The sequence below is a fragment of the Halorubrum sp. ARQ200 genome (assembly GCF_005435115.1).
Taxonomy (GTDB): Archaea; Halobacteriota; Halobacteria; order Halobacteriales; family Haloferacaceae; genus Halorubrum; species Halorubrum tropicale.
Map to the genome: position 1 here is coordinate 1 of NZ_SGTZ01000015.1, position 52,714 is coordinate 52,714.

Here is a 52,714-nt window from a genome sequence, read left to right on the forward strand (position 1 = left end):
CCGCCCCGCACCGCACCTCACGCCTCCCCAGCCTCGTCGCTCGCTTCGCTCGCGACTCCCTCGCGCGTGCTCCTCGGCCGCAAGGCGGCCTCGGAGGCACGCGCCGACAGCCGCTCGAATCGTCCGGATCGTCGCGGCTCGCGTCAGCAGTCACCGTGACCGAAACCCTTTCGACGCGACCCCGAAATGTCCGGACGATGCGGAAAAGCGGCCCGCCGAAAGGACTGATCTCGTACCTCGTGTTGGAGCTGCTCGACGAGCGACCGCGGTACGGGTACGAGCTGCTCGGCGAGATAACGGAGATCAGCGGCGGACACTGGGAGCCCTCCTACGGCTCGGTCTACCCGATCCTCTACAAGTTCGAGGAGGAGGGCGTCGCCGAGCGCGTCGAGCGCGCCGACGAGCCCGACCGGAAGTACTTCGCGCTCACCGACGCGGGCCGCGAGGAGTTGGCCGAGAAGCGCCGCGCGATCGGCGGCGAGGCGAAGGACTTCGGCGACGTCGTCCTCGGCTTCTACCACCTGTACGCGGCGCTCGCCACCGACGGCCGGTTCGAGGTCGACGGCGCGGACGCCGACTGGGCGTTCTCGGAGCGGTACAGCGCGTGGATCGTCGAGCAGATGATCCGCCACCACGAGCGCGACTTCGGCGAGTTCGAGCGGATCGACGCCTCCCCCGAGGAGTTCTACGCCCGGGAAGACGGCGCCGCGGCGGACGGGGCCGAGCCGGATTCCTCCGAGACCGAGCCCGCGGACGACGCCGAGGAGCCCTCCTCCGGCGCCGCCGACGACTGACGCGCGGCGCTCCGTCCGCGCCGGCGCTCCCGCCTCGCAGCGTCGCGACTCACCGGTTGAGCAGCCGCCACAGGAGCCCGCCGGGGAGCCCGGCGCGGACGAGCCGGTCGTACAGCCGGTCGGGGAGGACGCGCGCCAGCCGCGGCAGCCACCGCGCCCGGCGGCTCACCCGGTAGCGCGTCTCCGGTCGTTCCGCCGTCGCCGCGGTCACCACGCGCTCGACGACCGTCTCGACGTCGGTGGCGGCCGGGGAGTACCCCTCGAACTCCCGGTAGGCGTCGGCGTACGGCCCCTCGCCGCCCGCGCCCTCGACCGCCGCGGCGGCCCGCTCGTTGAACCCCGTCTGCACCGGCCCCGGCTCGACCAGCGCGACGTCGACACCGAGCGGCTCGACCTCGCGGCGGAGCGCGTCGACGTACCCGTCGAGCCCGGCCTTCGCGGCGCTGTACGCGCCGTGGTACGGCAGCGCCACGGAGCCGACCATCGACCCGACGACCACGACGCGCCCGCCGCGCTCGCGGAGCGTCCGGAGCGCCGCGGACGCGGTCACGTGGACCGCGGTCAGGTTCGTGTCCACCTGCCGGCGGAACGCCCCGGCCGAGGTGTCCTCGACCGACGCGATCTCGTAGCCGCCGACGCAGGAGACGACGGCGTCGAGCGGGCGCTCCGCGAGCAGGTCGCGAACCGCCGCCTCGTCGCGGAGGTCGACGACGGCGGTCTCGACCGCGTCGGGCAGCGCCGCGAGGCCGTCCGCGTCGCGGTCGACGCCGAGGACATCGTGCCCGGCGGCCGCGAGCGAGCGCGCGACGCCCCCGCCGATCCCGCCCGCGGCCCCCGTCACGAGAACGTGCATGCCGGAGGATCGCGGCGGGGTTAGTAGACGGTGGCGGTTCGGGTCGCCGGAGGTGGACTCGGCCACGCGGGCGGCGCCGTCGGCGTCGGTCTCCCCGGTCGACGCCCGAAGGCATATATCCGACACGGGCGATGGTCGGCGTAATGTCCACCGACGAGCCGTCCGTCCCGATCGTGTGCGACGAGTGCGAGACGGAGACCCGCGTGCCGCTCGACGACCTCGCGGACGCGCTCGACAAGCACAACGCCCAGAAGCACGGCGGTGAGTCCGTCGCGGAGGTCGACCCTGCGATCAAGGACCGCCTCGCCGACCTCGTCGCCGAGGACTTGGGGCTGTTCGACGAGGAGGCGTGAGCGAGCGCCGCCGAACCCCCGTTCGCGAGCGCTCGCTGGCAGCGACACGCATCGACGCGGGAAGATGGGAGCAATAATTGCGTCGTTCGGTGACGGATTGTGATACTGAATAGGATGTTAACAGGGTTTTCGGCCCCTCTAACGTCGGATTCTACGATTGCTCTTGTCATCGGAATCCGCCGCAGTTGCTGGTGACGCGAGGGTGTTCCCCGCCCGGCGGCTTGGAATGGTATGTACGACTCAGATCGGACAGCGTCGCGGCGGTCGTTCCTCGCGGCGGCGGGCGGAACCGCGACGGTCGGCCTCGCGGGCTGTACGGGCGGCGGCGGCGGACTCGACGAACTGACGGTGGCGCACATGCCGATCTATCCCGACCTCCAGTGGTACGTGATGGAGGGCGAGGGGTACTTCTCCGAGGTCGACGCCGAGATCACCGGCCAGGAGTTCGGCAACGGTCCCGCGATCGTCCAGGCGCTCGGGGGCGGCGACATCGACATCGCCATGTTCGGGATCGTCCCCGCGATGATCGCGATCGACCGGGGTATCTCGGCGCAGGTGACCGCCGCGAACATCCGCGAGCCGATGGGGATCATGGCCGAGTCGTCGTTCCACGAGACGTTCGAGCAGCAGGGCGCAGACGCGTTCGCGGCGTGGGAGGCCGAGCGGGGCGAGCCGTTCACCTTCGGCACGTTCCCGCAGGGGAGCGTCCCGGACGTGCTGCTCCGCTACTGGCTCCGTGACGTCGGCGTCGACCCCACCGAAAACGACAGCGTCGAGATCATCGAGATCAACGGCGCGAGCTCCGTCTGGCAGGCGATCGCGAACGACGAGATCGACGGCACCTCGATCATGGAGCCGGTGCCGACCATCGCGCAGGCGGCGGGGTCGTCCGTGACGATGCTCCGGACCGCGGCCGAAGTCCTCCCCGGCCAGCCCGCCGCGGTCACGCTGATGAGCGACGCGGTGCGGGACTCACCGATCGCCGCACAGTTCCTCGAACAACACGCCCGCGCGACGGATTTCATCGGCGAAAATCCGGACGCGACCGCCGAACACGTCAACGAGGGAATCGGGATGCCCGTCGACCGTGCGCGCGACGCGCTCGACTCGCCGTTGTCGAACTTCATTACCGACCCGAACGAGATCACGGACGCGACGCAGGTGTTCTCCGAGTTCGCGGCCGGGAACGGTCAGATCGACGAGCAGCTCTCGACCGACCGGATATTCGACCTGGAGGTGTACGACTCGCTCTGATGGCGACCGAAACCACCCCTGTCGGCGGGGGCGAGACGCTCTCGGGTCTCGGACTCGGCGACGGTCGGCGGCTGCTCCGCGGCGCCATCGGGGTCGCGGCGTTCCTCGTCGTCTGGCACGCCGTCTCGCTCACGCAGGACCCGTTCGTCCTCCCCTCGCCGGTCGCGGTCGCGGGCGCGTTCGCGAGCGAACTCGCCGCGGGCGACATGACGACGGCGCTCTACCAGAGCGTCCGGCACTGGATCCCCGGCACGGTCGCCGGAACGGGACTGGGGGTCGCCGCCGGCGTCGCGTTCGGGTGGAGCCGCCTGCTCGACGACCTGACGGCGCCGCTGGTACGGACGCTACGCCCGGTGCCGCCGCTCGCGCTGATCGGCTTCGCGATCGCGTGGTTCGGGATCAACGACTGGGGCGCCGCCTTCATCATCGCGGTCGGCGCGTTCTGGATCAACTTCTACGCGGCGTACGGCGCGGTCGAGGGCGTGAGCGAGGACCTCCTCGACGTGGGCCGGACGCTCGGCGTCCGCGGCGACCTCGACGCGGTCCGGTCGATCGTGCTGCCGGCGTCGCTTCCGGGGATCATGACCGGGATCCGGACCGGACTGGGCCGGTGCTGGATGCTCGTCGTCGCCTCGGAGATATTCGGCGTCCCCGGGGTCGGCCGCGAGATCATCCGCGCCAGCAACAACCTCCGCGTCGACCGGGCGATCGCGTACATCCTCGTGTTGAGCCTGATGTACCTGCTCGTCGACGTGGCGTTCCGCGCGGTCGAACGGAGGGTCTTGGCGTGGCGGGCGTGAACGGTGACGGGGCGGCCGACGCCGCCGAGCGCAACGGACGAGACCCCCCAGCGCCGAGCGAGGCGAGCGTCGCGCTCGACGGCGTCGGCAAGACGTACCCCGGCGACGGCGACGGCGGCTCGGTACGAGCGCTCGACGACGTGTCCTTCTCGGTCGCGGACGGGGAGTTCGTCTGTCTGGTCGGGCCGTCGGGCTGCGGGAAGACGACGCTGTTCCGGATCGCGGCCGGGCTCACCGAGGCGACCGACGGCCGCGTCCTCCTCGACGGCGCCGAGATCACGGGCCCGACGACGGACATGGGCGTCGTGTTCCAGGAGTACCACCTGTTCCCGTGGCTCACCGTCGCGGAGAACGTCGGCTTCGGCCTCGAACGGAGCGACCGCTCGCCCGCCGAGCGCGAGGCGCGCGTCGACGAGATGCTCGACCTCGTCGGGCTGACGGAGTTCCGCGACGCCTACCCGAAGTCGTTGTCGGGCGGTATGAAACAGCGCGTCGCCATCGCCCGGTCGCTCGCGGTCGACCCGGACCTCCTCCTGATGGACGAGCCGTTCGGCGCGGTCGACGCCCAGACCCGCGAGATGCTCCAGCGCGAACTGCTCGACGTGTGGGAATCGACCGGCAAGACCATCCTCTTCGTCACGCACGACGTGGCGGAGGCGGTGACGCTCGCGGACCGCATCGTCGTGATGGCCGCCGACCCGGGGCGCGTCCGCGCTATCGTCGACGTTGACATCGAGCGCCCGCGCGACCGCGGCGACGCCGCGTTCGCGGAGCGCGTGGGCCGCGTGCGAGAGCTGATCGGGGCCGGGCCGTAGCCGGCCCGACGCCGACTCCCGCCCGTCGGCGCCTACGCGCCGTCCCCGTCGCCTTCGACGCTCGCCGCCAGCTCGTCGACGTGGGTCCGCAGCGTCGCCAGCGTCGCGTCCGCGTCGGCGTACCCCTGATCGTAGTCGCCGAGCGCGGCCGCCGCTCGGTCGAGAAAGCGTTCCACCGCCTCGTCGGTCGGCTCGTCGGACATGCGCGTCGCTCCGCCCGCGAGCGGCTTATGTCTCCCGGCGTCGCGGTCGCCGTCCCGGCGGGAGCGCCGCCGGTGCGCGGGCCTCGTCAGCGGCGCCGGAGCGCGTGCGTCGTGTATCCGACCGCGACGACGAGGGCCGCCGAGAGCAGCGTGCCGAGGACGGCGGGCGACGCGGTGACGTAGTCGCCGAACGGATCGGTCAGCGCGAACACCGCCACGATGAGCGCGACCGAGATGGCGATACCGACCGCGCCGAACGCCTTGAACACCGCGTCGAGGTCGAAGCCCTGTGATCTCCGTTGGTGACTCATACACTACCGTACGGACTCCGGATATAAATCCGCCGAGTGGGATTCTCAGGTCGGGGGAACGGCGAGGCCGCGGTTTGTGAGACAGTGCGACAATATTCACTATTAGCGTTGATAATTTGCTCGCAGAAGTTTTACACCCCATTCATCGATGTCGCCGTGATGACCGACACGAGCGGTATCACGCACTCGCGCCGGCGGTTCGCGGTCGCCTTGGGGACGGGCGTCGCGGGCGCCGTCGCCGGGTGTCTGGGAACCGATCCGAGCGGAACGGCGTCGATCGACGACGGAGACGACGCGGCGAGCGACGCCGGCGACGAAGGGCCGGCGGTCTCGGCCGACGCGAGCGCGACGATCGGCATGGTGTACGCGCTCGGCGGCCTCGACGACCGCTCGTTCAACGACGCGGCCAACCGGGGGATCCAGCGGGCGCGCCTCGACCACGACGTGGCGTTCACCAACCAGGAGCCGAGCTCGATGGCCGACTTCGAGACGACGCAGGCGGCGCTGTCGGCGTCCGAACGCCCCGACTACGACCTGATCTGCTGTATCGGGTTCCTCCAGGCGGACGCGCTCTCGACGGTCGCGGGCGAGCACCCCGACCAGCAGTACGCCATCGTCGACTCCGTCGTCGACCGCGACAACGTCGCGAACTACGTGTTCCGCGAGCACGAGGGGTCGTTCCAGGCCGGCCACCTCGCCGGACTAGTGACGGGCCGCGACATCGCCGTGGGGGCCGGCGGGACCGTCGCCGAGGAGCGAACCGTCGGCTTCGTCGGCGGCGTCGAGTCGCCGCTGATCTCGAAGTTCGAGGCCGGCTACCTCGCCGGCGTCGCGCACGCCGACGGCGACGCCTCCGTGCTGCGGACGTACGTGGGCGCCTTCGACGACCCCGAGGCCGGCTACGACGCAGCCGCGGAGATGTACGATCAGGGCGCGGACGTGGTGTACCACGCGGCCGGCGGCAGCGGCCTCGGCGTCTTCCAGGCCGCACAGGAGTACGGCCGGTACGCGATAGGCGTCGACTCCGACCAGTCGCGGAGCAACCCGCGGTACGCGGACGTGATCCTGGGCTCGATGGTGAAACGGGTCGGGACCGCGGTGTACGACGCCGCCGAGCGGACGATAGAGGACTCGCTCCGGACGGGGTCGACGACCGCGCTCGGGCTCGCGGAGGACGGGGTCGCGCTCGTGTACGGCACTACGCTCGGGCCGGTGATCCCCGAAGACGTGCGCGCGGCCATCGCCGACTCCGGCGAGCGGATCGTCGCCGGCGAGCTGTCGGTGCCCACCGATCCGGAGGCGGTCGGCCGATGAGCGCCGGACCGCTCCAACGGCTTGCGAGCGCCGTCGGCAGCGTCCTCCCCGACGCGGTCCGCCGCCGGTACGCCGCCAAGTTCGCGCTCGCGTTCCTCGTCGTCGCCGCGGTCGTCGCGGCCGGCGGGGCGTTCACGTACCTCCAGACCGGGGACGCGGTGGAGACCGACGCCACGACCCAGCTGGCGGAGACCAGCGGGCTCCAGGCGGACGCGATCGGCTCGTGGACCGAGCGGATGACCACGCAGACCCGGTCGATGTCCGCGGCCGACGAGCTCCGGTCCGACCGCCGCGCGGCGGCGTACGTCCTGTTGAAAGACCAGCTTCTCTCCGAGGACATCGTCAGCATCCACCTCGTCGACGCGGCGCAGGACCGCGTCGTCGCCAGCACGGAGCGGCCCCTGGAGGGGCGCGCGCCGAGCGAGCTGAACGCGCCCTGGAGCGACGCCGACGTGCCCGAGGGCGTCGGCGAGGACGACCGCGTCTGGCGCTCCGCCCGGTCGTACCGCTCGCCCGTGCTCAACGACCGGCCGGTGATGGCGTTCGCCAGCTCCGTGCCGCGGGCCGACGGCCGGTACCTCGTCGTCGTGACCCGGATCCAGCCGCAGCTCGAACGGATCCAGGACACCGACACCGGCGAGGAGACGACGATCGTCAACGCCGCGGGCGAGACCGTGCTGGACATCGACGGAACGGTCGACGGCGACCGCCACGAGGAGGGGGTCGCCGCGGTCCGCGACGGCAACGCCACGACCGCGACGCAGATCGGCGACGGCGAGGTCCACGCGTACGCGGCCGTGCCCGGCACCGACTGGGTGGCGGTGACGAGCGTCGCGAAGTCGACGGCGTTCGCCGTGCGCAACGACGTGGGGAACTCGGTGCTGCTGTTGCTCCTCCTCACGCTCGCGTCGCTCGGGGCCGTCGGCGTCGTGCTGGGCGGGCGCACGGTCGTCCCCCTCGCGCGGCTCCGCGACCGCGCCGAGCGGATCGAGTCCGGCGACCTCGACGTCGACCTGTCGACCGGCCGGGTCGACGAGATCGGGCGGCTGTTCACGAGCTTCGCCGAGATGCGCGACGCGCTCCGCGAGCGGATCGCGGAGGCGGAGACCGCCGCCGACGAGGCCGAGGCGGCCCGCGAGGAGGCCGAGGCGGTCACCCGCGACATGGAGGCGAAGGCGGCCGACTACAGCGAGGTGATGGGCGCGGTCGCCGACGGCGACCTCACCCGCCGGATGGACCCCGACGCGGACCGCGAGGCGATGCGCGAGATCGCCGAGGAGTTCAACGACATGGTCGCGCAGCTGGAGCGGACGACCGCGCGCGTCGCCGCCTTCGCCGGCGAGGTTGACGACGCCAGCGCGGAGCTGGCGGCGGGCGCCGACGAGGTCGAGACCGCGAGCGGGACCGTCAGCGAGCAGATCCAGGAGATCGCGGACGGCGCGGTCCGGCAGGACGAGCGGCTCGACTCGGTCAGCGACGAGATGAGCGACCTCTCGGCGAGCATCGAGGAGGTGGCGTCGTCCGCGGCCTCCGTCGCGGAGACCGCCGAGGCCGCCGCCGAGCGCGGCGAGGCGGGGCGCGAGGCCGCCGCCGAGGCGCTCGACGAGATGGACGCGATCGAGGCCCGCTCCGCGGCCGCGGTCGAGCAGATGGCGGCCCTCGACGAGCGCATGGACGAGATCGACGAGGTCGTCGAGTTCATCACGGACGTGGCCGAGCAGACGAACATCCTCGCGCTCAACGCCTCGATCGAGGCCGCCCGCGCCGGCGAGGCCGGCGAGGGATTCGCGGTCGTCGCCGACGAGGTCAAGCAGCTCGCGGAGGAGACGCAGGAGGCGGCCGCCGAGATCGAGTCGGAGATCGCGGCGGTCCGCGAGGAGACCGACGAGACCGTCGCGGACATCCGCGAGACGAACGCCCGGATCGACGAGGGGTCGGACACCGTCCGCGAGGCGTCGTCGTCGCTGGAGGCGGTCGTCGACGCTGTCGAGGAGACGAACCACGGCGTCCAGGAGATCAGCGAGGCGGCGGAGGACCAGGCGCGGTCGACCCAGCGCGCGGTCGAGGGCGTCGAGGACGTCGCCGAGGTGAGCGGCGAGGTCGCGAGCGGCTCCGAGCAGGTGTCCGCGGCCGCCGAGGAGCAGACCGCGACCGTCACCACCATCGCGGAGAACGCGGACCGGCTCCGCGACCAGGCCGCGTCGCTCTCGGAGTCGGTCTCGGCGTTCGAGGTCGACGTCGCGCCCGAGGAGATCGACGGCGCGGAGGCGGACGGCGCCGGCACCGACGGCGCGGCCGCCGGGTCACCGACCGAGACGGAGGGCAACTCGCCGGGCGACCTCGGCCTCGCCGCCGACGGCGACGGCCGGGACCGACCTGCCGAGGGGGACGACGCCTAGTCCGCCGACCGCGCCTCGCCGTCGGCCTCGGGGTGTCCCTCGGCGATGGCGACCCCCGACGAGGCGCCGATCCGGACCGCGCCCGCGTCGAGCATCGCCGTCGCCTCCTCGTAGGAGCCGACGCCGCCGGAGGCCTTCACCGGCAGGTACTCGCTCATCAGCTCGACGTCGGCGAGCGTCGCGCCGCCGTCGGCGAAGCCGGTCGAGGTCTTCACCATGTCGGCGTCGGCGGCGACCGCGGCCTCGCAGGCGCGGCGCTTCTCGGCGTCGTCGAGGAGCGCGGTCTCGATGATCACCTTCACCGGGACCGGCACGGCCGCGACCACGTCCGCGAGCTCGTCGGCGACCGCGCCGTCGTCGCCCGCCTTCAGCCGGCCGACGTTGATCACGATGTCGACCTCGTCGGCGCCGGCCTCCCAGGCCGTGACCGCCTCGTCGCGTTTCACCTCGGGGGCGTGCTGGCCGTGCGGGAACCCGACCACGGTGGCGATCGCCTCGGGCGCGTTCTCGTAGTCGGCCGCCTCCGCGACGTAACACGGCGGGATACAGGCGTTCATGCCGTGGGCGGCGGCCTCGTCGAGAACGGTCCGGGTGTCGTCCCAGGTCGTCTCCGGGCCGAGGACGGTGTGGTCGATGCTGGCGGCGAACTCCTCGCGGTTCATGCGTCTCCCCTCGCGGCGCGGCCTCAAAGGCGTGCTGGGTCGCACCGCCGGCTCCGGGCGAGCGACGCTGAAAAAACGCGGCTACGGACGAGAAACGAGGGACGGAACACGGACGGCCGCCGACCGGCGGCTCACCGGCCGGCGGGGGTCCGGCTCAGCTCTCGATCTCGATCTCCGTGCCGGAAACGGCGTCCTCGACGGTCACGGGGAGCCGCACCGTCAGGATGCCGTTCCGGTACTCGGCCCGGATGCCGTCCTCGTCGATCGCCTTCGGGAAGCGGAACCGCCGGTGGTACGTCCGGCGGGTCCCGCGCCGCTCGTCCTCGTGTTCGCCGGCGACGTTGAGCACGCCGTCGTTCCACGAGGCGGTGATCTCGGCGGGGTCGAACCCAGGTAGTTCGACCGAGAGGACGAACTCGCCGTCCTCCTCGTACAGTTCGTAGTCGTTGCTACCGGATTCGAACAGTCGGCTCGGGAAGTCGAGTCCTTGCGTCCAGGTGTTCGCCGGTTCGAGCATGGGCATTGGTGACCACCTCGAACTCGGTTACTAGTAGGGCGGCGATTCTATAAAAATCCAACGAATTTTGGGGGTAATTAACAACCGCTTTCGGACGGCGGACCGCCCCGGCGAACGGGCCCGTTGCCGGACGGTCGGTAAGGTGCGACGCGTTCGGTTGGATATTTCTCCAACGTTTTCGCGATCGCCCCGGATTTATTTCGTCCGCGTGCCACCCCGACGCATGGATCGCGACACCGTCGCGCCCGCCGTCTCGGACCTCCCCGGCGAGCGCGCTCGCGAGTGGGTCGACTACCACCACGAGTCGGCAGCGCCGAGCACCTACGTCTACGAGTTCGTCTGGGACCGCACCGCCCCCGCCGAGGGCCCGTTCTGTACCGACGTCGACGGCAACGTCCTCATGGACTTCACCAGCCACGTCGCCGCCGCGCCGCTCGGCTACAACAACCCGCTGATCATGGACCGGCTCGCGGAGTTCGACCTCGTGGACCCCCTGAAGATCGCCGGCCAGGACTTCTACGCCGCCGGCGGCCCCGCGCCCGGGGACGGGATACCCGGCTCGTCGGGGCTCATGGACCGGCTCACCGACCTGACGAGCCACTACGACATGGACACCGTCTTCCTCTCGAACTCCGGCGCGGAGGCGGTCGAGAACGCCATCAAGATCGCCTACGACGCCTCCGACGGCGCGAAGTACGCGATCACCTTCGACGGGGCGTTCCACGGCCGGACGCTCGGTGCGCTCTCGCTCAACCGCTCGAAGTCCGTGTACCGCCGCGACTTCCCGGAGGTCAGCGGCATCACGGAGGTCCCGTTCTGCGAGGACCGGACCTGCTCGCCCGAGACCTGCTCGTGCGGCTTCTTCGCCGACGGCGTCTCCCGGCTCCGGCGGAAGCTCGACCCGAAGCGGGGGAACGTCCACCCGGACGACGTGGCGTACCTGATCATGGAGCCGATCCAGGGCGAAGGGGGCTACCGGTTCCCCTCCGAGGCGTTCACCGACGAGATCGCGGCGCTCGCCGACGAGCACGACATCACGGTGATCGCCGACGAGATCCAGACCGGCGTCGGGCGCACCGGCGAGATGTGGGGCTCGGACCACTACGCGTACGAGCCGGACGTGATCACGAGCGCGAAGGGGCTTCGGGTGGGCGCGACCGTCTCGCGGAGCGACGTGTTCCCCGAGGAGACCGGCCGGCTCTCCTCGACGTGGGGCGCCGGCGACGTGATCGCCGCGGCGCAGGGCGCGCTCACCCTCGACGCCATCGAGGAGGCCGACCTCATGGACAACGCCGTCGCTCGCGGCCGGCAGTTCACGGAGACGATGCGCGACGCCGCCCTCGACCCCGTCGAGGACGTGCGCGGGAAGGGGCTGCTGCTCGCCGTCGAGTTCGACACGAAGGAGCGGCGGGACGCGGTCGTCGACGAGGCGTTCGCTCGCGGCCTCCTCACGCTCGCGTGCGGCCACAAGGTCCTCCGGATCCTCCCGCCGCTCGACGTCACCGAACGCGAGATAGACCTCGGCGCCGACCTCCTCACGGACGCGATCGCGGCCGCGGTCTGAGGGCGCGATCGCCCCGGAACGACCGACCTACCGGTCCGCGTACCACTCCGCGAACTTCTCTAAGGCCCGGCCGCGGTGCGACACCGCGTTCTTCCGGTCGGTGTCCATCTCAGCGAACGTCTCCCCGTCGTGTTCGAAGATCGGGTCGTAGCCGAAGCCCCCGTCGCCCCGCGGCGCGACGATCCGGCCCGGCACGTACCCCTCGAACAGCTTGACCGGGAGCGGGTCGGCCGCCCCCGCGTCGCCGTCGCTTCCGCCGCCCTCACCCTCTTCGTCCGGCCCCGCCGCGGCGGCCGCGTCGCGGTCGCCCCGGTCCACCGGGTCGGGGCTCGCGGCGAACCCCTCGCCGTCGCAGTAGCCGAGGACGCAGCGGAAGGCGGCGCGGCGGTCGTCGAGGTCAGCGGCGATGTCGTGGACGCGCTCGATCCCGAGCGTCTCCTCGACGTACGAGGAGTACGGGCCCGGGAAGCCGTCGAGGCCCTCGACGAACAGCCCCGCGTCGTCGACGAGGACCGGCGCGTCCGCGTGGCGGTACGCCTCGCGCGCGCCCCGCGCCGCGATGGGGCCGAGCTCGTCGGCCTGGACCTCCGCGTAGTCGAAGTCGAGCCGCTCCACCGAGCCGTCCGGGAGGTACCGCTCCGCCTCGCGCACCTTCCCCGGGTTCGTCGTCACGTACCTGAGCACGGATCGCCGTGGGCGCGCCCGCGAGGAATAGGCGTCGGTCGCGGGCGGTCGCCCCGGCCGCCGCCGGCAGTACGTTTTTCTCGGGGCGACGACAGCACTCGCGTATGGCCCTCCCCACCTTCGAGAAGAAACGACTCATCGGGCTCATCGCGATCCTGTCGTTCGGTCTCACCTCGCTTTCCGCCGTGCTCTTCCCGGGCCAGTTGGTCGGGCTCGGACCCGCCCTCTTCATCACCGGGTTCTTCATCCTGATCCCGCTGGTGCTGGTGCTGGGCGAGGACTTCCCGCTCGTCGCGGCCGACGAGCCCGACGCGTCGGCCGCGGGCGACGCGACGGCCGAGCGGCCGGTGGCCGCGCTGCGCGACCGCTATGCGAGCGGCGAGATCGACGAGGCGGAGTTCGAGCGCCGGCTCGACCGGCTGCTCGCGACCGAGGACCTCGACGAGCGGCTCGACCGGGTCGAGTCCGACCGCGGCGACCGGCACCGGGAGCGCGACGTAGAACTGGAGTGAGTCGGCGCGGGGCTCAGGGGTCGACGCGGACGAGCCACGCCTCGGGGTCGTCGATCTCCGCCCCGGTCGGCAGGTTCTCGGCGCGCTCCCACACCGCGCCCGCGGCCTCGATGCCGCGCTCGTCGGCGACGTGCCGGAAGAAGGCGGCGCCGCGCTCGTACTGCCGGCGCTTGAGCCCCAGTCCGAGCAGGCGCTGCGCGAGCCGCCGCACGGGCCCGCCGCCGCCGCGGCGCTCGTCCAGCTTCCGCCGGAGGTCCGCGTACTCGCCGTCGAACGCGCGGTCCATCAGTACCTCGGCGTACCCCTCGACCGCGGTCATCGCGGCCTGGAGCTCCGCGAACGCGTCGGGGTCGAGCCCGCGGCCAGTCATCCCCTCGACGCCGCCCGCGCCGCCGACCATGCCCTCCACCCCGCGCTCGACGCGCGATTCGAGGTACTCCGGGAGCCACGGCGCCGCGCCGAACTCGGCGGCGTGGGTCACCTCGTGGAACGCGATCCAGCGGCGGAACCGCGGGTACGCCACGTCGAGCGCGCTCGCGACCGCGACGATGTTCGGGTGGACGAAGTAGAGCCCGTGCTCGGCGTCCGGCTCGTCGGCGAGCAGGAGGGGATCGTACTGGCCGAGGACGTTGCGCGCGAGGAAGCCTAGGGCGAACGCCATCGACCCCGTGTTTGCGACCCGCGAGAGGTCCCGGGCGAACCCGGCACCGGGCGCGGGCCCCACAGGGCCCGACGAGGCGTCGGCGATCACGTCCAGCGAGTCGGTGCCGGCGTCGCCGCCCGGGTCCGCGCCGATCCGACCGCCCGCGTCGCCCGCCGCGGCCGCCTCGATCGGGTCCATCACGCGCCGGAAGGTGTCGACGCTCGCGTCGATCCAGTGGTGGCGGTTCTGTACCTCGACGGTGTCGGGCACGTCGAACTCGATCCCGGCGACCGCGGCCAGCCGCGAGCGGGCGTCGCGCACGTCGCCGGCGTACCCCGCGCGCTCCGCGTCGGAGAGCGCGACCGATCCGGGGTCGGTGGCGTCCTTCGCGGCCGCCGCGGCCCGGTCCCAGTCGACGACGCCCGGCCCCTCGGCCTCGGCGACGGTCCGGACGCTTCGGAGGATGTCCATACGGATCGGACGGGCGGGCGCCTCAAAGCGCTTGTGTCGACCGGTCCCGGCCGGATCCGACACCGACGTGTTCTTGCCGGCCGCCCCACAGCCATCGGCATGGACGACGCGCGCAGAGCGTTCCTCGACGACCTCCTCGCGACGCCGAGCCCCTCGGGCTTCGAGACGGCCGCCCAGCGGGTGTGGACCGACTACGTCCGCGAGTTCGCGGACCGGGTCGAAACCGACGCCTACGGCAACGCCGTCGCGGTCCACGAGGGCGACCCCGACGCGCCGACGGTCGCGGTCACCGGTCACGCCGACGAGATCGGGTTCATCGTCCGCGACGTGCTCGACGACGGCTTCCTCCGGATCGGGCGGATCGGCGGCTCCGACCGCACCGTCTCGAAGGGCCAGCACGTCACGGTCCACGCCGACGAGCCGGTCCAGGGCGTCGTCGGACAGACCGCGATCCACCTGCGGGACCAGGCGGACGACGAGCACGAGGACGTCGCGGGCCAGTTCGTCGACGTCGGCGCCGAGGACGCCGCCGAGGCGCGCGAACACGTCGAGGTCGGCGACCCCGTCACGTTCTCGACGGGCCGTCGCGACCTCGTCGGCGACCGGATCGCCGCCCGCGGGGTCGACAACCGCGCCGGCGCGTGGGCGGCCGCGGAGGGGCTGCGACGCGCCGCCGACCGCGACGTCGACGCCACGGTCTACGCCGTCTCGACGGTCCAGGAGGAGGTCGGGCTCCAAGGCGCGCGGATGGTCGGGGTCGACCTCGACGCCGTCGACGCCTTCGTCGCGGTCGACGTCACCCACGCCACCGACAACCCGGACGTCGACCGCGAGCACCGCGGCCCGGTCGAACTCGGCGCCGGCCCGGTGATCGGTCGGGGCAGCGCGAACCACCCGGTCCTCGTGGACCTCGCCCGCGAGGCGGCCGCCGACGCCGGCGTCGACGTGCAGCTACAGGCGGCCGGCACCCGCACCGGCACCGACGCGGACGCGTTCTACACGGTCCGCGGCGGCACCCCGGCGCTCAACGTCTCGATCCCGAACCGGTACATGCACACGCCGGTCGAGGTGATCGACACCGGCGACTTGGACGAGGTCGCCGACCTCCTCGCCGCGATCGGGGCCGCAGCGGGCGATCACGCGGCCGGGCCGGAGCCGTTCGCCGTCGACGTCTGAGCGAGATCTGCCACGACAAACCGGGGCACGGCGTGGTCGAAACGGAACTGTTTTACAATCCGCTCACCTACCGTTGATTGCGTCGAACGGACGCGCTCTGGTGGTGTAGTCCGGCCAATCATCTTGCCCTCTCACGGCAAGGACCTGGGTTCAAATCCCAGCCGGAGCATCTCACTTCGTCGCCTTCTCGCCGCCCGGACCGGCTCCGTAGCGGCGTCCCCGTCGGTCCGCGGCTTCGCTCTCTACTCACCACAGCGCCGCCGCTCCGCGGCTCGACTGCTGTCCGTTCGAGGTAGCGGCAGGTGTTGAACGGCGAGACGGGTTTTACACGCTGGCGTGCGAGGCGTTGCCATGAGCGACGCCGCACGCCCCGCGCCGACCGCCGCCGACGCGCTCCACACGACCGTCGACCTCCCCTTCGACGACGCGGTGCCGTTCGTCCAGCTCGAACACGAGCTCGCGGACTTCGAGACGGTGCGCGTCACGCGGCTCGACGAGATGATCGAGGGGATGCTCGGTCACGACGACGTCGGGCGGACGGCACTGATCGTCGTCTGTCACCCCGAGATCGCGTACGACGCGCTGCGAATCGACCCGACGCTCGCCGGCATGCTCCCGTGTACCACCGTCGTCTACGAGCGCGCCGGTGACGACCGCGTTCACGTCCATCACGTGTCGGCGACGAAGGCGATCCGCGACCTCGGTTGCGCGTCGGCCACCGGGGTCGACGAGGACGCCGTCGAGGACCTCGTGGCGAAGACCGGCGAGCTGATGGCGGTCGTCTGGGAGCACATCGAGACGCACGGCCGGGAGTGAGCGCCGCGGTCGACGCGAGCGCGCCGCTTCAGCGGTTCAGCCGCCAGCGGATCACCGCGGCGGCGACGAGGACCGTCCCGAACGTGACGGCGCCGGAGATCAGCGCGCCGCGCGCGCTCGTCGCGCCGGTCGCGAACGCGCTCGCCGAGGCGGAGCCGCCGACCACCGCCGCCCCGCCCGCCAGTCCGCCGAACCCGATACAGCAGAGGCTCAACAGGCCGACTGCGGACAGCGACCCGAGGATCCCGTCGTCGCTCATCGTCGCTTCTCCCTTTCGCCCCGGACTACCAATAGGTGTCGCCCCCAGCCGACCGCCAAGCGAGGGTTTAATTCCGACAGCGCGCGAGGGCGTCGTGTGGACCCGAGCCGGATCCCCGCCGAGTTCCCCGCGCCGAGCTTCCGCGGCGCGCAGGAGCGGGCCCTCGCCGACATCCGCGACGCGTTCGCGGCCGGCAACCGGGTCGTCTTGGTGCGCGCGCCGACCGGCAGCGGCAAGTCGCTGCTCGCCCGCGCCATCATGGGCGCGGCCGAGACGGCGGGCGAGGCGGCCCCAAGCGAGGCGACGGGCGCCTACTACACGACCCCGCAGGTGTCGCAGATCGACGACGTCGAGGCCGACGACCTCCTCGACGACCTGGCCGTGATCCGCGGCAAGTCGAACTACGACTGCGTGCTGCCCGGCGAGCACGACACGCCGGTGAACCGCGCGCCCTGCGCGCGCCAACAGGGGTTCGACTGCTCGATCCGGCACCGCTGCCCGTACTTCTCCGACCGCGCTATCGCCTCCGGCAACCGCTTCGCCGCGATGACGCTCGCGTACTTCATGCGCACTGCCGGCTCCGAGGTGTTCCGCAAGCGCGACGCCGTCGTCATCGACGAGGCGCACGGGCTCGCCGAGTGGGCCGAGATGTACGCGACCATCGATATCTCGCCCGAGCGCGTCCCGGTGTGGGACGACGTGGGCGTCCCGGACGTCGCGGCCGACGCCGGCCCCGAGGAGGACGCCGTCGACCGCACCGCGCGGTTCGTCGAGGCGCTCCGCGACGTAGCGATCCGCGCGAAAGACGAGCTGGTGGGGCGGCACGAGCTCGACCGGGAGGAGGTCGCCCGGCGCGACCGGCTCCAGGAGCTCATCGGCGAACTCGGCTGGTTCCTGGAGGACTACCGCGACCCGCAGTCCCCCACCTCGTGGGTCGTCGACCAGCCGGGCGGCGAGGGGTCGGCGATGGAGATCAAGCCGCTCGACCCCGCGCGGTACCTCAGACACACGGTGTGGGACCGGGGCAACCGGTTCGCGCTGCTGTCGGCGACCATCCTCTCGAAGGAGGCGTTCTGCCGCGGGGTCGGGCTCGACCCCGCCGACGTCGCGCTCGTCGACGTCGAGCACACGTTCCCGCTCGCGAACCGCCCGCTGTACGACGTGACGCAGGGGTCGATGACCTACGAGCACCGCGACGAGACGACCCCGAAGATCGCCCGCCTGATCGTCCGGCTGATGGCGGAACACCCCGACGAGAAGGGGCTGATCCACGCGCACTCGTACGACATCGCGGAGCGGATCACGGAGCGGCTCGGCGAGTTCGGCGTCGCCGCGCGCGTCAGGCGCCACGACCGGTCGAACCGCGACGCGGAGCTGGAGGCGTGGAAGGCCAGCCCGGACCCGGAGGTGTTCGTCTCCGTGAAGATGGAGGAGGCGCTGGACCTGAAAGGCGACCTCTGTCGCTGGCAGGTAGTCTGTAAGGCGCCGTACCGGAACACGAACGACTCGCGGGTCGCCCGCCGGCTGGCGGACGGGCAGTGGGCGTGGTACCACCGGACCGCGCTGCGCACCGTCATCCAGGCGTGCGGGCGGGTCGTCCGCGCCCCGGACGACCGCGGCGCGACCTACCTCGCCGACGACTCCCTGCTCGACCTCTTCGAGCGCGCGGCGGCGGACACCCCCGACTGGTTCCGCGACCAGGTCGACGCGATGACGACCCCCTCGCTGCCCGCGTTCGACCCCGAGGCCGCGCTGGCCGGCGTCGACGCGTCGCCGTCGAGCGGCGCGGGAGCGGGTCGCCGGAAGAGCCGCCGTGCGGGCGGGTCGGCCGGTACACCCGGCGGTCGCTCGTCTCGGGACGGCTCAGGTCGAGGGCGCGACGGCGGCGACGCGACCGGCGACGGCGGCGACGACCCCGTTCGGACCCGGTCCGAGCAGGACGCCGAGCGGCGGGAGAACCACCCGCTGTCGGACGTGTGGGGCGACGGCTGACGGGGACCGCCGCCGAGGCGCGGTGGGCGATCGGCGCAAGAGCGGGGACCGGCGGCGTGCGCCACGCGCCGGTTACAGTAGCGAGACGCCGTACGCCACCATGGAGCTCACCATGAGAAACGCGAAGAACAGCGCCATGAGCTGTTGTCTGTCCATGTCGCCGTGTCAACTGCAGAGCCGTATAACTCCTGCGGGCGACGGGCGGCCGGGTGCGAGTCATATTACCACCCTGAGCCGATCACTCGTTAATATATATCGTATAAGGTGTATCAGGTCCCTCAATGAAGTAGTAACCTTCATAATCCCTCACCCGACTACTGGGTGTATGGCCACGAACGGGCTGTCGAGTGCGCTGACGCTGTACGGTGCGCGAACCCTGACGCTGTCGCAGGCGGCCGCACAGGCAGGGCTCAGCGAGGCCGAATTCATCGAGCAACTCGAACGCCGCGGCATCGAGGTAACCGAGTCCGAGCGCGCCGCGGCGCTCGGTCGCGAACAGCCCGCTCGCGCCGACTGAACGGTGCTGCGTCGCCGTCCGCGAGGGCGGCGCGCCGCGCCGGCGCTCCGACTCGTCCTACGAACGATCAGTTCTCGCTGACCAGCGAGCCGCGAGGCTCCCCTACTCCCGGTTCGAGACCGACTCCGCCGACCGCTCCGCGTCCTCGTCCGGCACGAGGTGAACGTCGCCGCCGTGTTCGAAGGCGAGGACCGACTCGGCGCCGTCGTCGACGAACGCCGGGTTCGGCACCGTCTTCGCCTCGTAGGTGACGGGGTCGAGCACCTGGATCGCGTTCTCGTCCTCGACGGTCACGACCGTCGTCTCCGCCGCGTCGTCGCGGGTGCCGAGCCGGGTCGCGTCGGGGGCGTCGCCGTCCGCGAACGCGGAGGTGTACTCCGCGCCCGTGGCGAGCCGGACCCCCTGGAGGCGGCCGGAGACGCCCGTGACGAGGACCGGGCCGTCCCCGTCCTCGGGGTCGACGATCTCGCCTTCGGCGTACCTCGGGAGCCGGACCGCGAACGTGACGCGGTACACCTCGTTGCCGTCGCCGTCCTCGGTGACGAGCGTCGGGTACGACTCGAAGCTCCCCCCGAGCGACTCCGTGATCCGCGTCGCCACGTTCTGCGCGAGGCGGTTCGACGAGAGCTTGATGTCCGGCCCGTCGTCGGTCTCCGTCACCTCGGTGATGAACGCCTCCCGGTCGCCGTCGGCCTCCTGGTCGGCGACGTACCGCTCGGCGATGTCCAGCGCCTCCGCGCGCTCGGCGGGCGTGAGGTCGCGCTCGTCGGCGCGGACCTGGACGATCCCGGCGTAGTAGCCGCCGGCGATGCGCCCGCAGCGGTCGCAGGTCCCCCGCGAGATCTTCACCGGGACGGTCACCTCCGCGGAGCGCAGGGTGCCGCGCACCACGCCGGAGAAGCGGCAGTGCATCCGGACGGTGTTCTCGTCGACCTGCTCCGGCTCCACTCCCCACTCCACGTCTTCCGCGTCGACGTGGACTCCGAGGGACTCGGCCACCTCGTCGACGGCAACGTCGGTGTAGTCGCGCGCCCCCACGTCGCGCCACGACTCGCCGCGCCTGACGGCGCCGCAGCCGGAACAGACCAGCACCTCGATCCGGTCGGGCGCGTCGACCAGGTCGAAGTCCTCGAAGTAGCAGTCGTCGCACAGCAGGGCGTCTCGCCCGCGCGGCTCGCCCGGAAGGGGGTCGCGCCGCTCGGGGACCGGGTCGCCGCAGCGCGGACAGAACTCCCGCGACTCGCTCATTGGCGCCCGCTACGCCGAGGACCGGTTTAAACGGCGCGGACCGCCCCCGTCGGCGCCGACGCCGCGACGGCGGCTCCGGCCGCTCCGTGCGGATCCCGACCTCCGAAATGGTTTTTCGCACGGACCGAGAACGGGCGTGTATGAGCGGTAACCCCGACGACGAACGGCTCGAGGAACTGCGCGAACAGAAGATGGAGGAGCTCCGCGAGCGGCAGGGCGGCGAGGGCGACGCCGCCGAGGCCCAACAGCAGGCCCAGGAGCGCGCCGAGGCCCAGCAGGAGGCCGTGCTGAAACAGTACCTCACGGACGGCGCCCGCCAGCGGCTCAACGCGGTCGAGATGTCCAAGCCGCAGTTCGGCGAGAAGGTGAAACAGCAGGTCGCCGCGCTGGCGCAGAGCGGGCGGATTCAGGGACAGATCGACGAAGAGCAGATGCGCGAGCTCCTCAAGGAGCTCCAGCCCGACCAGAAGAGCTTCGACATCCGCCACCGGTAGATGGAGCTCGCGCTGCTGTACAGCGGGGGGAAAGACTCCTCGCTGGCCGCCCACCTGCTCGACCGGTTCTACGAGGTCCGCTGCGTCACCGGGAGCTTCGGGCTCACGGACGACTGGGAGCACGCGGAGCGGGCGGCCGCCGAGCTCGGGTTCCCGTTCGAGCGCGTCGAGCTCGACCCGGAGGTCGCCGAGAACGCGGCCGAGACCATGGTCGCGGACGGCTACCCGCGCAACGGGATCCAGCGCGTCCACGAGCACGCCTTAGAGACCATCGCCGCGCTCGACGTCGACGCCATCGCGGACGGCACCCGCCGCGACGACCGCGTCCCCACGGTGTCGCGGGCGCAGGCGCAGAGCCTCGAAGACCGCAACGGGATCGATTACATCTCACCGCTCTCCGGGTTCGGTCGCCACGCCGTCGACCAGCTCGTCGACGCCACCTTCGACGTCCAGCAGGGCCCGAGCGAAGAGGTCCCGAAGGCGGACTACGAGGACGAGCTCCGCACGCTCATCGCGGACCAGTACGGCGAGGGGACCGTCGGCGACGTGTTCCCCGACCACGACCAGACGTACGTCCACGGCCGGAGCGACTGACCGGCCGGTGCGGCGCTCCGCCCGCGGTCGGCGGCCTCCCGTCGGCCCGGAAGTGCCGGAACTACTTTCGACCCCGGGGTCGTAGCGTCGACCATGTCATCCGACCGAGTCGTCGACCTGCTCCGGACGGCGTACGCCGACGAGATCGAGACCGTGATGAACTACCAGACGAACGCGATCGTCCTCGACGGCGTCCGCGCCGAGGAGATCAAAGAGAGCCTCAAACAGGACGTCCAGGAGGAGCTCGGCCACGCCGAACAGCTCGGCCAGCGGCTCAAACAGCTCGACGCGCGGCCGCCCGGCTCCGCCGAGTTCACGGCCGGCCAGGAGTCGCTACAGCCGCCCGAGGACTCGACGGACGTGCTTGCCGTCATCAACGGCGTGCTGGACGCAGAGGAGGACGCGATCGCGACGTACCGCGAGCTGGTCGACGCCGCCGACGAGGCGGGCGATCCGGTCACCGAAGACCTCGCCGTGACGCTGCTCTCGGACGAGGAGGCCCACCGGACCGAGTTCCGCGGGTTCCAGAAGGAGTACCAGCGCGAGTAGACCGGGCGAGGCGCCGCGTTTCGACGTCCGCGACCTCCACGTCGACGTCCGCGATCGCCGCCCCCGAAAGGATGCTTTCAAGCGGGCGCTCGCCGAAGCGACGCGTATGTACGACGGCCTCAAGGGATTCCGCGACTTCTACCCCGGCGAGCAGTCCGCCCGCCGCGAGGTGACCGACGCGGTCGAGGACGCCGCGGCCCGGCACGGCTTCCGGGAGATCGCCACCCCCGCCTTGGAGCGGACGGAGATGTACGTCGACAAGTCCGGCGAGGAGATCGTCGAGGAGCTGTACGCCTTCGACGACAAGGGCGGCCGCGGCGTCTCGATGACCCCGGAGCTCACCCCGACCGTCGCCCGGATGGTCGTCGCGAAGGGGCAGGAGCTGTCGAAGCCGATCAAGTGGGTGTCCACCCGCCCGTTCTGGCGCTACGAGCAGGTCCAGCAGGGCCGGTTCCGCGAGTTCTACCAGACGAACATCGACGTGTTCGGCTCGTCGGCGCCCGAGGCCGACGCCGAGGTGCTCGCGGTCGCCGCCGACGCCCTGACCGACCTCGGGCTCACCGGCGACGACTTCGAGTTCCGGGTCTCCCACCGCGACATCCTCGGCGGCCTCGTCCGCTCGCTCGCGGCGGACCCCGACGCGGTCGACACCGCGGCCGCGATCCGCGCGGTCGACAAGCGCGCGAAGGTCGACGACGGCGAGTACCTCGGGCTCCTCTCGGACGCGGGCCTCGCCCGCGACACCGCGCGCGACTTCGACGACCTCATCGCGGACGTGGAGACGGTCGCCGACCTCGACGCGGTCGCCGAGGCCGGCGGCGAGGCGGTCGAGGCCGCGGTCGAGAACCTCCGGAACGTCCTCGCCGCGGCCGACGACTTCGGCGCGGGCGAGTTCTGCGAGGTGTCGCTGACCACCGCCCGCGGGCTCGACTACTACACCGGCGTCGTCTTCGAGTGCTTCGACTCCACCGGCGAGGTGTCCCGGTCCGTCTTCGGCGGCGGCCGCTACGACGACCTCATCGAGAGCTTCGGCGGGCAGCCCACTCCCGCGGTCGGGGTCGCCCCCGGGCACGCGACGCTCAAGCTGCTCTGCCAGCGCGCCGGCGTCTGGCCCGACGAGGAGCTGACGACGGACTACTACGTGCTCAGCGTGGGCGACACGCGGAGCGAGGCGGCCGCGCTCGCGGGCGACCTCCGCGCGCTTGGCGACGACGTGGTCGTCGAGCAGGACGTCTCCGGCCGCTCGTTCGGCGCCCAGCTGGGCTACGCAGACTCGATCAACGCCGAGACTGTCGTCGTCGTCGGCGAGCGCGACCTGGAGAACGGCGAGTACACGGTGAAGGACATGGCGAGCGGCGACGAGACGACGGTCCCGGTCGAGGAGTTCCCGCCGGACGAGGGGCTGCCGACCTACGAGGACTACGAGTAACGGCGCGGCGCGCCCGTGACCCGTCCCGCCGGCCGGGCGACGCGATCCCTGAACGCTTTTGGGTCGCGCGTCGGGACGGTGGAGACGATGATCCCGCTCGCGACGGCGATGCCCCCGACCGAGGTCGCCCTCCGCGTGGCCGCGGGGGTCCTCCTCATCCTGATCAACGCGTACTTCGTGGCTATCGAGTTCGGGCTGACGCGTCTCCGGCAGTATCCCGAGTCGGAGATGGACACGCCGGGGCTGCGGCGCGCCTGGGAGATGACCGACGACCTGGAGTTCTACCTCACGACCTGTCAGGTGTGGATCTCCGGCACGTCCATCGCGCTCGGTATCGTCGCCGAGCCGGGGCTGGCGGCGCTTTTCACGCCGATCTTCGAGAACACCGCGCTCTTCGCGCCGGTCTTCGAGAACACGGCGCTGGCTTCGGCCAGCGCCGGGTCCTTCCTCGGCTTCTTCCTCATCAACATGGTCCACCTGACCCACGGCGAGCAGACGCCGACGTACCTCGGCGTCGAGCGCTCGAAGCAGGTCGCCCGGTACGGCTCGCGGCCGCTCTACTGGTTCGCGTGGCTCATCTCGCCGCTGATCAAGGTCGGCGACTGGGTCGCGAAGGCGACGCTCGGACTGTTCGGCGTCGAGATGACCGCCTCGTGGACCGAGGCCGAAGAGGAGGTACTGGAGACGCGCGCCGAGCTCCGCAACCGTCTCGGGTCGATGATGGAGGAGGTCGAACTCCCAGAGGAGCGCCGCGAGGAGGTCCTCAACGCGCTCGACGTCGACCGGGTGACCGTCGCGGACGTGATGACCGCGCCCGAGGAGGTCGTCTCGCTGACGACGGGGGCGTCCGTCGACGAGAACCTCGACCGGATCCGGGACACGCCGCACACCCGCTTCCCGCTCGTCGGCGACGACCTGACCGACTTCGAGGGGATCGTGTACGCCCCCTCGATCGTGAGCCGCTACGACGAGCTTCGCGACGGCGACCTGACGTTCGCCGAGGTCGCCGCCCCGCCGATGACGGTCGCGGCGGACGCGAGCGTCAGCGACGCGTTCGACCGGTTCCAGGCGGAGTCCCAGGAGCTCGCCTTAGTCATCGAGGACGGCGAGGTCGTCGGCCTGATCACTGCGACGGACGCCATGGAAGCGGTGATGGGCCAGCTCGAAGACCCGCTGGACGCCGGGAACCTATAAGAGACGCCGGTGTCCGCCGCCGATCCGGCGGCTGATCAAAAACAGGCGGCCGGAACCTCGGCCCCGCGCTCCGCGCCGCCGTTCACCGCTTGTACGCCTCGCGCAGGAACACCAGCGCGCCGCCGAGCATCGCGAGGTTCCCGAAGAAGGCGAGCCGCTCGCCGCTCTTGTCGTCCTCGTCGGCGTTCCAGAAGTCGTGCATCGTCGCGGTCACGACGGTCAGAAACGCGACCGCCGCGCCGGTCGCGATCCGGGGAAGCCGCCAGAGCGCGATGCCGAGGCCGGCGACCACCATCATGCCGGAGGCGAACGGCGCGGCGAGGTCCGGCATCGGGACGCCCGCCGACTCGGCGTACTCGATCGTGTCGTCCATGTCGCGGAAGTCCTCCGAGGCCTGCGCGGCGAGGCCGACGCCGAGCAGGACGCGGCCGAGCCGCGAGGGCGCGCCGCGACCGTCGCTCTCCGCGGTCGTCTCAGTGGGTTCGTCGTCGCTCATACGTCTCGTAACGGCAGCCGACAGTATAAATCGCGGTGGCGCCAGCCACGGCTCATCCTCGGACCGCATCGATCCGCGCCAGCAGCCGCCCCGTCGCCGCCGCGTCGAAGGCCATCGGGCGGCGCCACCACGGGCCCTTCCCGGAGTCGCTCGACAGGTCGGTGACGATCCGGTTCGCCTCGCTCCCGGCGTCGGGCGCGCTCAGCGGGACGACGCGGTCGAACGGGCCCGACACCGCCGGGTCGCCGACCGCGACGACGCGGGCGTCGAACGGGTCGCGCTTCAGGTGCGCGTTGGTCGGCGCGGCCCTCACGGCGGCCGCGCGGTCGACGGCGTCGCCGCCGCCGTCCGTAGCGAGCACCCGCTCGACCCGCATCCCCGCGAAGAGGTACGCGCCCCAGTCGGGGGCGAGGTCGTCGTCGACGGCGACCCCTCGCTCGCGGAGCCACGCGCCGTCGCGGTCGTCCGTTCCGCCGTCGCGGTCGCCGGTCGCGTCGTCGGGACGCCCGTCACCCGGTCCCGCCCAGTCGCGCGGCCGCAGCGTGAGCGTCGCGTAGAAGAGGAGCCAGTCGCCGGGGTCGAGGGCGGCGATCCGGCCCGCCTTCACGGCGTACGGGTCGCCGTAGGTCGCCCGCTCGCGGCCGTGGACGCCCGGGAACTCGGGGTCGGCGTGGACCGGCGTCCCGCGCAGGTCGGCGGGGACCGCGAAGGGGAGGTCGAGGTCGCCGTACGTCGGGAGCGGCTCGTCGACCGGGAACCGGTCGCGCGGCAGCGTCGCCGCCGGCTCGGGGATCGGGACGTACGCGAAGGAGCCGTCCGGGTAGACGGGGCCGCGGAACCCCGGCTCGTTCGTGTTGGCGGCGACGTTGACGGCGACCGCACGGGGGTCGGGCATGCGGAACAGTCGGGGACTCAGTCCGCCGTCGCGGCGGGCTCCTCGTGTTCGACCTCGGTCCCGAGGAGGTCGAGGAACTGCGCGATCCACTCGGGGTGGTCGGGCCACGCCTGCCCGGTGACGAGGTTGCCGTCGGTCGTCACGCCGTCGACCCACGAGCAGCCGGCGGCCTCGACCTCGGGCCTGACCGCCGGGTACGCCGTCATCTCGTAGCCGTCGAGCACGCCCGCGGCCGCGAGGATCTGCGGGCCGTGACAGATCGACGCGACGGGCTTGTCCGCCTCGAAGAAGTGCCGCACCGCGTCGAGCACCTCGTCGTAGCCGCGGAGGTACTCGGGGGCGCGCCCGCCGGGAACGACCAGGGCGTCGTAGTCGGCCGGGTCGACCTCGTCGAGGCCGTGGGTGAGCTCGAAGTCGTGGCCGCGCTCCTCCAAGTACGTCTGGTCGCCGCGGAAGTCGTGGATCGCGGTCTTGACCGTCTCGCCCGCTTCCCGGTCCGGGCAGACCGCGTGGACCTCGTGGCCGACCGCCTGAAGCGCCTGGAACGGGACCATGATCTCGTAGTCCTCTCCGAAGTCACCGACGATCATCAGTATGCGCTGTCCTGTCATGCGTGTACCACCGGTCGCCGGTACGTGCTACTGTCGGATAACGATGCTGGCGAGCGGTAACACACCACGCGCTCCGGTTCAGGTCTTCCGCGGGGTCGGCCGCACGGCGGCGTCAGCGCGGTCGGTTCGGCGGCCGGAGGTCCCGTCGGAACTCGTCGAACTGATCGAGGTCCTCGGGGAGTTCGTACTCGATCTCGCGCTCGTCCTGGTTGTCGGGGAGTCGCCCGTCCTCGAGGTCGTCGGCGACCTCCTCCCACCCGGGCTTGACGCGGACGGACCGCGCGGGCGACCCCACGACGACGTGGTGGTCGGGCACGTCGCCCTGCACGACCGAGCGCGCGCCGACGACGCTGTTCTCGCCGATTCGGCAGCCCGCCCTGACCATCGCGTCGTAGGTGACCCGGGCGTCGTCCCCGACGATCGTGTGGAAGTTCCGGACCTCCGTCTGGTCGACGATGTCGTGGTCGTGGCTGTAGAGGTGGACGCCGTCGGAGATGGAGGCGCGGTCGCCGATCGTCAGCTTCCCGCGGTCGTCGAGGTGGACGTCGTCGTGGATCACGACGTTGTCGCCGACCTCGATGTTGTGGCCGTAGGTGACGGAGATGCCCTTGAAAAAGCGGCAGTCGTCCCCGCACTCGGCGAACAGGTGGTTCCCGAGCATCTGCCGGAAGCGGAGCGCGAACTCGACGTTGTCGGCCATCGGCGTGGCGTCGAACTGCCGCCAGAGCCACTGGAGGTGCTTCGAGCGCCGGAAGCGGTCCTCGTCTTTCTCGGCGTAGTACTCCGACTCCAGCGTCGCGTTACACGGGTCGTATCCCTGGAGGCGGACGCGCTCGGCGCGCGACACCGACTCGCCGTCCTGCCACGCCTCCCACGCCTCCCGGTCGCCGTGGAGGTCGATCAGCACGTCGCGGACGACCTCGCAGGTGTCCTCGTCCGAGGAGAGCCGCTCGTCCACCTCGTCGATGAACCCTCGGACCCCGGCCTCGGCGCCGTCGGGCAGGGACACGTGTCGCTTTGTCATCGGCCCACCTTCGTCGCCGCCCCTCAAATGGATTCGGTTGTGCGACCGCGGCGCCCGATCCGTCAGTACAGCTCGGCGCGGACGAACAGGCCCGCGAGGACGCCGACGAACGCGACGGTGAAGACCGGGGCGATCGCAGCCCTGCCGAACGAGAGCAGCAGGGCGGTGACCGAGACGACGGCGACGACCGCGAGCAGGGCGACGACGGCGTCGAGCCGCCGGCGGAGGGCGTCGTCCATGAACGTCGGATCGGCGACGGGCGAGTAATATCCACCGGTGCCGGCCGCGGCCCGAGACGGCGGTCCGTCGCTGCCGTGCCGGGGTCGGTTCCACGGCGCCGAGAGCGACCGCGCCCGATAAGTGTCCCGACCGCCAAGCGGCCGGTATGGAACACCGCGAACTCGGTAACTCGGGCGTCGAGGTCTCGGAGATCGGCTTCGGCGCGTGGGTCGTCGGCACCGACTGGTGGGGCGACCGCTCGGACGACCAGGCGGTCGCGATGGTCGAGGAGGCGCTCGACGCGGGCGTCACCTACGTCGACACGGGCGACGTGTACGGCCACGGCGACAGCGAGGCGATCATCGGCGAGGCGATCGACGGCCGCCGCGACGAGGTGACGCTGTCGACGAAGATCGGCTACGACTTCTACGACAACCCGCAGGCCGGCCACGGCGAGCTCCCGAAGGAGCTCAACCGCGAGTACCTCACGGAGGCGTTCGAGGCCTCGCTGGACCGCCTCGACACCGACTACGTCGACGTGCTCCAGCTCCACAACGCCAACGTCGACGAGGTGACGCCCGAGGTGCGCGACCTCCTCCGCGAGTGGAAGGAAGACGGGCGCGTCCGCGCGCTCGGCTGGGCGCTCGGCCCCTCGATCGGCTGGCTCGCCGAGGGCGACGCGGCCGTCGAGTACGAGGAGTTCGACGCGGTCCAGACCGTCTTCAACCTCTTCGAGCAGGAGCCCGGCCGCCACTTCGTCGAGACGGTCCGCGAGAGCGATTCGGACACCTCCGTCATCGCGCGCGTCCCGCACTCCTCCGGCCTGCTCAACGAGCAGGTGACACCCGACACCGTCCTCGAGGACGGCGACCACCGCTCGCACCGGCCGAAGGAGTGGTACGAGACCGGCTGGGAGAAGGTGGAGGCGATCCGCTTCCTCGAAGACCCGGAGGGCGTCGAGGGGACCCGGACGATGGCGCAGGCCGCGATCCGCTGGCTGCTCGCGCACGACGAGGTCGCGTCCGTCACGCCCACCTTCCGCGACGGCGACGACATCGCCGAGTGGAGCGCCGCCGCCGACGTGCCGCCGATCTCCGACGCCGAGTACGAGCGCTTGGAGGAGCTGTACGCCCGTAACTTCGACGTCGACCGCGACGACGGGATGGACGTGCTCCGTACCTCCGTCGACGGCGAGGACATCGAGGCCGCCGGCCTCGACAAGCGCGCCGCCTCGTACTGACCGGGGGCACCCTCGTCCGCCGAGCGATCGACGCCGACCGACCCGCCCTTTTCGCCTCGAAACCGCCGGACTGCGTGCAGTTGACACGGCGCTGAATCACTTTCACCGCGCTCCGTCGCTCGGCGCCGCCCCGCGGGGTGTCGACGACCGCTCGGGGGCGGCACGGTCGCGCCGCTGGCGAGGGCGGAAGGTGGCTCGGTGGAAACCCGTCGTCACAGGGGGCTCAGTGGGGGTAACCGACTCGTCATCGCCACCACGGTGCGATCTACTCGCTCGCGGATATAAACTGATCGCGACGGTCTCCGACGACCGGCGGCCGCGGTCGCGGTGACCGCCCGACTGCCGACCGGTCGCCCGGACTGCCTGAGATGCTAGACCGCCCTGACTGCCCGTGCCGCTAGACTGCCGGACTGCCCGAGCCGCTGGACCGCTCGGACTGCCCGGGAGGCTCGACTGCCGGCCGCCGGGGTCGACCCGTCTTAGTCGCCCCCGCTACAGACGAGGACCGGCCGTTCGGTGTCGAGAATGACGCTCTGCGTGACGCTGCCGAACAGGACCTTCCCGGTCGGGGTGCGCTTCCGCCCGGCGACGACGATCTGGTCGGCGTCGTGCTCGTCGGCGACGTTGAGGATCGCTCGGGCCGGGTCGCCGCCGTACCCCTCGGGTGTCACCTCGATCCCGGCGTCCTCGAGCCGCGACCGAGCGACCCGAACCGACTTGACCTGCTCGACGGTGCCGCCCCCCTTGTTCTCGCTGAACGAGTGGACGAGGACCGCCGTCACGTCGTCCGCCTCCAGCGGCATCGACGCGATCGTCTCGGCCTGCGCGGTGGCCCGGTCCTCGTCCGTGTCGATACCCACAACAAACGTGAACATGCGACAGCCGTCGCGGCACTCGCATTTGACTGTTTCGGCGCACCGGATCGATCCGCACGACGCCCGCGAGCGCGGCGGCGACCGGATAACCGCCCGCAGGCGAGTGAATCTATCCCTAATGATTATGTAGTATGTGGCTCTGGGTAGTAGGTAGACACTCATGACAACTGATAACACGGGAAATTCGACGAGGCTATATCGGCGGCGCAACGTCCTGAAAAGCGGTGCCGCCGGAGCGGCGACGCTGGCGCTCGCCGGCTGTATCGGCGGCGGGGACGGCGGAGACGGCAGCGGCGGCGGGGGGAACGGGGGCATGGCCGACTCCGTCACGGTACCCGGGATATACGACGAGAGCGGCGCGACCTCCGACGTGGGCCGGCCGACGGCCATCGGCTCTCGCGACACTATCACCTACATCAACGAGAACGACCTGTTCGACGTGAGCATCGACCACCCGAACAACGACTACGCCTACGAGGTGCCGCAGGCCCAGCAGTACTACCAGCAGTACACCTCGGAGTCGTCGCCGCCGCTGATCATCGGCTGGGGGACCGCAGACACCGAGGCGCTGGCGGGCACCGTCGCGGACGACGGGGTGGTGTACGTCTCCGCGTCGTACTCCGCGAACCTCGTCACCGAGGAGTTCCCGTACAACTTCTTCGGGAACCTCGATTACACCAGTCAGGCCCGCGCGCACCTGCGGTGGATCGCTGACAACGACCCCGAGGCGACGGTCGGGTTCATCTTCTCTAACACGGCGTTCGGGCGCTCGCCCGTCGAGGGCGGCAAGCAGTACGCCGAGGAGCTCGGGCTTGACGTGGCCCCGGACATCAACCTCCCGCTGACCGCCAACTCCGCGACCACGCAGCTCAGGCAGGCCCGCGACCAAGAGATCGACTACCTCATTCACCAGAACACGTCTGCGCCGATGCGGGTGCTATTGGAGGACCGACAGGACATCTACCCCGACCTGACGGTGTGCGGCCTGACCTACACCGTCGACGAGCGCGTGGTCCAGCAGTCGCCCGACATCTTCGAAGGCGTGCGATACGTCAACGCGTTCCGCACGTTTCAGGGCGCGCTCGACAGCGGCGGCCGCGGCGCGGAGATCATCGAGGCGAACTTCGAGCGCGAGGGGCGCAGCATGGACGACCCCGAGATCGCTCAGCTCAATTACGTGCGCGGCGTGATCCACGCCCTGCTCGCGCTGAAGGGCATGCAGAACGCGGCCGAGGCCGGGAACGACGTCACGAGCGGACCGAACGTCAGACAGGGGATGTTCGGCATCGAGGACGACGACATGTTCGGGCTCGCCGAGCCGTTCAGCTACGAGGCGGGCGACCGCCGCCCGACGATGAACGGGCGGCTGTTCGAGGTCACCGACGGCAGCCTGAGCTTCGACACCAGCGTCGAACTGCCCCGCCGCGACTCCTGGATCGGACTATGATGGCGACCGACGAGCAAATGACCGCGGACGCGGCGGACGCGACGGGCGACGGCGACCTCCCGGTCGTCGAACTCGACAACGTCGAGATCGTCTACGACCGGCACTTCCTCGCCGTTCAGGGCGTCTCGATGTCGGCCGACGAGGGCGACATCGTCGCGCTGCTCGGCCCGAACGGCGCGGGCAAGTCGACGATCCTGAAGATGATAAGCGGCATCGGTCGGAGCGAGCGCGGCGAGGTCACCCGCGGAAGGGTGTTATACCGCGGCGAGGACGTGACCAACGACGGCGCCAACGAGATGGTCGGACGCGGTATCACGCACATCCTCGAAGGCAGGCGGGTGTTCGAGGACCTCACCGTTGAAGAGAACCTCCGGTGCGGGCTCTACCGCGAGGGCCGCCGGTTCCGGTTCGACGAGGACGACTACCAGATCGCCTTCGAGTACTTCCCGCAGTTGGAGGACATCATGGACCTCAAGGCGGGCTACGCCAGCGGCGGCCAACAGCAGATGCTCGTCATCGCGCGAGCGCTCATCCACCGGCCGAACCTGCTTCTGTTGGACGAGCCGTCGCTCGGGCTCGCGCCGAAGCTTGTCAGGGACATCTTCGAGACGCTCGTGGAGATCAACAGGCGGGAGGACATCACGATGCTCATCGCTGACCAGAACGCCAAGCGCACGCTCGGGATCGCCGACTACGGCTACGTCATGGAGAACGGGCAGATAGAGCTCCACGATCCGGCCGACGAGCTGGTCCAGCGCGAGGAGATCAAGGAGTTCTACCTCGGCACGTCGGGCGAGGACTCCCGCTACACCGACGTCAGACACTACAAGATCCGCAAGAGGTGGACCTGATGAGCGCCGATCAGGAGGCCGAGACGCCGGCGGCAGCGCTCAGGGGCGGGGCCCACGTCTCCCCTGAGGCTGCCGCGATCGGCTGCCGGAACGTGACCAAGACGTTCGGCTCGATCACCGCCGTTGACGACGTGGACCTCGGCGTCGCCGACGGCGAGTGGGTGTCGATCGTCGGGCCGAACGGGGCCGGGAAGACCACGCTGTTGAATATCCTCAACGGCTTCTACACGCCGGACGCCGGCAGCGAGGTGTTCCTGAACGGCGAGGAGGTCAGCGGCAGGCCGGAACACTACCGCGCGCGCCACGGCATCGGGCGGACGTTCCAGGGATTGGAGCTGTTCGAGAGCGAGGACGTCTTGGAGAACGTGATGACGACCCGGGCCGTCGCCGAGCGCCCGAACGTGCTCTCGGCGATGCTGTACTACGGCAGCGGCCGGAAGACGGAGGCCGAGAACATGCGGTTCGTCGAGGAGATCCTCGACTACCTCGAACTGTGGGAACACCGCCACACGACGGTGTCGACGCTGCCGCTGGGGGTCCAGCGGCGCGTCGACCTCGCCCGCTCGCTCGCGCTCGAACCGGACGTGCTCCTGCTCGACGAGGCGATGAGCGGGCTCACCTTCGACGAGAAGTACGACATGATCCGCTTCCTGACCGACCTCCACGAGGAGGAGGGGCTGACGCTCGTGATGATCGAGCACGACCTCGAAGTCGTCACCGCCGTCTCCGAGCGGATGATCGTCATGCAGAAGGGCGGCGTCATCGCCCGCGGGCCGCCCGAGGAGGTGACGAACGACCCCGAGGTCGCCCGCGTCTACACGGGGGTCGAGTAGATGGCGGCCGACAACGCCGAGAGCGACGGCGTCGCGTCCGGCGGCTCCGCCGAGTCGGGCGCCGCCGCCGACTCGGGGCTCTCCGTCGAGCGCGTCCTGACCGCGCCGGAGGGCGAGTCGGTTCCCATCGTCTCCGACCGGGCGCTCCCCGAGATACTCATCGACCACGCCGCCGAGCACCCGGACGACATCGCCCTGCGCTGGAAGCGGTACGGGGTCTGGCAGGAGTTCACCTGGGAGGAGTACTACGACCGGGTGGAGCGGTTCGCGCTCGGCTTGGAGGAGTACGGGTTCGGCGACGAGGACGTGCTGTTCACCATCGGCTACAACCGCCCGCACCAGCTGTGGGCGTGGATCGCCGCGCAGTCCCTCGGCGGGATGGCGGCCCCGAACTACGAGGACATGCTGCCCGAGGACATCGAGAAGCAGCTCCGCTTGATGGAGCCGGAGATCGTGTACGCGGAAGACCAGGAGATGGTGGACAAGCTCCTCCTCGTCTCGGACGACGTGCCGTCGCTGTCGACCATCATCTACCGGGACGACAAGGGGATGTTCCGGTACGAGAACGGCGAGAAGACCGAGCCGGGCGACCCGGAGATCGTCGCATACGAGGACGTCGAGGAGCGCGGCCGTGAGCGCCGCGAGTCCGGGGCCGTGAGCGACGATTACCTCGCGTCCGAGATCCAGGCCGTGCCCGCGGAGGCGACCGCGATGCTCGCGCCCACCTCCGGGACGACGGGGATGCCGAAACGCGTCCGGCTCTCGCATTTCAACCTCGTAAACCTCGCCAACGCCGCCATCGACATCGACCCGCTGCCGAAGGAGTCGGACTACTTCTCGTACCTCCCGATGGCGTGGGTGGGCGAGCAGATGATCCTGCTCGCGGCCGCGTTCGTCGCCGGCTGGACCGCGAACTTCCCGGAACAGCCCGAGACCGAGGAGGACGACCTCCGGGAGATCGGACCCGAGATCATCTTCTCGTCGCCGAAGCGGTACGAGGCGTGGGTCGCGGACGTCAAGGCGAAGATCGAGAACACCACCCGGCTCAAGCGCTGGGTGTACGAGACGGCGACGAGCATCGGCGAGAAGTACGCCGCGTACGTCATCGGCGACAGGAACGACGAGGAGCCGCCGGCGTGGCTGCGCGGCGCCCACTGGCTGTCGTACTGGGTGGCGTACCGCCCGATACTCGACAAGATCGGGCTGAAGCGCGCGAAGAACGTCTACACCGGCGGCGGCCCGCTCGGGGAGGACCACTTCGAGTATTACCACGCGATGGGCGTCCCGCTCAAACAGATCTGGGGACAGTCCGAGGTGTGCGGCTTCGTGACGATGCACCGCGACGACGACGTCCAGGTCGAGACGGTCGGCGAGGTGTTCCCGAACGTCGAGGTGGGCATCACGCCGGGCGGCGAGCTCCTCGTCCGGGGCCCGGTCGTCACCTCCGGCTACTACGGAATGCCGGAGAAGACGGAGGCCGCGTTCGAGGACGGCTGGCTCCACACCGACGACTTCGGCGCGCTCACCGACGACGACCACGTGCGGATCTTCGACCGGATGGACGACGTGTTAGAGATGAGCGACGGCACCGCCGTCGCGCCGATAAGCGTCGAGACGAAGCTGAAGTTCAACCCCTACGTGAAGGAGGCGATGGTCGTCGGCGACGACCGCGCCGAGCTCACCGCGGTGCTGAACATCCGGTACGACAACGTCGCGGAGTGGGCCGACCAGCGGGACATCCAGTACGCGGGGTACAGCGACCTGACGCGGAAGGAACCGGTCTTAGAGCTGCTCCGCGGGGTCGTCGCCGAGACCAACGAAGACCTCGACAACCCGATCCGGCGGTTCGTCCTCCTCTTCAAGGAGTTCGACGCCGACGACGGGGAGCTCACCCGCACCGGGAAGCTCCGCCGCGAGGTCGTCGTGGACCGGTACAGCGACCTCGTGACCGCCCTGTACGACGGCAGCACCGAGATAGCGATGGAGCTTACGATCACCTACCAAGACGGCAGAGAGTCCGAGGAACGCGGAGTCATGCGCATCGTGGACGTGGACCAACCAGTCCTCGACGAGGACCGCGAACTGGAGGTGAGCTAGATGGTCAACTGGGTCACGTTCATCGACATCTCGCTGAGCGGGCTCGGACTGGGCGCGCTGTACGCGCTCGTGGCGATGGGCTTCTCGCTCATCTACAAGGTGACCGGCGTCCTGAACTTCGCGCAGGGCCAGATCGCGATGGTCGGCGCGTACGGGGTCGTCATCTTCGGCACGGCCACCGTGCTCCCGGCGGCGATTCCCGCGTGGACCGCGGTGCTCGTGACGGTCCTGCTCGGCCTCGTGCTCGGGCTGGTGCTCGAACGCGTCGTGTTCCGCCAGTTCATCGGCGAGCCGGTGTTGTCGGTCATCATCGTGACGCTGGCGCTCGGCAGCATCCTCGAAGGGGTCGTCTTCTTCCTGTACGGGCAGAACGCGCAGGCGTACCCGTCGGCGCTGACGTTCGGCGGCCAGCTCAGTCTCCCGCTGGGCACATCGATACAGGCGGCGTACGCCGTCGCCGTCGCCATCGCGCTCGTCGTCGTCGCCGTGTTGATGCTGTTCTTCCGCGAGACCGTCACCGGGTCGATCCTCCGGGCGTCGGCCAGCGACGAGCAGGCGGCGATGGTGCTCGGCGTCTCTATCGAGCGCACCATCGCGCTCGCGTGGACGCTCTCGATCGCCATCACCGCCATCGGCGGCATCCTGCTTGCGACCTCCAGCGGCGGGGCGGCGGTCTCGATCGAGAACACCGGTATCATCATCTTCGCGGCCGTCGTGTTGGGCGGCCTCGACAGTATCCCCGGGGCGTTCATCGGCTCGATCGTCGTGGGCGTCCTCCAGGAACTGGGGTCGTACTACCTCGTGGGCGGCACGGCGGTGTACGTCCCCTTCACGGACGTTCAGGCCAACTTCGGCGCGGGGTTCGGGGAGATACTCCCCCTCATCCTCCTGCTCGTCGTCATCCTGGTGAAGCCGTACGGCCTGTTCGGCACCGAGCGGATAGAGAGGCTCTGACGATGAACGGACACAGTTCGCGCGCCACGCGGCGCTCCGGCGGCGTACCGACGACTCGACCGGCCGCGGCCGAAGGGGGGTGGTCGCATGCCCTGCGGTGAGTACTTCACCGACTACGAGTCGCGAATGGGCCTCGTCCGGTGGCGGACGCAGAAGATCGCGCTCGCTCTGGGGCTGCCGATCCCCTTCATCGCGCCGTTCCTGCTCGGCGGCGGGACCGTGACGCTGCTGACGCAGGCGTACATCTTCGCCATCGCGGTGTTGGGGCTCAACGTCATCCTCGGCTACGCCGGCGAGATCGTGCTCGCGCAGGGCGCGTTTATGGCCATCGGCGCGTACAGCACGAGCAGACTGCTCGCCGTCGGCGCGGGGCTGTTCCCGGCGCTCGCCGTCGGCGGCCTCATCTCCGCGCTGGTCGCGGTCGGCTTCGGCCTCCCGTCGTTCCGGGTCAAGGGGTTCTACATCGCCATCTCGACGCTGGCGCTCCAGTTCATCGCCGAGGAGTGGTTCTTCGTGAACCCGCAGCTCGCGTTCATCCACGGCGGGACGACCCAGTCGGTGCCCTCGAACGTGGGCCTCGTCGGCCCAGTCGGCGCTCTCGGCACGACCATCGACAAGTACCTGCTCGCGCTGGTGCTGTTGTTGGTGTTCGCGCTGCTGTCGCTGAACCTCTCGCGGACCGGCATCGGAAAGACGTTCCGCGCGATCCACGAGAACGATCTCTCCGCGTCCGTCCTCGGCGTCAACGTGTTCAAGAACAAGCTGCTCGCGTTCGCCATCGGCGGGTTCATGATCGGCGTCGCGGGCGGGCTGTTCGGGTTCCAGATCGGCTTCATCAACGCGGAGTACTTCACCCTCGGGCTCACGCTCGAACACTACGTCATGCTGCTGTTCGGTGGCCTCGGACGCGTGTGGGGCGCGCTGCTGGGCGTCGGCGTCGTCACGCTCGTCCAGGACTACCTCAACGACGGCCTCAACTACCTCGCCGACCTCACGGGCACCAACGCGACCGCCCTGCTGCCGGTGTTCTTCGGCGCGATCATCATCGTCGTGCTCGCCGTCGAGCCGAAGGGGGTGTTGGCCGGGCTAGGCAAGATCAAGGAGTACCTGCGCACGTGGCCGTTCGCGTACTGAGCGCGACGGCCCGCGCGCCGCGCCCGTGACGGAGATTTATGTGCTAGTTTGACGTGTGTTAACGCGATGTACGACGACAGCACACTGGCCGCGGTCGGGGAGCAGTTGGAGCGGGTCGTCGACCGCGACTTCTACGCCGAGAAGTTCGCGGACGCGGGCGTCGACCCGACGGCGGTCGACTCGTGGGCCGACTTCCGGTCGCTCCCGTTCACCACGGCGGGGGAGATCGAGGCCGACTTCGAGGCCGCGCCGCCGAGCGGCTCGCTGTACGACGGCGCGGCGATGGTCACGTTCTCGCCGATGGGCGAGCAGCTGCGGCCGGTGTTCGACACGGCCGACGACCTCGACGCCCAGGCCGCAGCCAACGCGGACGTGCTCGAACGCGCGGGCGTCGAGCCCGGCGACCGCGTCGTCAACACGTTCGGCTACGAGCTGTTCGGCACCGGGTACGTGCTCCATCGGGCGCTCGAACGCCTCGGCGCGGAGGTGTTCCCGCTCGGCCCCGGCGACTCCGAGCAGGCCGCCGCCACCATCGAGGCGTACGACGTGGACGCCGTCGTGGGCAACCCGAGCTTCGCGCTGAAGATCGGCGCGGAGGGCGGTTCGGTCGACACGTTCGTCGGTGCGGGCGAGCCGTTCACGTCGATCCCCGGCCGCCGCGAGGCGGTCAAGGACGCGCTCGGCGCCTCGACCGCAGTGGACTACTTCGGCACGCGACACATCATGCCCGTCGCGGCCGAGACCGCGGCCGAGGACGGCCTCCGCGTCGTCGACGATTACGCGGTGGTAGAGGTCGTCGACCCGGACACCGGCGAGGCGGTCGCCGACGGCGAGCGCGGGGAAATCGTCGTGACGCACCTCCGGAAGGAGGGGGTCCCCCTCGTGCGCTACCGGACCGGCGACCTCGCCGAACTCGCGGTCCAGGACGGGACCGTCGTGCTGCCCGACGGCGTCATCGGCCGCACGGACGAGCGGCTGAAGGTCAAGGGCGTGAAGGTGTATCCGGAGAGCGTCGAGACGGTGATCGCCGGTTTCGAGGGGCTGACCGGCGAGTACCGCGTCGAGGTGTCGCAGCCCGAGACCACCGACCGCCTCGTCGTGATCTGCGAGGGCGAGGCCGACGCCGACGAACTACGCGCCGCGCTCGCCGACCGCCTCATCGTGACCCCGGACGCCGTCGAACTGGTCGCCGACCTCGACGAGCCCGGCGTCGTCGACGAGCGGTACTGAGCGCCCGGCGAGCGGCGCGGGCGCTCGTCGCCGTCGAGGAGGCGGCTTCGCCGCTCAGTCGCCGTCGAGGAAGCGACGCGCGGTCCGGGAGAAGATGTCGCGCTGGACCTCGACCGGCAGGTCCCGCGAGAGCAGGTGCTCCCGCTCTCGGGCGTACGGATACGGGATGTTCGGGTAGTCCGAGCCGTACATGATCGACGCCGAGAGCTCGATCAGCGTCTCGTCGGCGACCGTCGCCGGGTCGAAGTCCATGTACGTCTCGGCCACGCTCGACATGGCGAAGGTGGTGTCGAGGAACACGCTGTCGTGGTCGCGGGCGAGGTCGACGAACGCCTCGACCTCGTAGGTCCCCATGTGCGCGGCGCACACCCGCACGTCGGGGTAGGAGGCGAGGAACGACTCGAAGCGCTCGACGCCGACGTGGGGGCTGTCCTCGAACATCGGCGCCGTCCCGGCGTGGAGCAGGACAGGCGCGTCGCGGGCGGCGACGGCCTCGTAGACCGGATCGAGCCGCGGGTCGTCGGCCGCGAACCCCTGGACCGGAAGCTGGAGCTTCAGCCCGCGCGCCCCCGCGTCGAAGGCGTCGGCGACGACGGTTCCCGGGTCGTCGTCCGCGGCGTGGACGGTGGCGAACGGGACCGCCATCTCGGAGTCCGCGGCGGCCTCGATCACCCACTCGTTGAGGTCGGCCGCCGTCCCCGGGCGCGCGGCGTACGGGAGCGCGGCGTACCGCTCGACGCCGGCGGCGCTCAGCGCCGCCTCCATCCGGTCGCGGTCGGTCGGGTGGTCGAACGCCCAGCCGGCGGCCTCGCCCAGCGCCTCCCGGATGGCGGCCATCAGCCGGTCTGGCATCAGGTGGACGTGCGCGTCCACGACGTCGCCGACGGGGAACTCAGTCATCAGTGAGCTTGTAGACGCCCGTCCCGGTCGCGCAGACGGCGTCCCCGGACTCGACTTCGACGCTCGCCACGCCGATGTCGGCGCCGCGCCGGTCCACCGTGGCCGTCGCGTACAGCGGCTCCCGGCCGGCGGCCTCGAGGTAGTTCACGCGGAGGTCGATGGTGGGCGTGAACGCCTCGCGCCCGCCGACGAAGACGGCGGCGCCCGCGAGGTCCACGAGCGCGCTCACGACGCCCCCGTGGACCGCGCCGAGCTCGGGGTTGCCCACGAGCCCGGGGTCGAACGCCAGCTTGACGCTGGCGCGCTCCGGGGTCACGGCGAGCACCTCCAGGTCGCGCCGCCGGTGGAAGGGGACCTCGCCGTACAGCCGCTCCACGACCGCCGTCCGGTCGGCGCCTTCCGAACCCGGCGCCGGCCGGCCGTCGCTGTCGCCGGCTCCCGGACCGGCGTCGCTCGGGTCGGGCATGCGTGTGCCGACGCACGGCACGCCCCCGCATAAATCAACCGCCCAAGTCGGTGAGACCGCTCGCGACGCGGGAGAGAAGCGAGGCGACGGGTGGTCCGAGGGAACGGCCTTGTGGTCGCGCCGCGCGCCTGACGGTACGAACGAAAACGCGATGCGACGGTTCCCCGTGCCCGACTACGAGGACCTCCCCGAGGACCTCTGCGACCGCATCGACGAGGAGACGGAGGACGCCGGGTTCACGCCGAACGTGTTCTCGGCGTTCGCGTACACGCCCAGCCACTTCCGGGCGTTCTTCGCGTACCACGACGCGATCGTGTCCGACACGCCACTGGCTCGGGAGGAGGTCGAGACGGTAGTCGTCGCGGTGTCGGGCGCGAACGACTGCCTCTACTGCGTGGTCGGTCACGGCGCGCTCCGTCGGATCTACGCCGGCGCGCCGAAGATCGCCGACCAGCTCGCCACGGACCACCGACGGGCCGACGTCTCCGACCACCACATGGCGATGCTCGACTTCGCCGTCACACTCACGAACTCCCCCGGGACCGTGGCCGCCGAAGATATCCAGCGACTCCGCGACGCCGGCTTCTCCGCGGAGGAAGTGTGGGACATCGCCTCCGTGGCGGCCTTCTTCAACCTCTCGAACCGCATGGCGACCGTCGCGGACATGCGTCCGAACGACGAGTTCTACGCGATGGGCCGCGGCGACTGACCGCCCCCGCGCCGGCGCCTTCGACACCGACGAGGAGGGATCGCGACGGGTCCGGAACCCGTTTGAACCTCGGCGGCCTCACAGCGGTCATGCGCGAAGTGACGTTCCGGATCCGCCACGCGGGGGAGCCGGAGTGCGAGGTGAGCGCGCGCCACCCGGAGGTGCGGTACCGGTCCGTCTCCTCGATGACGGGCAGCGGCCCCGAGCGCAAGCGGATCGCCGAACTCACCGGACCGCCGGCGGAGATCGAGGCGTTCGTCGAGGAGTTCCGCGAGTTCGACCTGGTCGTCTCCGCGGAGCCGCTGGCGCCGATCGAGGGCACTCACGCCTACGTCGCCCTGACGATCGACGCGGGGGCGGCCGACTGGGAGGGCATCGGCGAGCGGTTCTCGCGGATGGGCATCCACTACCGGACCGGGACGACCATCGCCGGCGGCGTCGAGCGCTGGACGGCGTACCTGGAGGACGACGACGACCTCTCCGCGGTGATGCGCGAAATGGAGCGCGGCGGCAACGAGGTCGAGCTCGCGCGGAACGTGGAGCTGTCGTCGATCGAGCGCTCGCCGCAGCTCCCCGCGTCCGGCCTCCTCGACGGACTTACCGACCGGCAGCGAGAGGTGCTCGCGACCGCCATCGCCGCGGGCTACTACGACCACGGCGGGGGCGTGGGCGTCGAGGAGGTCGCCGCCGAGCTCGGACTCGGCTCGACGACGGTGTGGGAACACCTCTCGCGCGCCGAGTCGTCGGTGATGAACGCGCTGTTCGAGCGGTTCGCGGAGGGCGAGCCGATCGGCGCCGTGCGCGAGACGGACCGGTCGGAATCGCCGTGAGCGGGCTCAGACCAACGCTTTTGTAGCTTCGGGACGGAGCGCCGCGTATGGACGACGGAACCGTCTCCGTGCCGGACGAGCAGTACGAGCGCCTCGCGGCCCTCGCCGCCGCCCGCGGCGTGAGCCCCGAGACGCAGCTGGCCCGGCTCATCGACGACGCGTACGCCGGCCTCGACGGCGACGAGACCCCCGAGACGCTCCCCCTCGGCGTCTGCGACGACTCCGCCGAGGAGTGAATCGCGCGCCGAACCGGCGAGGCGTCCGTGAGCCGCCGCGCCGCACTACACCCCGGGCAACAGGGCACGTGGTGAGATCGATTCATTATCGCGTACCGCGTGGCGATCCCATGACTCCGTCCCAGCGGATCCTCGAACGCGTCGCGGAGCTCGGAGGCGTCCCGCCGTCGGCGATCGACGAGCCGCTGTTCGAGGCGGTCGCCCCCGACGCCCTCGACGTGCTGTTCCGATCGGTGCCGGACGGCCCGACGAGAGACGACGGCGAGATCCGCTTCGCGTACCTCGGCTACGACGTCACCGTCCGCGCCGAGGGCACCGTCACGGTCCGCTCGCCATTCCGGGTCCGGTGAGTCAGGCCGTCCCGTCGCGCTCGCGTTCCGGCGGTTCCGCGGCGCTCACTCCTCGTACGGCCACCGCCCGCCCGTCTTCAGCTCCTCGACGTACCCCTCGTCGATGGCGTCGCGGATCGACTCCCGCGAGCGGTGTTCGGCCGCCACATCGCCGGTCGCGAGCCGGTAGACGGCCGCGGTCACGAGCGTCGCCACCTCGCGGAGGTCGCGGGAGTCGAGCTTGTCGAGGGTGTCGGCGTGGGTGTGGCCCCAGCCGCGCCCGGACTGGTCGCTCGTCGTGGAGGCCATCACCGCCGGGATCCCCTCCTGGACGAACGCCCACTGGTCGCCGTGCGGCGAGATCGTCTCGCCGGTCGTCAGGGGCGCGTCGAACGCCTCGGCGACCGCCTCGAACGTCGAGCGCATCCCCTCGAACCCGTTCGTCCCGACGCGGAGGTCCCGCGAGCTACAGGCGCCGTCGAGGTTGACCACGCAGGCGATGTCCTCCTTCGCGGTCGTCTCCGCGGCGTGGTACGCCCCCCACAGCCCGATCTCCTCGGACCCGAACGTGACGAGTCGCACCCGGGTGTCGAGGTCGCCCTCGACGGTCGCGAGCAGGCGCCCGACCTCCGCGACGAGCGCCGAGCCGGCGCCGTTGTCGTTGGCGCCGTCGCTCACGTCGTGGGCGTCGACGTGGGCGGTGAGGTACACCGCCTCGTCGGTGTCGGGGCCGACCTCCGCGACCGCGTTCACCGAGGTCGTCGGCTCGTTCCGGCAGTCGACGCCGAGCGAGACGGTCGGGCGGTCGCCGCCCTCCTCCGCGGCGAGCCGCGAGAGCCGGTCGCCGACCTCCTTCGAGACGCCGACCGCGGGGATCGGGCCGGGCCGGTTGTGGTAGCCGATCTCGCCGGTCGGCGGGAGCGCGCCCTCGATGTGGTTCCGGAAGACGAACCCGACCGCGCCGCGCTCCGCCGCCGCGACGTACTTCTCCATCCGGTGGATCCACCGGTCGTGGGAGTCCGGCGTCCGCGAGGAGGCCATCGCGACCGCGCCCTCCAGGTCCCCTTCCGCGGCCGCGAACTCCTCGTCGGTGCCGTCGCCCACGTCGACGAGCGGGGCCGACGCCTCGCCGCTCGGCGTGCCGGGCAGCGCGATCACCTCGTGCGAGCCCTCGTGGTGGCGGTCCACGGCGCCCGTCACCGACAGCGACGACTCGCCGCGCCACCAGCCGGGGATCTCGAACTCGTCCAGGCCGGCGTTCCGCAGGCCGGCTTCCTCGAACGCCTCGACGACGCGCTCGGCGCCGCGGCGCTCGCCGGTCGATCCCGCCATGCGGTTCCCGATGTCGGTCAGGTCGGTGAGGAGGTCCCACCCGAAGTCGCTCGTCCGCGCGTCGCCCACGACGCGGTCCGGTAGCTCGGTCATACGGTCCGGTTGGGCCCCGGGCGAAAAGGGGTTGCGGGAGGCGGAGCCGCGGCCCGACCGGACGGCTCGGCGCGTCCGACCTCAGGCCGGGTCGGCCGCGGTCACCTCGACCTCGACGGCGTCGGGGTCGACGCCGATCCGGGCGAACTGCGTCCGGACGTGCTCGCGGGCCGCTTCGACCGCCTGGTCGCGGGTGTCGAACCCGCGGGGCATCGGCTCCTCGAAGGCGACGCGGATCTCCTCGCCGTCGACGACGAGCGGCGAGCCGCCGCTCTCGACCTCGTAGAAGGAGTCGCACACCCACACGTACGGGGCGTCCTCGTCGGGCGCGCCCTTGTACGCGGGCGGCTCCTCGCCGCGCTCGAACACCGTGCCGGTGAGGTCCGTCCCGCCGCCGCTGCCGCGAACGAGTATCATGCCACAGGTATGGGGTCGAGCCGCATAAGGGCCCCGTGACCGGCGCTCTGCGCCCGGTCGTGGACGGGCGGCGGCCCAGGGCGCGAGGGCAAACGCTTTCGGCCCGGCGACCGGTGGATACGCCATGACGCTGGAGGATTTCACCGAGTTCAGCGGTGACGACGACGCCGACGGCCGCGCGGACGATGTCGACTCCGCGGCCGACGGCGGAAGCGCCGCTGACGCCGCTGACGCGCTCGGGGACGCGTCGTCGGCCGGGTCCGGGTCCGACCCGAGCGGCGACGCCGAGGACGAGTTCGCCGCCTACGACGCGACGCCGGCCGGCAGCGACGCGGGGCTCGGCGTCGTCTCCGTCTCGCAGGGGCTCCGCGTGGCCGAGGAGGAGGAGGAGACGTCGCTGAAGGCGTTCGTCACGACCGGGAACCGCGAGTCGGTGCGGCTCGGGAAGTACCTCCTGATCCCGTACCCGGACGGCGAGCGGCTGTTCTGTCGGATCACGGGGCTGGAGTACGCCCAGGAGTTCCAGTCGGACGACGCGACCGAGATCCACGCCCGCCGGCAGATGCGCCGCGACGAGTTCGCCGAGCGCGACTACAAGTTCGTCGCCGACCTGGAGCCGATGTCCGTCGTCTACGGCGAGGGCGACTCGATGAAACGGCGGATGACCGACCGGGTCCCGAAGCCCGGCGCGGTCGTCGAGGAGGCGGCCGACGACGCAGAGATCAAGACGGGGCTGAAGATCCCCGACGACGGCGTCTTCCTCGGGCACCTCTCCGTCGGCGGCGAGAAGGTCCGGACCGCCGCGGAGCCCCCCACGGTCGACTACCGCGTGAAGGACGACTACGCCGACGGCGACCCGCTCGCGTTCCGGCACACGCTCGTCGCCGGCGGGACCGGGTCCGGGAAGACCCACGCCTCGAAGAACGTCCTCCGGCAGTACCTCGACGACGACCGGACGTACCCGATGGGCGACGGCCGGGAGTCGCGCATGGCGGTCGTCCAGTTCGACCCGCAGGACGAGTACGCGCAGATGCACGACGACAACCCCGACCTCGACGACGGCTTCGCCCGCCGGCTGGAGCGGGAGGGGATCGCCCACGGCGGCCACGACGACACCGTCGCCTTAGTGCCCCGCGTCGCGAACGCGACGTACCCCGGCGAGGGCCACCGCGCCGAGCGCGTCGAGTTCACCATCCCCTTCTCGCTGGCGCGGGACATGCCGTGGCTCGTCGCCGGCTCCGGGCTCAACGACAACCAGTACCCGGCCCTCCTGACGCTGCTCAACCGCTTCTTCGACAGCTACGGCGACTCGGGGACGTACAGCCAGTTCCTCTCGTACCTCGACGACCCAGCGCTGAAAGAGGAGCTCCACGAGAGCGGCCGGGTCCACGAGGCCACCTTCGACGCCGTCAAGCGTCGGGTCCGGGGCGTCCCGAGCGGCGTGTTCGACCAGGACGCGAAGCCGATCACGGAGCTCGACCACACGCTCGTCCGGCCGGGCGGCCTCTCGGTCGTTCCGACCTACCACCTGCCGACCTCCCGGCAGAAGGAGATCGTCGTCCTCGCGGTCGCGGGGCTGCTCATCGACGACAAGCTCTCGAACGACCCGGACAGCGACCGGATCAAGGAGACGCCGCTGTTGGTCGGGATGGACGAGGCCCACAACTTCCTCGCCGACGCCGACAACGTCCAGGCGCAGAAGGTGGTCCAGAAGTTCACCGAGGCGGCGAAGCAGGGCCGCAAGGAGCGGCTCGGCCTGTTCCTGATCACCCAGGACCCGCAGGACGTTGCCGAGTCGGTGTTCAAGCAGGTGAACACGAAGGTCGTCTTGAACCTCGGCGACGAGGACGCAATCTCCAGCGTCAACATCCCGACGAACCTCGCCGGGAAGGTGCCGTACATGGAGAAGGGACAGATGGTCGTCTACTCGCCCGACAACTCCGAGCCCGTCGAGCTGATCGGCCTCTCGGAGTGCGTGACGCGGCACGACTGACGGCCGGCCGCCCCGGGCCCGTCGGGTCGCCGACGGGGGTCCCGACCCGACTCAGACTCGCACGACCAGCGTGTCCGCCTACCGGTCGCCGAGCCGCTGGCTGTTCGGCGAGTCGGCGATGAACACGACGCCCGCGAGGATCAGCAACAGCGAGGCGCCGCCGACGATCTTGGTGACGTTCCGGACGACCGCGGCGACGGCGGAGACCTCGTCGCCGTCCGTGTCGACGACTCTGATCCCGACGACCCACTTTCCGGGCGTGTGTCCCCAGACCGCCTCCGACGCGACGTACCAGCCGAACGCGACGAGGAGGAACACGAGGTCGGCGAGGACGGCCGAGACGGCGCCGACCGCCAACGAGACGACCGCGGCGACGGCGACGCTCGCGACGATGTCGACGAGCCACGCGCCGCCGCGAGCGGTGACCGACGCAAGCTGCGACTGCGCGTACGGGGTACTCATACGAGACGGATGAACCGGCGCTCGGCAAGTGTCTTGTGACCGACCGCTCTACGGTCCCGAGACGCCCCGATTCCGGCGGATTGTCGCCGGCCCGGAGTCGCCGTCGCCCTTTTTATCCGGTGCGGGCGAATTCCCGCGCATGAGCAAACGCATCCTCGTCGCGGTCGACGGGTCGGAGGAGGCCGCCGAAGCGCTCTCGTTCGCCGTCGCCGAGTGGCCCGACGCCGACCTGACGGCGCTGTACGTGGTCAACCCGGCGGACTCGACCACCGGCGCGGAGGGCGGGTTCCCGGGCGCCGCGGACCAGTGGTACGAGAGCGCCACCGCTCGCGGCGAGCGCGTCCTCCGCGAGGCGGCCAAGTCCGTCGACCGCGATATCGACACCCGCATGGAGGTCGGCCGCCCGACGGCGACCATCCTCGGCGTCGCCGCGGGGGAGACGGAGCCGACCACGGACCGCGACCAGCCCGCCGACCCGGAGCCGTTCGACCACGTCGTCGTCGGGAGCCGCGGCCGGACCGGGCTCTCGCGGGTTCTCCTCGGCAGCGTCGCGGAAGGGGTCGTCCGCCGCGCCGAGATGCCCGTGACGGTCGTCCGCTGAGGACTACTCCTCGACCGCCTCCGCCGCCTCCGCTTCGACCACCTCGCCGACCATCGACCAGCCCTCCTCGTCGGGCCCCGACCGACCGAGCAGGATCCGCTCGTAGTCCTCGGAGCTGATCAGGCGGAACTCGGCGTCCGCGTCGTCGTCGGTCCGGACGCCCTCGCCGCGGAACTCGCGCTGGAAGAACTCGGTCGACGAGAACTCGTAGACGCCGGTCTCGCCCGAGTCGAGTTCGAGCCGCATCGGGCGCGGCTGGACGTTGTGGATCCGCTTCGCGATCGGGTGTAGATCCGGCATACCGACAGGTGGGAGCGGTCAGAATAAAAGCCGTCGGCTCCGTCGGTCGCGCAGCGTGACCGACGCCGCCCGGCCCGGGGCGCCGCCGTACTAGTTTAATACCTCACGGCGCGTCACTGCCGTGAGAACCACCATGTTAGAAGCATCGCTCAGCTATCTTCGCGACGGCGACGACGCCGTCACTACCGCCGTCATCGGCGGGCTCCTGCTGCTCGCGAGTCCGCTCATCATCCCCTCGATCCTCGTCTTCGGCTACGTGACCCGCGTCATTCGGCGCACCGCCGGCGGCGACGACGAGCCCCCGGCGTTCGAGGCGTGGGGCGACCTGTTCGTCGACGGCCTGAAGGCGTTCGTCGTCGCGTTCGTCTACTCGCTGCTGCCGCTCGGGGTCCTCGCGGTCGCCGGGGCCCTGACCGTCGGCGCGTTCGTCGTGGTGCCCGGGACCGGCGACCCCGGCGCCGGGACGTTCCTCGGCACCTTCGTCGTCGGCGTCGTCGTCCTCGTCGCGGGGCTCGTCGCCCTGGGCCTGTCGCTCGTCGGGCTCTACGTGACGCCCGCGGCGCTGGCCGCGGTCGCGGACTCCGGGAAGGTCGGCGACGGCTTCGCCCTCGGGACCCTCTGGGGCGTCGTCACGAAGCGGGCGTACGCGACGGGGTGGGTCACCGCGGCGGTCGTGGTGCTCGCCGGCGCCCTCGCTGTGGGCGTGTTCTCCGTGGTCCCGATCCTCGGGACGATCGCGGGGGTGTTCGTCCAGTTCTACGCGTTCGCGGCGGCGGCCGCCATCGTCGGGTGGACGTGGACCGACGTGCGCCCGGTCGGGACGGAACCGCCCGAGACGGAGCCCGCGGAACGGCCCGCGGTGTAACGGGGTCGAATCGAAATCGCCGCAGAAGGACGGGACTCGCGAAAAGGGGCGGCGTTACTCGTCGAGGACGTCGTCGTACTCGCCGGCGTCGACGCGCTCGTCGAACGTCCGGGCGTCCTCGCCCTCGATGGTGACGCCGAGGGAGGCGCAGGTGCCGCCGACCTCCTTGGCGGCGGCCTTCGTGTCGTACGCGAGCAGGTCGCTCGACTTCTGCTCGGCGACCTTCTTCACCTGTTCGATCGACATGTCGGCGACGAAGTTCTCCTGCGGCTCGCCGGAGCCGGTGTCGAAGCCGGCCTCGTCCTTGATGAGCTCCGCGGTGGGGGGCACGCCGACCTCGATGGTGAAGGAGCCGTCGTCGTCGTACTCGACGGTGACGGGCACCTCCATGCCGTCGAAGGCGGCGGTCTCGTCGTTGATCTCCGCGACGACGTCCTGGACGTCCACCGGCGTCGGTCCGAGCTCGGGACCGAGCGGCGGGCCGGGGTTGGCCTGCCCGCCGGGGACGAGCGCTTCGATAGTTCCAGCCATGTCCGTACGAACCCGTCGCCGACTTTTAACGGTTGTTCTTTCGGGTAGGGGGAGTCAGCGGTTCGCACACCGTACGCCTGGGTTCCCCGGCGGTGAGCCGCTCGCTCGGCGATGCGTGCCTGTCCGGTCTGGTTTCGTATATCATCACTCAACGTCGCGCGATACCCCGTCGACGATCATATCGTCTATCTACAAGACACCGGCTGCGGACCGACGCCGAACGCCTCCAAAGCCCCAGCCGCGAGGAGGCCGTACGCTCGCTGCGCGCTTCAGTCGCTCGCGTTGCTCGCTCTTTCCAATGCTTGCGTCACCTACGGCCTCCTCGCGACTGCCCCTTTGAATCCCACCCCGCACCGCACGGCCCCCGCCTCGCACCTCCCCAGCCTCGCGGTTCGCTCGGGCTCCCTGCGGTCGCCCCTCGCTCACCGCGTCCCTCGCGCGTGCTGCCTCGCGACCTCCGCTTTGCTCCGGTCGCTCGCAGGCACGCGCCACCGCAGTCCGAATTCACAAATCGCTCTTATAGATCAGTCAGCGAAACCGACAGTGGAGTCCGCACCTACGAGTCAACGACGCCCGACGGGTCGGTCCCTCTCGCCTCGTCGGCGACGCGGCCGGGGAGGAACGTCCCGGTCTCTCGGCGGACGCCGAGGAGGAGGACGCCGCCGGCGAGCAGCGGCAGGGCGGCGCAGGCGGCGTATATCGGCGTGAAGCCGACCGCCTCGATGAGGGGGAGCGACACCATGGGGCCGAGGCCGCCCCCCACGTCCCCGAGGACGTTGTTCGTCCCCGAGGCGCGACCCATCCGCTCGTCGGGGGTGAGGTCGGCGAGCAGGGCCATCATCGGGCCGCTGGTCCCGCCCTGGCCGGCGCCGATGAAGACGCAGGCGAGCCCCAGAGAGACGACCGACCCGGCCCGGGCGAGCAGCAGGAACCCGACGAACGAGACCGCGAGGAACGTCAGGAGGACGGGCGTCCGCGACTCGCGGGTGTCGGAGATCCGGCCGCCGGCGAGCATGAAGGCCGCGGCCGAGACGACCGTGCCGGCCATGAACAGCCCGGAGGTCCCCTGCGGGGCGAGGCCGAACAGCGAGATGTCGTTCGCGCCGAGGAACAGCACGAGCGTGGAGAACAGCGCGCCGATGTACGCGAACATCAGCCCGAAGTTGACGAGCCCGACCGTCAGGGCCGGGACGGCGGTGTCGACCTCCCACGGCTTGATCGAGTCGCCGGAGCGGTCCCCGGTGACGTGCGTCTCCGGGACGTACCTGTACGCGACGACGCTGGCGGTGAGCGCGAAGGCGGCGGCGACGGCGAACGCCGCGACGTTGCCCGCGACCGCCGAGACGACCCCGCCGAGCACGAGGCCGGCCGGGAACCCCATCGTGATCCCGCCGCGGACGATCCCCATGTTCGTCCCGCGGTCGCCGCTGTCGGAGAGGTCGGCGGCGATGGTGTACGCGGTCGCGAACACCGCCGCGGAGCCGAGCCCCCAGAGGACCCGCGCGAGCAGGAACCACGCCTCGGGAGCGATCCCCGCCGGAACAGCGAGCGCGACGACGTACCCGAGCGTGGCGACCCCCTCGACGAACAGGCCGACGACGAACGGCGTGCGCGTCCCGTACCGGTCGACGAGGGCGCCGGCCGGCGCGTTCGCGACGAGCCGCACCCACCGGTTCGCGGAGAGGATCGCGCCGACCATGAACGCCGAGATGCCGAGGACTGCGCCGAGGTTCGGGAGGATCGGGAAGACGACGCCGCCGCCGAAGCCGACGAAGAACGTGCTCGCGATCACCGCGAGGAGGACCGGCGGCGGCCGCTCGAACCCGAAGCGGGTCATTCGGTGGCGTCCGCGGCGGCGCCGCTTCCCGGCTCGTCGGCGTCGCGCCGGAGCGCATCGATCGCCGCGTCGAGCGGCGGCAGTTCGACCCCGTCGGCGAGCAGCGGGCCGACGATCCGCCGGAGCGCCGCCTCAGCGACCTCGCGGGTGTAGCCCTCGCTTTCGGCGTCGCGCTCGGCGCCGGCGAGGGTGATCTGCCGGGTCCGCGCGCCGTCGAGGGTCGCCACGAGCAGCGCCGCCGTCTCCTCGACGTCGACGTCGCGGAAGACGCCCGCCTCGATGCCGTCCGCGAGGATGTCGGCGACGGTCCCGCGGAGCAGCCGGTCGCTGCGCGCCAGTTGCTCGCGGATCCGCTCGTTGAACGGACCCTGGGTGCGGAGCTCCAGCAGGGCGATGTGGAACGCCTCGCGGTCGGCCTCGTCGGGGGCGAAGACGAACCACCCCACGAACTGGACCAGCCGATCGACGGGCGGGTCGTCCGCGCGGGCCGCGATCCGGTCCTCGGAGTCGGAGATGATGTACTCCAGGAAGGCGACGAGCAGGTCCTCCTTCGTGTCGTAGTGGTAGTGGAGCAGCGACTTGCTCTTCGAACACTCGTCGGCGATGTCCTGCATCGTCAGGTCGGCGTAGCCGTGAGCGCGGAGGGCGCTGTACACCCCGTCCATGATCTCCGCGGCCGCGCTCGGCGAGTCGCTCATTGACTGACCGGTCAGTCAACAAACGGTAAATTCCTATCGGTCGGGGGCGGTCGCCGCCGAGACCGCTCGGCGCCGCGAGCGACGCCCGCCCGCCGCAGGGCGCGCGACGGCGCCGCCGCTCGGGGGTCGAGAACAGTCGAAAAGCCGATTCGCCTCGGTGTCGCCGACTTACAGACGGGTGACGTTCGACGCGCGCGGACCCTTGTCCGCCTCCTCGATGTCGAACTCGACTTCCTGACCCTCTTCGAGGTCCGGGCCGCCGACGTCCTCCATGTGGAAGAACACGTCCTCGTCCGCGTCGTCAGTCGAAATGAAACCGTAGCCGCCAGTGTCGTTGAAGAAGTCAACTTCGCCTTTCGCCATTGCGACCGTAGAAGCGGGACTGTGACATATAAGGCTTCCGCGACGATCCGCGGCGTGGAACGCCCTCGCACGGACCGCGTTCGCGGATCGGATCCGTCTCGGAGTTCGGCCGCTTGACCCCCGCCTCCCCTCCGATTCCGCGCCGATCGGAATGGTCCGGAATCCGGCCGCGCAGGCCGCCGTGTTAGTAACTACTATACCAGCGCGGTTCAGAACCGTTAGGTATGAGTCAGTCGTACAATCGAGGCCTCATCGAGGACTTCGGCCGCTGGCGGGAGTTCGAGGCGGGGATGTGGGCGTGGATCTTCCACAAGTTCACGGGATGGGTGCTCATCGGGTACCTGTTCACGCACATCGCGGTCCTGAGTACGGGGATCCCGGCCGCCGGTGCCAGCGAGGCGGCGATCGCCGCCGGAAACGACGTGTACACGCAGACGATCGTCTCCTTGGAGGGGCTGTTGCTCGTGCGCCTCCTGGAGGTCGGCCTGCTCGCGGTGGCGGTCTTCCACATGCTCAACGGGACGCGACTCCTCCTCACCGACCTCGGCATCGGGCTGGACGCACAGGACAAGAGCTTCTACGCGTCGCTGATCCTCACGGGAGCGATCACCGTCGCGTCCGTCCCGACGTTCATCGCGGGGGCGTTCTGAGATGGCCGAGCGCTACTCCTCGTTCCAGTCGGGCGGCCGGATGTGGTTCCTCCAGCGGGTCACGGCGGTCTTCCTCTTAGTCGTGTTGGCGTTCCACTTCTTCCTGCTCCACTTCGTCCACCACGCCGACGAGGTGTCGTTCCTCGCCAGCTCCGCCCGGATGGAGCAGCTGAGCTACTACTCCCTGATGATCCTCTTCCTCGTGACCGCGACGTTCCACGGGGTCAACGGCGTCTACAACGCCCTGGTGAACCAGGGACTCACCGGCACGAAACGCACCGTGATCAAGTGGACGCTCGTCGCCGCGAGCGTCGTGCTGATCGCGCAGGGAATCCGCACCGCGAACGCGTGGGCGGGCATCGGACTCTACTGAACCGACAATGAGCACGCAAATTCCGAAGCAGACCGAGGAATCGACCGAGACCGAGACGGAGCCCGCTTCGAAGGGCGACGAGCGCCGCGCCGAGAAGCGGCGCCGCGCGGCCGAGCGCCGCGAGCAGCGACAGGAGGAGGAGGCGGAGAAGGCGGCCGCCGACGAGAGCACGGTCGAGCTGAAGGTGTTCCGCTACGACCCGCAGGTCGAGGGGAAACAGGAGCCGCGCTTCGACACGTTCCACGTCCCGTTCACGAAAGGGATGACCGTCCTCGACGCGCTCATGTACGCGCGCGACACGTACGACTCCTCGCTCACCTTCCGGCACTCCTGCCGGCAGGCCGTCTGCGGCTCGGACGCCATGTTCGTCAACGGCGGGCAGAAGCTGGCGTGTAAGACCCAGATC

Annotated in this window: 61 protein-coding genes and 1 tRNA gene (1 of these 62 cut by a window edge); 37 read left to right on the top strand and 25 right to left on the bottom strand. The window is 70.8% G+C overall.

Annotated elements, in window-relative coordinates; genetic code table 11:
• Positions 1-197 precede the first annotated feature (197 nt).
• Positions 198-794: a PadR family transcriptional regulator gene (locus tag EXE50_RS14620; RefSeq protein ID WP_053770696.1), complete on the top strand. Its 597-nt coding sequence runs from the start codon at positions 198-200 to the stop codon at positions 792-794.
• A gap of 49 nt (positions 795-843) precedes the next feature.
• Here the strand turns inward: EXE50_RS14620 and EXE50_RS14625 are convergent, their stop codons facing one another.
• Positions 844-1,647, bottom strand: coding sequence for an SDR family oxidoreductase (locus EXE50_RS14625; RefSeq protein WP_053770697.1), 804 nt, complete (start codon positions 1,645-1,647; stop codon positions 844-846).
• Positions 1,648-1,790: 143 nt separating this feature from the next.
• On the opposite strand from EXE50_RS14625, the gene EXE50_RS14630 reads away from it, so the two are divergent.
• The 4 genes from EXE50_RS14630 (at position 1,791) to EXE50_RS14645 (ending at position 4,869) form a co-directional block, all read left to right on the top strand.
• The gene (locus tag EXE50_RS14630) at positions 1,791-2,000 is read left to right on the top strand and encodes a hypothetical protein (protein ID WP_053770698.1); all 210 of its coding nucleotides are present in this window, start codon (positions 1,791-1,793) and stop codon (positions 1,998-2,000) included.
• 231 nt (positions 2,001-2,231) lie between these two features.
• A complete protein-coding gene (locus EXE50_RS14635; protein ID WP_137705417.1) occupies positions 2,232-3,254 on the top strand; it encodes an ABC transporter substrate-binding protein in 1,023 nt (340 codons plus the stop codon).
• Positions 3,254-4,054 carry an ABC transporter permease gene (locus tag EXE50_RS14640; protein ID WP_053770700.1) on the top strand — a complete coding sequence of 267 codons (801 nt, stop codon included), beginning with the start codon at positions 3,254-3,256 and terminating at the stop codon, positions 4,052-4,054. The genes EXE50_RS14635 and EXE50_RS14640 overlap by 1 nt, the downstream gene beginning before the upstream one ends.
• On the top strand, positions 4,042-4,869 hold the full coding sequence (locus EXE50_RS14645) for an ABC transporter ATP-binding protein (protein WP_137705418.1): 828 nt from the start codon (positions 4,042-4,044) through the stop codon (positions 4,867-4,869). The genes EXE50_RS14640 and EXE50_RS14645 overlap by 13 nt, the downstream gene beginning before the upstream one ends.
• 32 nt (positions 4,870-4,901) lie before the next feature.
• On the opposite strand, the gene EXE50_RS17525 is transcribed toward EXE50_RS14645, so the two are convergent.
• Together EXE50_RS17525 and EXE50_RS14650 are read right to left on the bottom strand one after the other, a co-directional pair.
• Complete coding sequence (locus EXE50_RS17525) at positions 4,902-5,072, bottom strand: hypothetical protein (protein ID WP_167551889.1); 171 nt, start codon at positions 5,070-5,072, stop codon at positions 4,902-4,904.
• An 86-nt stretch (positions 5,073-5,158) separates the two neighbouring features.
• Positions 5,159-5,383, bottom strand: coding sequence for a hypothetical protein (locus EXE50_RS14650; RefSeq protein ID WP_137705419.1), 225 nt, complete (start codon positions 5,381-5,383; stop codon positions 5,159-5,161).
• 159 nt (positions 5,384-5,542) lie between these two features.
• On the opposite strand from EXE50_RS14650, the gene EXE50_RS14655 reads away from it, so the two are divergent.
• Positions 5,543-6,697 (top strand): BMP family protein, encoded by a 1,155-nt coding sequence (locus tag EXE50_RS14655; RefSeq protein WP_053770703.1) that lies wholly within the window; start codon positions 5,543-5,545, stop codon positions 6,695-6,697.
• A complete protein-coding gene (locus EXE50_RS14660) occupies positions 6,694-9,096 on the top strand; it encodes a methyl-accepting chemotaxis protein (protein ID WP_137705420.1) in 2,403 nt (800 codons plus the stop codon). The genes EXE50_RS14655 and EXE50_RS14660 overlap by 4 nt, the downstream gene beginning before the upstream one ends.
• Here the strand turns inward: EXE50_RS14660 and deoC are convergent.
• Positions 9,093-9,758, bottom strand: coding sequence for a deoxyribose-phosphate aldolase (gene deoC, locus EXE50_RS14665; RefSeq protein ID WP_053770705.1), 666 nt, complete (start codon positions 9,756-9,758; stop codon positions 9,093-9,095). The two genes, EXE50_RS14660 and deoC, sit on opposite strands and share 4 nt — an antisense overlap.
• Positions 9,759-9,912: 154 nt before the next feature.
• On the bottom strand, positions 9,913-10,275 hold the full coding sequence (locus EXE50_RS14670) for an Hsp20/alpha crystallin family protein (protein ID WP_053770988.1): 363 nt from the start codon (positions 10,273-10,275) through the stop codon (positions 9,913-9,915).
• Positions 10,276-10,498: 223 nt separating this feature from the next.
• Between EXE50_RS14670 and EXE50_RS14675 the strand changes: the two genes are divergently transcribed.
• A complete protein-coding gene (locus tag EXE50_RS14675) occupies positions 10,499-11,839 on the top strand; it encodes an aminotransferase class III-fold pyridoxal phosphate-dependent enzyme (protein WP_137705421.1) in 1,341 nt (446 codons plus the stop codon).
• A 27-nt stretch (positions 11,840-11,866) separates the two neighbouring features.
• Here the strand turns inward: EXE50_RS14675 and EXE50_RS14680 are convergent, their stop codons facing one another.
• The gene (locus tag EXE50_RS14680; protein WP_053770707.1) at positions 11,867-12,523 is read right to left on the bottom strand and encodes a non-canonical purine NTP pyrophosphatase; all 657 of its coding nucleotides are present in this window, start codon (positions 12,521-12,523) and stop codon (positions 11,867-11,869) included.
• Positions 12,524-12,627: 104 nt separating this feature from the next.
• Here EXE50_RS14680 and EXE50_RS14685 point away from each other — a divergent pair, with 104 nt between their 5' ends.
• Positions 12,628-13,035 (top strand): SHOCT domain-containing protein, encoded by a 408-nt coding sequence (locus EXE50_RS14685; RefSeq protein WP_053770708.1) that lies wholly within the window; start codon positions 12,628-12,630, stop codon positions 13,033-13,035.
• 13 nt (positions 13,036-13,048) lie between these two features.
• Here the strand turns inward: EXE50_RS14685 and EXE50_RS14690 are convergent, their stop codons facing one another.
• On the bottom strand, positions 13,049-14,149 hold the full coding sequence (locus EXE50_RS14690) for a zinc-dependent metalloprotease (protein ID WP_053770709.1): 1,101 nt from the start codon (positions 14,147-14,149) through the stop codon (positions 13,049-13,051).
• A gap of 99 nt (positions 14,150-14,248) precedes the next feature.
• On the opposite strand from EXE50_RS14690, the gene EXE50_RS14695 reads away from it, so the two are divergent.
• From EXE50_RS14695 to EXE50_RS14705, 3 genes are all read left to right on the top strand, one after another.
• A complete protein-coding gene (locus tag EXE50_RS14695) occupies positions 14,249-15,325 on the top strand; it encodes a M28 family peptidase (RefSeq protein ID WP_137705422.1) in 1,077 nt (358 codons plus the stop codon).
• Between the two features lie 94 nt (positions 15,326-15,419).
• A tRNA-Glu gene (locus EXE50_RS14700) sits at positions 15,420-15,494 on the top strand.
• A gap of 182 nt (positions 15,495-15,676) precedes the next feature.
• Positions 15,677-16,141 carry a DUF302 domain-containing protein gene (locus EXE50_RS14705; protein ID WP_053770711.1) on the top strand — a complete coding sequence of 155 codons (465 nt, stop codon included), beginning with the start codon at positions 15,677-15,679 and terminating at the stop codon, positions 16,139-16,141.
• A 28-nt stretch (positions 16,142-16,169) separates the two neighbouring features.
• Here the strand turns inward: EXE50_RS14705 and EXE50_RS14710 are convergent, their stop codons facing one another.
• Positions 16,170-16,400, bottom strand: coding sequence for a hypothetical protein (locus tag EXE50_RS14710; protein WP_137705423.1), 231 nt, complete (start codon positions 16,398-16,400; stop codon positions 16,170-16,172).
• Positions 16,401-16,496: 96 nt separating this feature from the next.
• On the opposite strand from EXE50_RS14710, the gene EXE50_RS14715 reads away from it, so the two are divergent.
• Positions 16,497-18,392 carry a helicase C-terminal domain-containing protein gene (locus EXE50_RS14715; protein ID WP_137705424.1) on the top strand — a complete coding sequence of 632 codons (1,896 nt, stop codon included), beginning with the start codon at positions 16,497-16,499 and terminating at the stop codon, positions 18,390-18,392.
• 325 nt (positions 18,393-18,717) lie between these two features.
• Positions 18,718-18,909 (top strand): UPF0175 family protein, encoded by a 192-nt coding sequence (locus EXE50_RS14720; RefSeq protein ID WP_017344020.1) that lies wholly within the window; start codon positions 18,718-18,720, stop codon positions 18,907-18,909.
• Positions 18,910-19,011: 102 nt separating this feature from the next.
• Here EXE50_RS14720 and EXE50_RS14725 read toward each other — a convergent pair whose 3' ends face one another.
• Positions 19,012-20,157, bottom strand: a complete 1,146-nt coding sequence (locus tag EXE50_RS14725) for a 60S ribosomal export protein NMD3 (protein WP_121600169.1) — start codon at positions 20,155-20,157, stop codon at positions 19,012-19,014.
• 140 nt (positions 20,158-20,297) lie between these two features.
• Between EXE50_RS14725 and EXE50_RS14730 the strand changes: the two genes are divergently transcribed.
• The 5 genes from EXE50_RS14730 (at position 20,298) to EXE50_RS14750 (ending at position 24,417) form a co-directional block, all read left to right on the top strand.
• On the top strand, positions 20,298-20,651 hold the full coding sequence (locus EXE50_RS14730) for a DNA-binding protein (protein WP_053770715.1): 354 nt from the start codon (positions 20,298-20,300) through the stop codon (positions 20,649-20,651).
• The gene (locus tag EXE50_RS14735) at positions 20,652-21,245 is read left to right on the top strand and encodes an asparagine synthase-related protein (protein WP_053770716.1); all 594 of its coding nucleotides are present in this window, start codon (positions 20,652-20,654) and stop codon (positions 21,243-21,245) included.
• Between the two features lie 93 nt (positions 21,246-21,338).
• On the top strand, positions 21,339-21,794 hold the full coding sequence (locus EXE50_RS14740) for a DUF892 family protein (protein ID WP_053770717.1): 456 nt from the start codon (positions 21,339-21,341) through the stop codon (positions 21,792-21,794).
• A gap of 106 nt (positions 21,795-21,900) precedes the next feature.
• The gene (hisS, locus tag EXE50_RS14745) at positions 21,901-23,223 is read left to right on the top strand and encodes a histidine--tRNA ligase (protein ID WP_137705425.1); all 1,323 of its coding nucleotides are present in this window, start codon (positions 21,901-21,903) and stop codon (positions 23,221-23,223) included.
• An 87-nt stretch (positions 23,224-23,310) separates the two neighbouring features.
• Positions 23,311-24,417: a CNNM domain-containing protein gene (locus EXE50_RS14750; protein ID WP_053770719.1), complete on the top strand. Its 1,107-nt coding sequence runs from the start codon at positions 23,311-23,313 to the stop codon at positions 24,415-24,417.
• Positions 24,418-24,499: 82 nt separating this feature from the next.
• On the opposite strand, the gene EXE50_RS14755 is transcribed toward EXE50_RS14750, so the two are convergent.
• The 5 genes from EXE50_RS14755 to EXE50_RS17215 form a co-directional block, all read right to left on the bottom strand.
• Positions 24,500-24,913, bottom strand: coding sequence for a DoxX family protein (locus EXE50_RS14755; protein WP_053770720.1), 414 nt, complete (start codon positions 24,911-24,913; stop codon positions 24,500-24,502).
• Between the two features lie 52 nt (positions 24,914-24,965).
• Positions 24,966-25,808 (bottom strand): hypothetical protein, encoded by an 843-nt coding sequence (locus EXE50_RS14760; protein ID WP_053770721.1) that lies wholly within the window; start codon positions 25,806-25,808, stop codon positions 24,966-24,968.
• 17 nt (positions 25,809-25,825) lie between these two features.
• Positions 25,826-26,419, bottom strand: a complete 594-nt coding sequence (locus EXE50_RS14765) for a DJ-1/PfpI family protein (protein ID WP_137705426.1) — start codon at positions 26,417-26,419, stop codon at positions 25,826-25,828.
• Positions 26,420-26,531: 112 nt separating this feature from the next.
• On the bottom strand, positions 26,532-27,443 hold the full coding sequence (locus EXE50_RS14770; protein ID WP_053770723.1) for an acyltransferase: 912 nt from the start codon (positions 27,441-27,443) through the stop codon (positions 26,532-26,534).
• A 62-nt stretch (positions 27,444-27,505) separates the two neighbouring features.
• Positions 27,506-27,682 carry a hypothetical protein gene (locus EXE50_RS17215; RefSeq protein ID WP_158293556.1) on the bottom strand — a complete coding sequence of 59 codons (177 nt, stop codon included), beginning with the start codon at positions 27,680-27,682 and terminating at the stop codon, positions 27,506-27,508.
• A gap of 146 nt (positions 27,683-27,828) precedes the next feature.
• On the opposite strand from EXE50_RS17215, the gene EXE50_RS14775 reads away from it, so the two are divergent.
• Positions 27,829-28,902, top strand: coding sequence for an aldo/keto reductase (locus EXE50_RS14775; protein WP_137705427.1), 1,074 nt, complete (start codon positions 27,829-27,831; stop codon positions 28,900-28,902).
• Positions 28,903-29,381: 479 nt separating this feature from the next.
• Here the strand turns inward: EXE50_RS14775 and EXE50_RS14780 are convergent, their stop codons facing one another.
• Positions 29,382-29,777 carry a universal stress protein gene (locus tag EXE50_RS14780; protein ID WP_053770725.1) on the bottom strand — a complete coding sequence of 132 codons (396 nt, stop codon included), beginning with the start codon at positions 29,775-29,777 and terminating at the stop codon, positions 29,382-29,384.
• A gap of 160 nt (positions 29,778-29,937) precedes the next feature.
• On the opposite strand from EXE50_RS14780, the gene EXE50_RS14785 reads away from it, so the two are divergent.
• The 7 genes from EXE50_RS14785 (at position 29,938) to EXE50_RS14815 (ending at position 38,323) form a co-directional block, all read left to right on the top strand.
• Positions 29,938-31,224 (top strand): ABC transporter substrate-binding protein, encoded by a 1,287-nt coding sequence (locus tag EXE50_RS14785; protein WP_137705428.1) that lies wholly within the window; start codon positions 29,938-29,940, stop codon positions 31,222-31,224.
• Positions 31,221-32,075 (top strand): ABC transporter ATP-binding protein, encoded by an 855-nt coding sequence (locus tag EXE50_RS14790; protein ID WP_241982686.1) that lies wholly within the window; start codon positions 31,221-31,223, stop codon positions 32,073-32,075. The genes EXE50_RS14785 and EXE50_RS14790 overlap by 4 nt, the downstream gene beginning before the upstream one ends.
• The gene (locus tag EXE50_RS14795) at positions 32,075-32,908 is read left to right on the top strand and encodes an ABC transporter ATP-binding protein (RefSeq protein WP_137705429.1); all 834 of its coding nucleotides are present in this window, start codon (positions 32,075-32,077) and stop codon (positions 32,906-32,908) included. Before EXE50_RS14790 ends, EXE50_RS14795 begins: the two co-directional genes overlap by 1 nt.
• Positions 32,909-35,005 (top strand): AMP-binding protein, encoded by a 2,097-nt coding sequence (locus EXE50_RS14800; protein WP_137705430.1) that lies wholly within the window; start codon positions 32,909-32,911, stop codon positions 35,003-35,005.
• Entirely contained in the window at positions 35,006-35,959 is a 954-nt protein-coding gene (locus tag EXE50_RS14805) for a branched-chain amino acid ABC transporter permease (protein WP_053770729.1), read from the top strand.
• Between the two features lie 87 nt (positions 35,960-36,046).
• Entirely contained in the window at positions 36,047-37,093 is a 1,047-nt protein-coding gene (locus tag EXE50_RS14810; RefSeq protein ID WP_053770730.1) for a branched-chain amino acid ABC transporter permease, read from the top strand.
• 66 nt (positions 37,094-37,159) lie between these two features.
• A complete protein-coding gene (locus EXE50_RS14815; RefSeq protein ID WP_137705431.1) occupies positions 37,160-38,323 on the top strand; it encodes a phenylacetate--CoA ligase family protein in 1,164 nt (387 codons plus the stop codon).
• Between the two features lie 54 nt (positions 38,324-38,377).
• Here EXE50_RS14815 and EXE50_RS14820 read toward each other — a convergent pair whose 3' ends face one another.
• Together EXE50_RS14820 and EXE50_RS14825 are read right to left on the bottom strand one after the other, a co-directional pair.
• On the bottom strand, positions 38,378-39,223 hold the full coding sequence (locus EXE50_RS14820) for an amidohydrolase family protein (RefSeq protein WP_053770732.1): 846 nt from the start codon (positions 39,221-39,223) through the stop codon (positions 38,378-38,380).
• On the bottom strand, positions 39,216-39,689 hold the full coding sequence (locus tag EXE50_RS14825; RefSeq protein WP_137705432.1) for a PaaI family thioesterase: 474 nt from the start codon (positions 39,687-39,689) through the stop codon (positions 39,216-39,218). The genes EXE50_RS14820 and EXE50_RS14825 overlap by 8 nt, the downstream gene beginning before the upstream one ends.
• A 151-nt stretch (positions 39,690-39,840) precedes the next feature.
• Between EXE50_RS14825 and EXE50_RS14830 the strand changes: the two genes are divergently transcribed.
• The 4 genes from EXE50_RS14830 to EXE50_RS14845 all read left to right on the top strand — a co-directional run bounded on the left by EXE50_RS14830 (position 39,841) and on the right by EXE50_RS14845 (position 41,814).
• Entirely contained in the window at positions 39,841-40,398 is a 558-nt protein-coding gene (locus tag EXE50_RS14830) for a peroxidase-related enzyme (RefSeq protein WP_137705433.1), read from the top strand.
• Positions 40,399-40,487: 89 nt separating this feature from the next.
• Complete coding sequence (locus EXE50_RS14835) at positions 40,488-41,228, top strand: helix-turn-helix domain-containing protein (protein WP_137705434.1); 741 nt, start codon at positions 40,488-40,490, stop codon at positions 41,226-41,228.
• Between the two features lie 47 nt (positions 41,229-41,275).
• Positions 41,276-41,464, top strand: a complete 189-nt coding sequence (locus tag EXE50_RS14840) for a hypothetical protein (protein ID WP_053770736.1) — start codon at positions 41,276-41,278, stop codon at positions 41,462-41,464.
• A 110-nt stretch (positions 41,465-41,574) separates the two neighbouring features.
• Positions 41,575-41,814, top strand: a complete 240-nt coding sequence (locus EXE50_RS14845; RefSeq protein ID WP_053770737.1) for a HalOD1 output domain-containing protein — start codon at positions 41,575-41,577, stop codon at positions 41,812-41,814.
• Positions 41,815-41,859: 45 nt separating this feature from the next.
• Here EXE50_RS14845 and EXE50_RS14850 read toward each other — a convergent pair whose 3' ends face one another.
• Both EXE50_RS14850 and EXE50_RS14855 read right to left on the bottom strand, forming a co-directional pair.
• The gene (locus EXE50_RS14850) at positions 41,860-43,218 is read right to left on the bottom strand and encodes a M28 family peptidase (RefSeq protein WP_137705435.1); all 1,359 of its coding nucleotides are present in this window, start codon (positions 43,216-43,218) and stop codon (positions 41,860-41,862) included.
• An 81-nt stretch (positions 43,219-43,299) separates the two neighbouring features.
• Positions 43,300-43,635, bottom strand: coding sequence for a hypothetical protein (locus EXE50_RS14855; RefSeq protein ID WP_053770739.1), 336 nt, complete (start codon positions 43,633-43,635; stop codon positions 43,300-43,302).
• 124 nt (positions 43,636-43,759) lie between these two features.
• Between EXE50_RS14855 and EXE50_RS14860 the strand changes: the two genes are divergently transcribed.
• Positions 43,760-45,628 carry an ATP-binding protein gene (locus tag EXE50_RS14860; protein ID WP_053770740.1) on the top strand — a complete coding sequence of 623 codons (1,869 nt, stop codon included), beginning with the start codon at positions 43,760-43,762 and terminating at the stop codon, positions 45,626-45,628.
• Positions 45,629-45,706: 78 nt separating this feature from the next.
• Here the strand turns inward: EXE50_RS14860 and EXE50_RS14865 are convergent, their stop codons facing one another.
• Positions 45,707-46,090, bottom strand: coding sequence for an RDD family protein (locus EXE50_RS14865; RefSeq protein ID WP_137705436.1), 384 nt, complete (start codon positions 46,088-46,090; stop codon positions 45,707-45,709).
• Between the two features lie 139 nt (positions 46,091-46,229).
• Between EXE50_RS14865 and EXE50_RS14870 the strand changes: the two genes are divergently transcribed.
• Positions 46,230-46,691 (top strand): universal stress protein, encoded by a 462-nt coding sequence (locus EXE50_RS14870; protein WP_137705437.1) that lies wholly within the window; start codon positions 46,230-46,232, stop codon positions 46,689-46,691.
• A 3-nt stretch (positions 46,692-46,694) separates the two neighbouring features.
• On the opposite strand, the gene EXE50_RS14875 is transcribed toward EXE50_RS14870, so the two are convergent.
• On the bottom strand, positions 46,695-46,991 hold the full coding sequence (locus tag EXE50_RS14875) for a transcriptional regulator (protein WP_137705438.1): 297 nt from the start codon (positions 46,989-46,991) through the stop codon (positions 46,695-46,697).
• A gap of 133 nt (positions 46,992-47,124) precedes the next feature.
• Here EXE50_RS14875 and EXE50_RS14880 point away from each other — a divergent pair, with 133 nt between their 5' ends.
• On the top strand, positions 47,125-47,856 hold the full coding sequence (locus EXE50_RS14880; protein WP_137705439.1) for a DUF4013 domain-containing protein: 732 nt from the start codon (positions 47,125-47,127) through the stop codon (positions 47,854-47,856).
• 54 nt (positions 47,857-47,910) lie between these two features.
• On the opposite strand, the gene EXE50_RS14885 is transcribed toward EXE50_RS14880, so the two are convergent.
• The 4 genes from EXE50_RS14885 to EXE50_RS14900 form a co-directional block, all read right to left on the bottom strand.
• Complete coding sequence (locus EXE50_RS14885) at positions 47,911-48,387, bottom strand: 50S ribosomal protein L11 (protein WP_053770745.1); 477 nt, start codon at positions 48,385-48,387, stop codon at positions 47,911-47,913.
• A 556-nt stretch (positions 48,388-48,943) separates the two neighbouring features.
• Complete coding sequence (locus EXE50_RS14890; RefSeq protein ID WP_137705440.1) at positions 48,944-50,224, bottom strand: MFS transporter; 1,281 nt, start codon at positions 50,222-50,224, stop codon at positions 48,944-48,946.
• Complete coding sequence (locus EXE50_RS14895; RefSeq protein ID WP_053770747.1) at positions 50,221-50,922, bottom strand: TetR/AcrR family transcriptional regulator; 702 nt, start codon at positions 50,920-50,922, stop codon at positions 50,221-50,223. Before EXE50_RS14895 ends, EXE50_RS14890 begins: the two co-directional genes overlap by 4 nt.
• Positions 50,923-51,090: 168 nt before the next feature.
• A complete protein-coding gene (locus EXE50_RS14900; protein WP_004596869.1) occupies positions 51,091-51,285 on the bottom strand; it encodes a cold-shock protein in 195 nt (64 codons plus the stop codon).
• 224 nt (positions 51,286-51,509) lie between these two features.
• On the opposite strand from EXE50_RS14900, the gene sdhC reads away from it, so the two are divergent.
• The 3 genes in view from sdhC to EXE50_RS14915 are tightly spaced (at most 7 nt apart) and all read left to right on the top strand, a layout consistent with a single transcriptional unit that may run on beyond the window.
• Positions 51,510-51,935: a succinate dehydrogenase, cytochrome b556 subunit gene (sdhC, locus tag EXE50_RS14905; RefSeq protein WP_053770748.1), complete on the top strand. Its 426-nt coding sequence runs from the start codon at positions 51,510-51,512 to the stop codon at positions 51,933-51,935.
• Between the two features lies 1 nt (position 51,936).
• Entirely contained in the window at positions 51,937-52,308 is a 372-nt protein-coding gene (locus tag EXE50_RS14910; RefSeq protein WP_004596874.1) for a succinate dehydrogenase hydrophobic membrane anchor subunit, read from the top strand.
• Between the two features lie 7 nt (positions 52,309-52,315).
• Positions 52,316-52,714: the 5' end (the start) of a succinate dehydrogenase/fumarate reductase iron-sulfur subunit gene (locus EXE50_RS14915; protein ID WP_053770749.1), read on the top strand. The gene runs 486 nt beyond the window's last position; 399 of the gene's 885 nt are visible here — the first part of the coding sequence; it begins with the start codon at positions 52,316-52,318; its stop codon lies beyond the right edge, outside the window.

Excerpts from the sequence above, each read along its gene's own strand:
- EXE50_RS14620 (WP_053770696.1), top strand. The coding sequence starts at position 198 with ATGCGGAAAAGCGGCCCGCCGAAAGGACTGATCTCGTACCTCGTGTTG.
- EXE50_RS14625 (WP_053770697.1), bottom strand. The coding sequence starts at position 1,647 with ATGCACGTTCTCGTGACGGGGGCCGCGGGCGGGATCGGCGGGGGCGTC.
- EXE50_RS14630 (WP_053770698.1), top strand. The coding sequence starts at position 1,791 with ATGTCCACCGACGAGCCGTCCGTCCCGATCGTGTGCGACGAGTGCGAG.
- EXE50_RS14635 (WP_137705417.1), top strand. The coding sequence starts at position 2,232 with ATGTACGACTCAGATCGGACAGCGTCGCGGCGGTCGTTCCTCGCGGCG.
- EXE50_RS14640 (WP_053770700.1), top strand. The coding sequence starts at position 3,254 with ATGGCGACCGAAACCACCCCTGTCGGCGGGGGCGAGACGCTCTCGGGT.
- EXE50_RS17525 (WP_167551889.1), bottom strand. The coding sequence starts at position 5,072 with ATGTCCGACGAGCCGACCGACGAGGCGGTGGAACGCTTTCTCGACCGA.
- EXE50_RS14650 (WP_137705419.1), bottom strand. The coding sequence starts at position 5,383 with ATGAGTCACCAACGGAGATCACAGGGCTTCGACCTCGACGCGGTGTTC.
- EXE50_RS14655 (WP_053770703.1), top strand. The coding sequence starts at position 5,543 with ATGACCGACACGAGCGGTATCACGCACTCGCGCCGGCGGTTCGCGGTC.
- EXE50_RS14660 (WP_137705420.1), top strand. The coding sequence starts at position 6,694 with ATGAGCGCCGGACCGCTCCAACGGCTTGCGAGCGCCGTCGGCAGCGTC.
- deoC (WP_053770705.1), bottom strand. The coding sequence starts at position 9,758 with ATGAACCGCGAGGAGTTCGCCGCCAGCATCGACCACACCGTCCTCGGC.
- EXE50_RS14670 (WP_053770988.1), bottom strand. The coding sequence starts at position 10,275 with ATGCTCGAACCGGCGAACACCTGGACGCAAGGACTCGACTTCCCGAGC.
- EXE50_RS14675 (WP_137705421.1), top strand. The coding sequence starts at position 10,499 with ATGGATCGCGACACCGTCGCGCCCGCCGTCTCGGACCTCCCCGGCGAG.
- EXE50_RS14685 (WP_053770708.1), top strand. The coding sequence starts at position 12,628 with ATGGCCCTCCCCACCTTCGAGAAGAAACGACTCATCGGGCTCATCGCG.
- EXE50_RS14690 (WP_053770709.1), bottom strand. The coding sequence starts at position 14,149 with ATGGACATCCTCCGAAGCGTCCGGACCGTCGCCGAGGCCGAGGGGCCG.
- EXE50_RS14695 (WP_137705422.1), top strand. The coding sequence starts at position 14,249 with ATGGACGACGCGCGCAGAGCGTTCCTCGACGACCTCCTCGCGACGCCG.
- EXE50_RS14705 (WP_053770711.1), top strand. The coding sequence starts at position 15,677 with ATGAGCGACGCCGCACGCCCCGCGCCGACCGCCGCCGACGCGCTCCAC.
- EXE50_RS14710 (WP_137705423.1), bottom strand. The coding sequence starts at position 16,400 with ATGAGCGACGACGGGATCCTCGGGTCGCTGTCCGCAGTCGGCCTGTTG.
- EXE50_RS14720 (WP_017344020.1), top strand. The coding sequence starts at position 18,718 with ATGGCCACGAACGGGCTGTCGAGTGCGCTGACGCTGTACGGTGCGCGA.
- EXE50_RS14725 (WP_121600169.1), bottom strand. The coding sequence starts at position 20,157 with ATGAGCGAGTCGCGGGAGTTCTGTCCGCGCTGCGGCGACCCGGTCCCC.
- EXE50_RS14730 (WP_053770715.1), top strand. The coding sequence starts at position 20,298 with ATGAGCGGTAACCCCGACGACGAACGGCTCGAGGAACTGCGCGAACAG.
- EXE50_RS14735 (WP_053770716.1), top strand. The coding sequence starts at position 20,652 with ATGGAGCTCGCGCTGCTGTACAGCGGGGGGAAAGACTCCTCGCTGGCC.
- EXE50_RS14740 (WP_053770717.1), top strand. The coding sequence starts at position 21,339 with ATGTCATCCGACCGAGTCGTCGACCTGCTCCGGACGGCGTACGCCGAC.
- hisS (WP_137705425.1), top strand. The coding sequence starts at position 21,901 with ATGTACGACGGCCTCAAGGGATTCCGCGACTTCTACCCCGGCGAGCAG.
- EXE50_RS14750 (WP_053770719.1), top strand. The coding sequence starts at position 23,311 with ATGATCCCGCTCGCGACGGCGATGCCCCCGACCGAGGTCGCCCTCCGC.
- EXE50_RS14755 (WP_053770720.1), bottom strand. The coding sequence starts at position 24,913 with ATGAGCGACGACGAACCCACTGAGACGACCGCGGAGAGCGACGGTCGC.
- EXE50_RS14760 (WP_053770721.1), bottom strand. The coding sequence starts at position 25,808 with ATGCCCGACCCCCGTGCGGTCGCCGTCAACGTCGCCGCCAACACGAAC.
- EXE50_RS14765 (WP_137705426.1), bottom strand. The coding sequence starts at position 26,419 with ATGACAGGACAGCGCATACTGATGATCGTCGGTGACTTCGGAGAGGAC.
- EXE50_RS14770 (WP_053770723.1), bottom strand. The coding sequence starts at position 27,443 with ATGACAAAGCGACACGTGTCCCTGCCCGACGGCGCCGAGGCCGGGGTC.
- EXE50_RS17215 (WP_158293556.1), bottom strand. The coding sequence starts at position 27,682 with ATGGACGACGCCCTCCGCCGGCGGCTCGACGCCGTCGTCGCCCTGCTC.
- EXE50_RS14775 (WP_137705427.1), top strand. The coding sequence starts at position 27,829 with ATGGAACACCGCGAACTCGGTAACTCGGGCGTCGAGGTCTCGGAGATC.
- EXE50_RS14780 (WP_053770725.1), bottom strand. The coding sequence starts at position 29,777 with ATGTTCACGTTTGTTGTGGGTATCGACACGGACGAGGACCGGGCCACC.
- EXE50_RS14785 (WP_137705428.1), top strand. The coding sequence starts at position 29,938 with ATGACAACTGATAACACGGGAAATTCGACGAGGCTATATCGGCGGCGC.
- EXE50_RS14790 (WP_241982686.1), top strand. The coding sequence starts at position 31,221 with ATGATGGCGACCGACGAGCAAATGACCGCGGACGCGGCGGACGCGACG.
- EXE50_RS14795 (WP_137705429.1), top strand. The coding sequence starts at position 32,075 with ATGAGCGCCGATCAGGAGGCCGAGACGCCGGCGGCAGCGCTCAGGGGC.
- EXE50_RS14800 (WP_137705430.1), top strand. The coding sequence starts at position 32,909 with ATGGCGGCCGACAACGCCGAGAGCGACGGCGTCGCGTCCGGCGGCTCC.
- EXE50_RS14805 (WP_053770729.1), top strand. The coding sequence starts at position 35,006 with ATGGTCAACTGGGTCACGTTCATCGACATCTCGCTGAGCGGGCTCGGA.
- EXE50_RS14810 (WP_053770730.1), top strand. The coding sequence starts at position 36,047 with ATGCCCTGCGGTGAGTACTTCACCGACTACGAGTCGCGAATGGGCCTC.
- EXE50_RS14815 (WP_137705431.1), top strand. The coding sequence starts at position 37,160 with ATGTACGACGACAGCACACTGGCCGCGGTCGGGGAGCAGTTGGAGCGG.
- EXE50_RS14820 (WP_053770732.1), bottom strand. The coding sequence starts at position 39,223 with ATGACTGAGTTCCCCGTCGGCGACGTCGTGGACGCGCACGTCCACCTG.
- EXE50_RS14825 (WP_137705432.1), bottom strand. The coding sequence starts at position 39,689 with ATGCCCGACCCGAGCGACGCCGGTCCGGGAGCCGGCGACAGCGACGGC.
- EXE50_RS14830 (WP_137705433.1), top strand. The coding sequence starts at position 39,841 with ATGCGACGGTTCCCCGTGCCCGACTACGAGGACCTCCCCGAGGACCTC.
- EXE50_RS14835 (WP_137705434.1), top strand. The coding sequence starts at position 40,488 with ATGCGCGAAGTGACGTTCCGGATCCGCCACGCGGGGGAGCCGGAGTGC.
- EXE50_RS14840 (WP_053770736.1), top strand. The coding sequence starts at position 41,276 with ATGGACGACGGAACCGTCTCCGTGCCGGACGAGCAGTACGAGCGCCTC.
- EXE50_RS14845 (WP_053770737.1), top strand. The coding sequence starts at position 41,575 with ATGACTCCGTCCCAGCGGATCCTCGAACGCGTCGCGGAGCTCGGAGGC.
- EXE50_RS14850 (WP_137705435.1), bottom strand. The coding sequence starts at position 43,218 with ATGACCGAGCTACCGGACCGCGTCGTGGGCGACGCGCGGACGAGCGAC.
- EXE50_RS14855 (WP_053770739.1), bottom strand. The coding sequence starts at position 43,635 with ATGATACTCGTTCGCGGCAGCGGCGGCGGGACGGACCTCACCGGCACG.
- EXE50_RS14860 (WP_053770740.1), top strand. The coding sequence starts at position 43,760 with ATGACGCTGGAGGATTTCACCGAGTTCAGCGGTGACGACGACGCCGAC.
- EXE50_RS14865 (WP_137705436.1), bottom strand. The coding sequence starts at position 46,090 with ATGAGTACCCCGTACGCGCAGTCGCAGCTTGCGTCGGTCACCGCTCGC.
- EXE50_RS14870 (WP_137705437.1), top strand. The coding sequence starts at position 46,230 with ATGAGCAAACGCATCCTCGTCGCGGTCGACGGGTCGGAGGAGGCCGCC.
- EXE50_RS14875 (WP_137705438.1), bottom strand. The coding sequence starts at position 46,991 with ATGCCGGATCTACACCCGATCGCGAAGCGGATCCACAACGTCCAGCCG.
- EXE50_RS14880 (WP_137705439.1), top strand. The coding sequence starts at position 47,125 with ATGTTAGAAGCATCGCTCAGCTATCTTCGCGACGGCGACGACGCCGTC.
- EXE50_RS14885 (WP_053770745.1), bottom strand. The coding sequence starts at position 48,387 with ATGGCTGGAACTATCGAAGCGCTCGTCCCCGGCGGGCAGGCCAACCCC.
- EXE50_RS14890 (WP_137705440.1), bottom strand. The coding sequence starts at position 50,224 with ATGACCCGCTTCGGGTTCGAGCGGCCGCCGCCGGTCCTCCTCGCGGTG.
- EXE50_RS14895 (WP_053770747.1), bottom strand. The coding sequence starts at position 50,922 with ATGAGCGACTCGCCGAGCGCGGCCGCGGAGATCATGGACGGGGTGTAC.
- EXE50_RS14900 (WP_004596869.1), bottom strand. The coding sequence starts at position 51,285 with ATGGCGAAAGGCGAAGTTGACTTCTTCAACGACACTGGCGGCTACGGT.
- sdhC (WP_053770748.1), top strand. The coding sequence starts at position 51,510 with ATGAGTCAGTCGTACAATCGAGGCCTCATCGAGGACTTCGGCCGCTGG.
- EXE50_RS14910 (WP_004596874.1), top strand. The coding sequence starts at position 51,937 with ATGGCCGAGCGCTACTCCTCGTTCCAGTCGGGCGGCCGGATGTGGTTC.